The organism is Streptococcus sp. M334 (assembly GCF_000187745.1).
GTDB lineage: Bacteria > Bacillota > Bacilli > Lactobacillales > Streptococcaceae > Streptococcus.
Genome location: NZ_GL732488.1, coordinates 107,544 through 165,214, shown reverse-complemented (window position 1 = coordinate 165,214; position 57,671 = coordinate 107,544). Strand labels below are relative to the sequence as shown.

Sequence of the window (57,671 nt, the reverse complement as noted above, 5' to 3'; positions counted from 1 at the left end):
AGGGAAAACCTTGACTGCGACTATGCCGGTATACCTCAATGCCCTTTCAGGCAAAGGGGTTCACGTAGTTACGGTCAATGAATACCTGTCAGAACGTGATGCGACTGAAATGGGTGAATTGTACTCATGGCTTGGCTTGTCAGTAGGAATTAACTTGGCTGCCAAATCTCCAATGGAGAAAAAAGAAGCCTATGAGTGTGATATTACCTACTCAACCAACTCAGAAATCGGATTTGACTACCTTCGTGACAACATGGTCGTTCGCGCTGAAAACATGGTACAACGTCCACTTAACTATGCCTTGGTCGATGAGGTTGACTCTATCTTGATTGACGAGGCGCGTACACCATTGATCGTATCAGGTGCTAATGCGGTTGAAACCAGTCAGCTCTACCACATGGCAGATCACTATGTAAAATCTTTGGACAAAGACGACTACATCATCGATGTGCAGTCTAAGACTATTGGTTTGTCTGATTCAGGGATTGACAAGGCTGAAAGCTACTTCAAACTTGAAAACCTCTATGACATCGAAAACGTAGCTCTGACTCACTTTATCGATAACGCCCTTCGTGCCAACTACATCATGCTTCTCGATATTGACTATGTGGTGAGCGAAGAGCAAGAAATCTTGATTGTCGACCAATTTACAGGTCGTACCATGGAAGGTCGTCGTTATTCTGATGGATTGCACCAAGCCATTGAAGCTAAAGAAGGTGTGCCAATTCAGGATGAAACCAAGACATCTGCCTCAATCACTTACCAAAACCTCTTCCGTATGTACAAGAAATTGTCTGGTATGACAGGTACAGGTAAGACTGAGGAAGAAGAATTCCGTGAAATTTACAACATTCGTGTCATTCCAATCCCAACCAACCGTCCTGTTCAACGTATTGACCACTCAGACCTTCTTTATGCAAGTATCGAGGCTAAGTTTAAGGCGGTTGTCGAAGACGTTAAGGCTCGTTACCAAAAAGGTCAGCCTGTCTTGGTTGGTACAGTTGCAGTTGAAACCAGTGACTACATTTCTAAAAAATTGGTCGCAGCTGGTGTTCCTCACGAAGTCTTGAATGCCAAAAACCACTATAAAGAAGCCCAAATCATCATGAATGCTGGTCAACGTGGTGCTGTTACCATCGCAACCAACATGGCCGGTCGTGGTACTGACATCAAGCTTGGTGAAGGGGTTCGTGAACTTGGAGGACTTTGTGTGATTGGTACAGAACGCCATGAAAGCCGTCGTATCGATAACCAGCTTCGTGGACGTTCAGGTCGTCAAGGAGACCCAGGTGAGTCACAATTCTACCTATCTCTTGAAGATGATTTGATGAAACGTTTTGGTTCTGAACGCTTGAAGGGAATCTTTGAACGCTTGAATATGTCTGAAGAGGCGATCGAGTCTCGTATGTTGACACGTCAGGTTGAAGCGGCTCAAAAACGTGTCGAAGGTAATAACTATGATACCCGTAAACAAGTCCTTCAATACGATGATGTTATGCGTGAACAACGTGAGATTATCTATGCTCAACGTTACGATGTCATCACTGCAGACCGTGACTTGGCACCTGAAATTCACTCTATGATCAAACGCACGATTGGTCGTGTCGTTGATGGTCATGCGCGTGCGAAACAAGATGAAAAACTTGAAGCGATTTTGAACTTTGCTAAGTACAACTTGCTTCCAGAAGATTCAATTACGATGGACGACTTGTCAGGCTTGTCTGATAAGGCCATCAAGGAAGAGCTCTTCCAACGTGCCTTGCAAGTTTACGATAGTCAAGTTTCAAAACTACGCGATGAAGAAGCAGTCAAAGAATTCCAAAAAGTCTTGATTCTACGAGTGGTAGATAACAAGTGGACAGATCATATTGATGCCCTCGATCAATTGCGTAACGCGGTTGGACTTCGTGGTTATGCTCAGAACAACCCTGTTGTTGAGTATCAGGCAGAAGGTTTCCGTATGTTTAATGACATGATTGGTTCGATTGAGTTTGATGTGACACGCTTGATGATGAAAGCACAAATTCATGAACAAGAAAGACCACAAGCAGAACACCATATCAGTACAACAGCGACTCGCAATATCGCTGCCCACCAAGCAAATATGCCAGAAGATTTGGATTTGAGCCAGATTGGACGGAATGAACTTTGCCCATGTGGTTCTGGTAAGAAGTTTAAAAACTGTCACGGAAAAAGACAATAAAATGAGATAGTTTAGAGACGGATACCTTGTGAAAAGTATATTTTTACTTGGTATCCGTTTGCTTTATAAGGAGATGAGTTATGGTATTTACAGCAAAAAGTCCTAAAATTAATATTGAAGAAGTTCGTGCCTTATCAAAATTAGAAGGCCAAGCTTTGGAGAGAAAATCACAGCGCGATCAAGAGCTAGAAGCCATTATACGTGGAGAAGACCAGAGAATTCTCTTGGTAATCGGGCCATGCTCATCTGATAATGAAGAAGCTGTTCTTGAGTACGCTAAGCGTTTGGCAGTCCTACAAGAAGAAGTGGCAGACCGTATCTTTATGGTTATGCGTGTTTATACTGCCAAACCCCGTACCAACGGAGATGGCTATAAGGGCTTGATTCACCAGCCTAACACGGCAGAAGCGCCTAGTCTCATCAACGGAATCAAAGCCGTGCGCCATCTTCACTATCGTGTTATTACGGAAACCGGTATGACAACAGCTGATGAAATGCTTTATCCTGAAAATCTTCCGCTTGTGGATGATTTGATTTCTTACATGGCAGTTGGTGCCCGTTCAGTTGAAGATCAGCAACACCGCTTTGTAGCAAGTGGGGCAGATTTTGCGACTGGTTTTAAAAATCCAACCTCTGGAAATCTCAATGTTATGTTTAATGGGATTTATGCTGCTCAAAACAAACAAAGTTTCCTTTTCCTAGGAAAAGAAGTGGAAACAACTGGGAATCCGTTTTCGCACGCCATTCTTCGTGGAGCAATCAATGAGTATGGTAAGAATATTCCCAACTACTACTATGATAATTTGATGGATACCATTGCCCAGTATGAGAAAATGGGCTTGGAAAATCCTTTTATCATCGTCGATACCAATCATGACAACTCTGGTAAGCAATACATGGACCAGATTCGAATTGTCCGTCAGACCTTGATTAATCGTGATTGGAATGAAAAAATCAAGCAGTACGTTCGTGGCTTTATGATTGAGTCTTATCTAGAAGACGGCCGTCAAAACGAACCAGAGGTTTTTGGTAAGTCCATTACAGACCCTTGTCTAGGTTGGGAAAATACGGAAGCCCTCGTTCGAGAAATATACCAAACGCTAGGAGAATAAGATGGCATTTATTGAAAAAGGTCAAGAAATCGATATTGAAGCAATCAAGGCAGAAACCCGATTGTCTGCGGAAGCCTTGCGACTAAAGGAGCGTCGTGATAGAGAATTAGCAGACATTATTTCAGGAGAAGATGATAGAATTCTTTTGGTGATTGGCCCTTGCTCTTCTGATAATGAAGAGGCTGTCTTGGAATATGCCCGCCGTTTATCCGCTTTGCAGAAGAAGGTGGCGGACAAGATTTTTATGGTTATGCGTGTTTATACAGCTAAACCTCGTACTAACGGAGACGGCTATAAAGGTTTGGTTCACCAACCAGATACCTCTAAGGCTCCGAGTCTGATTAATGGTTTGCAGGCTGTGCGCCAGTTGCACTACCGCGTGATTACAGAGACTGGTTTGACAACGGCAGATGAGATGCTTTATCCGTCAAATCTGGTCTTGGTAGATGATTTGGTCAGCTACCATGCTGTAGGAGCTCGTTCTGTAGAAGATCAAGAGCACCGTTTTGTGGCTTCAGGGATTGATGCCCCAGTCGGGATGAAAAATCCAACCTCTGGAAATTTGGGTGTTATGTTTAACGCCATCTATGCTGCTCAAAACAAGCAAACCTTCCTCTTCCATGGTCAAGAAGTTGAGACTTCAGGAAATCCCTTGGCCCACGTCATCCTTCGTGGGGCAGTTAATGAATATGGGAAAAATGAGCCTAACTTTTACTATGAAACCTTGCTAAATGCCATTGAGCGCTATGAAGCCATGGGACTTGAAAATCCGTTTATTCTCATTGATACTAACCATGATAACTCAGGCAAGCAATATATGGAGCAAATTCGGATTGTTCGTCAGACCTTGCAAAATCGTGATTGGAACGAGAAAATCAAAAAGACAGTTCGAGGATTTATGATTGAATCCTACCTAGCAGATGGTCGTCAAAATCAACCAGAGGTCTTTGGTTGCTCTATTACAGATCCTTGCTTAGGTTGGGAAAATACAGAGGCCTTGGTAGAAGAGATTTATGCTACCTTGACAAAATAAATGAAAAGGATGGAGTTGGGGGAATCTCAACTCCTTTTGATGAGAATGATAGTTGGACATGGAATTGATATCGAAGAATTGGCTTCGATAGAAAGTGCAGTTACACGACATGAAGGCTTTGCCAAGCGCGTGCTGACCGCTAAGGAAATGGAGCGGTTTAACAGTCTTAAAGGGCGCAGACAAATCGAATATTTGGCAGGTCGCTGGTCGGCTAAAGAAGCCTTTTCCAAGGCTATTGGAACGGGCATTGGGAAGCTCAGTTTTCAAGATTTGGAAGTCTTGAACAATGAACGCGGGGCGCCTTATTTTAGTCAGTCACCATTTTCAGGAAAGATTTGGCTGTCTATCAGCCATACAGATCAGTTTGTGACAGCTAGTGTTATTTTGGAGGAAAATCATGAAAGCTAGTCCACATAGACCAACCAAGGCTCTGATTCATCTGGGAGCTATTCGACAAAATATTCAGCAAATGGGGGCTCATATACCTGAAGGAACGCTCAAGTGGGCTGTGGTCAAGGCCAATGCCTATGGACATGGGGCTGTTGCAGTTGCCAAGGCGATTCAAGATGATGTAGATGGATTTTGCGTTTCCAATATCGATGAAGCCATTGAACTCAGACAGGCTGGACTGAGCAAGCGAATCCTCATTTTAGGAGTTTCTGAAATCGAAGCTGTTTCCCTAGCTAAAGAATACGACATCACCTTGACTGTGGCTGGACTGGAGTGGATTCAAGCACTGTTATCTAGTGAGGAAGACCTAGCAGGTTTAACAGTTCACCTCAAGATTGACTCAGGAATGGGAAGGATTGGTTTTCGAGAGGCCAGTGAAGCTGAACAGGCTCAAGACTTGCTCCAACAACATGGTGCTCGTATTGAAGGGATTTTTACCCACTTTGCTACTGCAGACGAGGAATCAGATGACTACTTTAATGAACAGTTAGAACGGTTTAAAACTATTTTGGCCAGTATGAAAGGTCTTCCAGAGCTGGTTCATGCTAGCAACTCGGCAACGACTCTTTGGCATGCAGAGACTATTTTTAATGCCGTTCGTATGGGAGACGCTATGTATGGTCTCAATCCCAGTGGAGAGATTTTAAATCTCCCTTATGACTTGAAACCAGCCTTGACCTTGGAATCTGCTCTGGTCCATGTTAAGACAGTTCCAGCTGGAGCTTGTATGGGCTACGGAGCTACCTATCAGGCGGATAGCGAGCAAGTCATCGCGACGGTGCCAATCGGCTATGCGGATGGTTGGACACGAGATATGCAAAATTTCGTTGTCTTGGTAGATGGCCAAGCTTGCCCAATCGTTGGGCGGGTATCTATGGACCAAATCACTATTCATCTGCCTAAGCTTTATCCCTTAGGAACAAAAGTCACCCTCATTGGTTCTAATGGTGGCAAGGAGATCACAGCTACTCAGGTAGCGACCTACCGTGGGACTATTAACTACGAGGTGGTTTGTCTTCTCAGCGACCGCATTCCAAGAGAATATTATTAGAAAAGAAAGGAGTGGAGCATGAATCTACATCAACCCTTGCATGTCTTGCCTGGTGTGGGACCAAAGTCAGCAGAAAAATACGCCAAACTAGGAATTGAAAATTTGCAAGACCTCTTGCTCTACTTTCCTTTCCGTTATGAAGATTTCAAGACCAAGCAAGTTCTGGAACTGGAAGACGGGGAGAAGGCAGTCCTATCTGGTCAAGTCGTGACTCCTGCCAGTGTCCAGTATTATGGTTTCAAGCGCAATCGCCTGCGTTTTAGCCTCAAGCAAGGAGAAGTTGTTTTTGCGGTGAATTTCTTTAACCAGCCCTATCTGGCTGATAAAATAGAGTTGGGAGCAACCCTTGCTGTTTTTGGAAAATGGGATCGGGCTAAGGCTAGTCTGACAGGGATGAAGGTCCTGGCTCAGGTGGAAGATGACCTCCAACCTGTCTATCGCTTGGCTCAGGGAATCAGTCAGGCCAGTCTGGTCAAAGTTATCAAGACAGCCTTTGATCAGGGACTGGACCTCTTGATAGAAGAAAATCTTCCCCAGTCTTTGCTGGACAAATACAAACTCATGTCCCGTTGTCAGGCTGTTCGTGCCATGCATTTCCCCAAGGATTTGGCAGAATACAAGCAGGCCCTTCGCCGTATCAAGTTTGAGGAACTCTTTTACTTCCAAATGCAGTTACAGACGCTCAAGTCTGAAAATAGAGTTCAGGGAAGTGGCCTGGTTCTGAATTGGTCTCAGGAAAAGGTGACAGCAGTTAAAGCAAGTCTTCCTTTTGCTCTGACCCCAGCTCAAGAAAAGAGTTTGCAGGAAATTTTGACCGACATGAAGTCCGACTACCACATGAATCGTCTCTTACAAGGAGATGTGGGGAGCGGAAAAACGGTAGTCGCTGGCTTGGCTATGTTTGCGGCGGTGACAGCTGGTTATCAGGCTGCCCTAATGGTACCAACAGAAATCCTCGCAGAGCAACATTTTGAGAGTCTACAGGGTCTCTTCCCAGACTTGAAACTGGCTCTCTTGACAGGTTCCTTGAAAGTTGCAGAAAAGAGAGAAGTCTTGGAGACTATTGCCAAGGGTGAATCTGATTTGATTATCGGAACCCACGCTCTGATTCAGGATGGGGTAGATTATGCTCGTCTGGGCTTGATTATCATCGATGAGCAGCACCGATTTGGTGTAGGGCAAAGGCGTGTTCTGAGAGAAAAAGGCGACAATCCTGACGTTCTCATGATGACAGCGACTCCTATTCCACGGACGCTGGCTATCACAGCCTTTGGTGATATGGATGTTTCCATTATCGACCAGATGCCAGCAGGACGGAAACCTATTGTGACACGCTGGATCAAACATGAGCAATTACCTCAGGTCTTGACTTGGTTAGAGGGGGAAATCCAAAAAGGTTCTCAAGCCTATGTCATCTCTCCCTTGATTGAAGAATCAGAAGCTCTGGATTTGAAAAATGCCATTGCCTTATCAGAGGAGCTGACAGCTCATTTTGCAGGCAAGGCAAAGGTGGCTCTTCTACATGGTAAGATGAAGAGTGATGAAAAAGACCAGATAATGCAGGATTTCAAAGAGAGAAAAACGAATATTCTGGTTTCGACAACGGTTATTGAGGTTGGGGTCAATGTTCCTAATGCCACGGTCATGATTATCATGGATGCCGATCGCTTCGGTCTCAGCCAGCTTCACCAGCTTAGAGGTCGTGTTGGTCGGGGAGATAAGCAGTCCTATGCTGTTCTCGTTGCCAATCCTAAGACTGATTCTGGGAAAGACCGCATGCGCATCATGACAGAAACCACTAATGGATTTATCCTTGCGGAGGAAGATTTGAAAATGCGTGGTTCAGGTGAGATTTTTGGAACCAGACAGTCAGGTCTCCCAGAGTTCCAAGTGGCTGATATTATCGAAGATTTTCCGATTTTAGAAGAAGCCAGAAAGGTTGCTAGCTACATTAGTTCTATTGAAGGCTGGCAAGAGGATCCAGAGTGGCGCATGATTGCCCTTCATTTGGAGAAGAAAGAACATTTAGATTAAGCTTTCTCTAAGGAAATCTTAAGCTAGTTTTCAGGTTTACCCCTTATACTAGAGTCATCAAAAAGAAACGAGGACTCTCACATGACAGTAACGATTAAAGTAAATTACCAAACCACTTTCCAAAATAAAGAAGCAAAAAATTAAGATTAAGCAGAAGAAGAAAGAGCGAAATGCTCTTTTTTCGTTTCTGAAACTACTTTCAGTTCATCATCCCAAAAATACAGAATCTAAAATCTCTTTCTATTTACCCTTCTTTCTTGCATTGATTTCTTAGATATGCTACAGTTGTGATAGCGATTACAAAATAAAAGGAGCATGCTATGAAAAATCCAGATTTGTTAGAAGAAATCAAGACTTATAAAGGAAGGGATGAGGTTCCAGAAGACTTTGATGCTTTCTGGGATGGGGAAGTGAAAAAAGTTTCCAATCTTCCAGCCTATCAGTTGGAGGAAAGAGATTTCCATATTCCTCAAGTTAAGTGCTATGAGCTGACCTTCGAGGGAATTAATGAAGGAAAGGTCTATGCACGCGTTGTTCTTCCGAAGTGTGAGGAGAAGGTTCCGATAATCTTCCATTTCCATGGTTATATGGGACGTGGCTGGGATTGGACAGATATGCTGGCCTTCACCGTGGCTGGTTACGGTGTTGTTTCCATGGATGTGCGGGGACAGTCAGGCTATTCGCAAGACGGCTTGCGTTCTCCTCTAGGGAATACAGTTAAAGGACATATCATCCGTGGTGTTGTGGAAGGTCGGGACCAGCTCTTTTATAAGGATGTTTATCTAGATATTTACCAGTTGATCGAAATTGTTGCTAGTCTGCCTCAGGTGGATGAGAAGCGTCTTTCTAGCTATGGTGCCTCACAAGGAGGGGCTTTAGCTTTGGTTGCAGCAGCACTCAATCCTCGAATTCGGAAAACAGTTGCCATCTATCCTTTCTTGTCAGACTTTAGACGAGTGCTTGAAATTGGCAATACTAGCGAGGCTTACGACGAACTTTTCCGTTATTTCAAGTTCCACGATCCCTTCCATGAAACAGAGGAGGAAATCATGGCGACCCTTGCCTATATCGATGTGAAAAATCTCGCCCATCGTATCAAGGGTGAGGTTAAGATGATTACGGGCTTGGACGACGATGTTTGCTATCCTATTACCCAGTTTGCGATTTACAACCGTCTAACCTGCGATAAGGCCTATCGTATCATGCCTGAGTATGCCCACGAAGCCATGAATGTATTTGTCAATGACCAAGTCTACAACTGGCTATGTGGTAGTGAGATTCTTTTTAAGTATATAAAGTGATGAATGAGAGAGCCCAGTAGCTTTCTGATATATTCCCCTTCTAGCAGATAGTGAAAAATAAAAATTCACTAGGAACTATAGGAGGAGTTTTCACTTATTTACAAATTATTGTTTATTTTATGGCTAGAATTGTATGTGAAGTTACTAATAGTTATCCAATTTTAATTTCTCTACAAGCCAGAATATATATCAAGATGTATATTTCTGTATTTCAAAATGCTATTCTTTTTGTGTTTTAAAATAATTTGATGAATGAAGATTATATTCTATAATTGCAAGCGATTCCAGCTTGTGTTATACTGTAAGAGTAAGTCTAAAACTTAAAGAAATAATATATATTAAAAATAGATTATATATTGAGAGTCGTGTAGTAGGAAGGAGGATGAAGCTGCAGGACTCATTAAGTTATTTGGAATTCTAATGCACAAATTAACTTTGAAAGTTAAAGTGAGGTAATATATGTTTATACGTTTAAAAGGTTTAGGAAAATTCCGTAAATCCAAAGCTTATGGTTTGGTTGGTTGCTTGACATTATCAGCAGTGCTTGGCTTAGCTGCACCAGAGTTACCAGTTGTTGGTGGTGGAATTGCTTATGCTGATGTTATTCAGGGTGGTAACGATATAAAAGATGTGGAAGTTCATAGTGATGCTGCTAATGGTGTAGCAATGACCTATACCACCTATGACAGTGGAAATAGTGGTCAACAAACAGCATCAGGCAGCGGAGTTTTTGTTGCACCAAATGTGATGGTGACTGTTGCTCATAATTACTACGATAAAAAAACTGAAGATGGCTCTGCGGTTTTACGTGGCGGCGATTCCGCTAAAAGTTATGTCGTGATGAATTCAGATACGGAGAAAGTAAATAAAGTTCCTACGTCAGGTAGTACTGAAGCTGTAGATAAAGGTGCTATTCATGCTTATAATGAAAAGGATTTTGGAAGGTCTTACGGTAATGACTTGGCAGTTGTTGTAACTAAGAAAACTGTCGAAGCTATGACAAATGGAGAGGATTCATCAAGAGAGCTAAGTAAGACTGAGGTAGCTACAGGTGATTTGATTCGAATGGTTGGTTATCCTAATGACTTCACAACCTCTAATCTAAGTGAAGAAAACAGAAATCGACTAAAAGATGGAAAACCTTATGAAGTTGAAGGGAAAGTAAGTACTCTTAATAAAGAAAATGGTGCTGTTACTTACCATACGTCTGCTTTAGGTGGTTTTTCAGGTGCTCCTTTATTTAATGATAAAGGAGAAGTAGTTGGTATCCATCAACACGGAACAAATACTGCTAGTGAAGTAGAAGCCAATCGTATCGGTGGTGGTACTATCTTTACGGAAAAGCATAAAGAGTGGATTCGTTCTATGGTCGATAGATATGCGATCACGGGCTGGTACCTAGATGGAACGACTCGCTACTATTATGACGAAAATCATAAAGCTCTAAAGAGTGTTGAAAAAGAAATTGATGGTGCACGCTACCGTTTCAATGATAGAGGTCAAGCAACCTTATTAAGTGGAGTTGAAAAAGGTCGGGTTCTTCTTCGTCTGGAAGATGTGAAGGGCAATCGCTTGATTGCAGATAAGGTGGTGCAAACAGGAGAAGTTGACTCACCAATCGTATTCAATTTACGACAAGATTCAGACTTCAATCGATTAGTAGGTGATTCTCCGAATGCTAAGATAGTGTCTTATAATAATCTTCCTATCAATAAGTTAGTCACGGATACTAGTTGGTCTGGTGATTATGTAAGTAAAGTAGATCTAGGAAATACGGTTATTAAAGCTGTGTTAGACTCAGTAGCTCCAAAAACTGATTTTGCTCGTACGGAGGTTGGGAAAGTTGATTTAAGTGGAACTGCAAACTTACCAAAACCAAGTGAGACAGTAAAAAATGCTCCAAATGGTGAACAAAATTTCCAAGCAACTACGCATATCTTAACACCTGATGGAACAGGTTCAGCAACCCTAATTGCTCCTAATTTGTTATTAACTGTGGCACATAACTTTTTAACAGTTAATGGCTCTAAGGTTGTTACAAAATCAGGAAAAGAGAATACAGTTTACAAAGCTACATTACCAAATGGAACTTCTATCAATTTTTCTGATGAAGAGATTGCTTATTGGAACAAAGCAGAGTCTGTTTTTGGCTTTAAAAATGACTTAGCTCTTGTTCGATTAAAAGAAGCAGTAAAAGGAGTAACTCCTGTAGAAGTCGTGAAGCAATCTGCAAAAGTTACAGAAGGAAATACAGTTTCGGTTTATGGTTTCCCAGATAACAAGCTAAGTCCAGTTTTAGATAGTAAAGTAGTAGGAACTACTGACTTTGGTTCAGGTATAGAGGGAATCAGCTATGGAGGTACGAAACCTGGGGCATCTGGTGGTGGACTATACAATGATAAAGGTGTTTTAATCGGAGTTCATCAAAATGGAGTTATTGATAATCGTAGTGGTGGTTTAGTTTTATCAAAAGAACAATTAGATTGGGTTCGTTCCTATATTGATGGTCAACCAAAATCCCCAGTTTATGTGAAAGATAAAGACACGGAAGCACCAAAAGATGATGCAGATAAGAATACAACTGGGAAATTAGATACAACACCAGGTAATGTAGCAGGTTCTAATGATAAGAAACCAAAAGAGGGAACAGCTACTGAGGTAGAAGGTGAAAAACTTCCAAAGGAAACAGATACTCCAGAAGAAACAAATACTTCTGATGAAGCAGAATCAGAAGAGAGCAATGTTATGCCTCCACGTGATTACTTTGCTAGAGATTTGAAGAATGTTAAAACTGTATTTGAAAAAGAAGACCTTGCTACGAATGCTGAAAATGGACAAAGAGTTGATTTGGTAGAAGCATTAGATAAGTTAAAACATCTTCAAAATGCGACTATTCATATGGAGTTTAAACCAGATGCTAATGCTCCGCAATTCTATAATCTCTTCTCTGTATCAAGTGATAAGAAAAGAGACGAATATTTCAGTATGTCCGTTAATAGAGGTACTGCAATGGTAGAAGCACGAGGAGCTGATGGAAATCATTTCTACGGAAGTTATTCAGATGCACCACTTAAAGTAAAACCTGGTCAATGGAATTCAGTTACTTTCACGGTGGAAAGACCGAAAGCAGATCAAGCAAATGGACAAGTTCGTCTATATGTAAATGGTGTATTATCTAGAACGAATACGAAATCTGGTCGTTTTATTCAAGATATGCCAGATGTCAATAAGGTTCAGATTGGAGCTACTAAAAGAGCGAACCAAACAATGTGGGGATCCAATCTTCAGGTTCGTAATCTAACCGTATATGATCGTGCTTTAACTCCTGAAGAAGTTAAAACGCGTAGTCAGTTATTTGAGCGGGCAGATTTAGTCAAAAAGTTACCTGAAGGTGCTCAAGTCACTGACAAAAAAGATGTTTTTGAAAGTGGGAGAAATAACCAGCCAAATAGTGAAGGAATTAAAAGTTATCGAATCCCAGCTTTGCTGAAAACGGATAAGGGAACCTTGCTTGCTGCTGGAGATGAACGCCGTTTACATCATCTTGATTATGGTGATATCGGTATGGTAGTCCGTCGTAGTCAAGATAATGGACAGACTTGGGGAGATAAAATTACGATTTCTAACCTTCGTGACAATCCAGAAGCCAAGGATGCAGCTGCACCATCGCCCCTTAATATTGATATGGTTTTGGTTCAAGATCCAACAACCAAACGAATTTTTTCAGTTTATGATATGTTCCCAGAAGGGCGAGCAGTTTTTGGTATGCCAGATCACCCAGAAAAGGCTTATGAACAGATAGGAGATAAAACTTATCAGATCCTCTACAAGCAAGGCGAGACAGAACATTATACTCTAAGAGAGAATGGGGAGATTTTCAATTCACAAAACCAAAAAACAAACTACCGAGTTGTAGTAAATCCGACAGAGGCTGGATATAGAGATAAGGGAAATCTATATAAAGATAAAGAACTTGTTGGAAATATCTACTTTAAGTCAAGTGATAAAAATCCATTTAGAGTAGCTAATACTAGCTATTTGTGGATGTCTTATAGTGATGATGATGGACAGACTTGGTCTGCACCGAAAGATATTACACCAGGTATTCGTCAAGATTGGATGAAATTCCTTGGAACAGGTCCTGGAACGGGTATTGTATTACGTACAGGTGAGCATAAGGGGCGGATATTGGTGCCTGCTTACACCACAAACAATATTTCGCATTTAGGTGGTTCACAGTCTTCGCGTCTAATCTACTCAGATGATCATGGAGTAACTTGGCATGCTGGAGAAGCACCAAATGATAACCGACCTGTAGGAAATGGAGTTATTCATTCATCTACTATGAATAACGGTGGTGCGCAAAATACAGAATCAACCGTACTTCAATTAAATAACGGCGATGTTAAACTCTTCATGCGTGGCTTAACTGGAGATCTTCAGGTTGCTACTAGTAAAGATGGTGGCGTTACTTGGGAGAAAACAATTAAACGTTATCCAGAAGTGAAAGATGCCTACGTTCAAATGTCAGCTATTCATACGATGCATGATGGGAAAGAATATGTTCTTCTTAGCAATGCTGCTGGACCAGGACGTGAACGAAAAGATGGTTTGGTTCATTTGGCACGTGTTGAAAAGAATGGCGAGTTAACTTGGTTGAAACATAATCTGATTCAAGGTGGGGAATTTGCTTATAATTCACTGCAAGAATTGGGGAACGGTGAGTATGGTTTGTTATACGAACACAGGGAAAATGGTCAAAACTACTATACCTTATCATATAAAAAATTCAATTGGGACTTTGTGAGCAAAGATTTTCTTTCCCCAACAGAAGCAAGGGTAAACCAAATCATTGAAATGAAGAAAGGTGTTATTGGTCTAGAGTTTGATTCAGAAGTTTTGGTAAACCAAGCCCCTACTTTGCGATTAGCGAATGGAAGTACAGCCGTCTTTATGACTCAGTATGATTCGAAAACTCTTTTATTCGCGGTAGATAAGAAGGATGCTGGTCAGGAAATTACAGGTATAGTTGATGGTAATATTGAAAGTATGCACAACTTGACAGTCAACATTGATGGAGCATTTATTCCTGGTGGAGTGAATGCTGTAGAGAGTGCTGTTTATGATATCAAAGACTATACAGGTGATTTGGGGACATCTGGTGAAGAAGCGACGCCGACAGTAGAAACATCTGACTTCACAGGCGGAGTAAAAGGCGCGTCTCTTATTACAGAATTTCCAGAATATCAAGGTATTCTATCAACAGTAGGTGAAGAGGTAGCACCAATAGTGGAGAACTCTGACTTCACAGGCGGAGTAAAAGGTGAAGCACTCGTTATAGAATTTCCAGAATACAAGGGTGATCTATCTACAGTAGGTGAAGAATCAGCCCCAATAGTAGAGCACCCTGAGTTTACAGGCGGAGTTAACTCAGTACTTGCTCTTCTTGAGGAAAAAGAGGATTATCGGGGAGGAGTAAATGCAGTAGCTAGTGCAGTTCATGATATAGAAGATTATAATGAAGCAAACTCTAATCAAGTTATCCCAGCTCTTACTAGTTCACAACGTATTTTCAAAAATGAAGCAGGAAGTGTTCAAGTTCAAGCTTCAGATGAAGTTTTGAAAAATGTTAAAACTGTACAAATAGAGGAAGTAAAAGTTAGCGATTTCGATTCATTAAACTATAAAGCATTTGATATCAAATTGAAGGATGCAAATGGCAGATATGTTCAACCTGAAGGAAAAGTCCTTGTTACATTTTCTACAGATCAGTCTGTTGAAAATGTTTACTATGTGGATCCAGAAGGAAATCTCCATCCTATTGAATTCACGCAAAAAGATGGAAAGGTCATTTTTGAGACCAACCACTTTAGTATCTATGCTATGACTTTCCGACTATCTGTCGATAATCTAGCACTTGATAATCCTACAAAAGATAAAAAAGAGGAGGAGATTTCACCCTCACCTAAATTGTTATCTACAAATCAACACTCAGAATCAAACCAATCAGAGAATAAAGTAAGTAACAATGAACAAACTATATTACCAAATACAGGTGAGTCTGACTCATCACTAACAATCTTATTTGGTTTCGTAGGAGTGTTCCTTGGAGCAATGATTTCTTATAAGCGAAAAGACAGTTAATTTGTCTATAGTTGTTCGTTGAACTTTTAGGTTCATATAAAATAAACCAGTCTAGAATCCTAAAAATTATCTAGGATTTTAGGCTGGTTTTTAGGATTCTTTTACAACTGTAAAGGAACTCTTAAGCTGGATGGACAAGAAAGCTATTTCTTGATTCATGAATCGCAAGAAGAAGATGATGATCGTACTCGTATCTATCATAGTACAGAAATGGATGGGGCAATTGCTTATGGTAAATCAGGTAAACGTACTCCATTATGGTTATCATCTGTTATTGATAAAGAAATGCGTTATCTGCATGAGATTATGCAAGGAGCTCCAGTATCAGAAGAATTTGCCAAACTATTGACAGGTGAAGCTGCTCTAGAAGCAATTGCTACTGCAGATGCTTGTACCCAGTCTATGTTTGAAGATCGCAAAGTGAAGCTATCTGAGATAGTAAAATAAATATCGGTATTCTCTTATAATAAGTCAAGCACCTCTTTGAAAGTACTTTTAAAGGGGGTGTTTGACTTGCTTTCTTTTTAAAACTGCAATCTATCATAGAACAAACTATTGAAAGCGCTTTAAAAATAGTATATAATTGTCTCATAAGAAAAAAGGAAAAGGAGGAAAAAGGATGCCACAGATTACTAAAGAAGCCTTGATTAATCAAATTAAAGATGGAATCATTGTTTCTTGTCAGGCCCTTCCTCACGAACCGCTTTATACAGAAGCGGGAGGAGTCATCCCCTTGCTGGTCAAAGCGGCTGAACAAGGTGGAGCAGTCGGTATCAGAGCAAACAGTGTTCGTGATATCAAAGAGATTAAGGAGGTTACCAAACTTCCGATTATCGGGATTATCAAACGAGATTATCCACCTCAAGAACCCTTCATCACTGCTACTATGAAAGAAGTTGATGAACTAGCAGAACTAGATATTGAAGTAATTGCTCTAGATTGTACTAAACGCGAACGCTACGATGGTTTAGAGATTCAGGAGTTTATCCGTCAGGTCAAGGAAAAATATCCTAACCAGCTCTTGATGGCTGACACAAGTACCTTCGAAGAAGGACTAGCAGCTGTAGAAGCAGGAATTGACTTCGTTGGAACAACCTTATCAGGCTACACATCTTACAGTCCAAAAGTAGACGGTCCAGATTTTGAATTGATTAAAAAACTCTGTGATGCGGGTGTAGATGTCATCGCCGAAGGGAAAATTCATACACCAGAACAAGCCAAACAAATCCTAGGTTACGGAGTAAGAGGTATTGTTGTTGGTGGCGCTATTACTAGACCAAAAGAGATTACGGAACGCTTCGTTGCGGGTCTTAAATAACACAATCTAAAAACAGAGGAGAGTGGTGGAATAGCTGAAAAAATGAAATCGCATACATTTATAAATCACTCGTTGTCAATTTGGAAACATTTATTAAAAGGAGAATACAAATGAAATTTAGAAAACTAGCTTGTACAGTACTTGCAGGTGCTGCAATTCTTGGTCTTGCTGCTTGTGGAAATTCTGGCGGAAGTAAAGATGCTGGAAAATCTGGTGGAGATAGCGGAAAAACAGAAATCACTTGGTGGGCATTCCCAGTCTTCACTCAAGAAAAAACTGGTGACGGTGTTGGAACATATGAAAAATCTATCATCGAAGCCTTTGAAAAAGCAAACCCAGATGTAAAAGTGAAATTGGAAACTATCGACTTTAAGTCAGGTCCAGAAAAAATCACTACAGCTATCGAAGCGGGTACAGCTCCGGACGTCCTCTTTGACGCACCAGGACGTATCATCCAATACGGTAAAAATGGAAAATTGGCTGACTTGAACGACCTCTTTACAGACGACTTTGTTAAAGACGTCAACAATGAAAACATTGTAAAAGCAAGTAAAGCTGGCGATAAAGCTTATATGTATCCAATTAGTTCAGCACCATTCTACATGGCTATGAACAAGAAAATGTTGGAAGAAGCTGGAGTTGCGAATCTTGTAAAAGAAGGCTGGACAACAGACGACTTTGAAAAAGTATTGAAAGCACTCAAAGATAAAGGCTATACACCAGGTTCATTGTTCAGTTCAGGTCAAGGTGGAGACCAAGGAACACGTGCCTTTGTAGCAAACCTTTACGGAGCTTCTGTAACAGATAAAGATGTTACTAAGTATACAACTGATGATCCTAAATTCGTTAAAGGTCTTGAAAAAGCAGCTAGCTGGATTAAAGATGGTTTGTTGAACAATGGTTCACAATTTGATGGTGGTGCAGACATCCAAAACTTTGCTAACGGTCAAACATCATACACAATCCTTTGGGCACCAGCTCAAAATGGTATCCAAGCTAAACTCTTGGAAGCAAGTAAAGTAGAAGTAGTAGAAGTACCATTCCCATCTGATTCTGGTAAACCAGCTCTTGAATACCTTGTAAACGGATTTGCAGTATTCAACAACAAAGACGACAAGAAAGTCGCTGCTTCTAAGAAATTTGTTCAATTCATCGCAGATGATAAAGAATGGGGTCCAAAAGATGTTGTTCGTACAGGAGCATTCCCAGTTCGTACATCATTTGGTAAACTCTATGATGACAAACGTATGGAAACAATCGGTGCTTGGACTAAGTACTATTCTCCATACTACAATACAATTGATGGTTTTGCAGAAATGAGAACTCTATGGTTCCCAATGTTGCAATCAGTTTCAAATGGCGATCAAAAACCAGCTGATGCATTGAAAGCATTTACTGAAAAAGCAAACGAAACTATCAAAAAAGCTACTAAACAATAAACCCTAAACTAGATGTTGTAGCCCCTTTTCCCTTTGCACGCTTGTGTAAGAAAAGGGGGCTTTTATTTAAAAGGTAAATCATCATTCTCTTAGGAGATTATCAATAAAAAGAAAAGGAAAGAGAGGTGCCTACAGTGAAAGTTAATAAAATTCGTATGAGAGAAACCGTTATTTCTTATGCTTTCCTAGCGCCAGTTTTATTCTTCTTTGTTGTCTTTGTTTTAGCACCAATGATTATGGGCTTCATCACAAGTTTCTTTAACTATTCTATGACTAGTTTCCAATTTGTGGGCTTAGATAACTATATCCGTATGTTTAAAGATCCTGTCTTTACAAAATCTCTGATTAACACAGTTATTTTGGTTATTGGATCAGTTCCTGTAGTTGTTCTCTTCTCGCTCTTTGTAGCGTCACAGACCTACCATCAAAATGCTATCGCTAGATCTTTCTATCGTTTCGTATTCTTCCTTCCAGTTGTTACAGGTAGTGTTGCCGTAACAGTTGTATGGAAATGGATCTATGATCCACTATCAGGTATCTTGAACTTTGTTCTTAAATCAAGTCATATCATTACTCAAAACATTTCATGGCTTGGTGATAAGCACTGGGCATTGATGGCAATTATGATTATCCTCTTGACAACTTCAGTTGGTCAACCGATTATCCTCTACATCGCTGCTATGGGTAATATTGATAATTCATTGGTTGAAGCTGCCCGCGTTGATGGTGCAACTGAGTTTCAAGTTTTCTGGAAGATTAAATGGCCAAGCCTTCTTCCAACAACTCTTTATATCGCAATCATCACAACAATTAATTCATTCCAATGTTTCGCCTTGATTCAGCTTTTGACATCTGGTGGTCCAAACTACTCTACAAGCACTTTGATGTACTACCTATACGAAAAAGCCTTCCAATTGACAGAGTATGGCTATGCCAACACAATTGGTGTCTTCTTGGCAGTTATGATTGCTATCGTAAGTTTTGTTCAATTTAAAGTACTCGGAAACGACGTAGAATACTAAAGAAAGGAGACAGCTATGCAATCTACAGAAAAAAAACCATTAACAGCCTTTACTGTTATTTCAACAATCATTTTGCTCTTGTTGACTGTGCTGTTCATCTTTCCATTCTACTGGATTTTGACAGGGGCATTCAAATCACAACCTGATACAATCGTTATTCCACCACAATGGTTCCCTAAAATGCCAACCATGGAAAACTTCCAACAACTCATGGTGCAAAACCCTGCTATGCAATGGATGTGGAACTCAGTATTTATCTCATTGGTAACCATGTTCTTAGTCTGTGCAACCTCTTCTCTAGCAGGTTATGTACTAGCTAAAAAACGTTTCTATGGTCAACGTATTCTCTTTGCAATCTTTATTGCAGCCATGGCTCTTCCAAAACAAGTTGTCCTTGTACCATTGGTACGTATCGTCAACTTCATGGGAATCCACGATACTCTCTGGGCAGTTATCTTGCCTTTGATTGGATGGCCATTTGGGGTTTTCCTTATGAAACAATTTAGTGAAAATATTCCAACAGAGTTGCTTGAATCAGCTAAAATCGATGGTTGTGGTGAGATTCGTACTTTCTGGAGTGTAGCCTTCCCAATTGTAAAACCAGGGTTTGCGGCTCTTGCAATCTTTACCTTCATCAATACATGGAACGACTACTTCATGCAGTTGGTAATGTTGACTTCACGTAACAATTTGACTATTTCACTCGGTGTTGCGACCATGCAAGCCGAAATGGCAACCAACTATGGTTTAATCATGGCAGGTGCAGCTCTTGCTGCTGTGCCAATCGTAACAGTCTTCTTAGTCTTCCAAAAATCCTTCACACAAGGTATTACTATGGGAGCTGTTAAAGGATAAGAAACGATTTCTTTTACAGTATCAATTGGCTATTGCTAGCACTATCTAAAAGCCTCCGACAGTAAATGACACTGTTGGAGGTGTTAGTTTTAATCGCTTAATGACGATTTTTAAAGGAGAAAATAATGATTTTTGACGATTTGAAAAATATTAGCTTTTATAAAGGAATTCATCCAAATCTTGACAAGGCAATTGATTATCTTTATGAACATCGTAAAGATTCGTTCGAGTTAGGAAAATATGATATTGATGGTGACAAGGTCTTTCTAGTTGTTCAAGAAAATGTCCTAAATAAAGCTGAAAATGACCAGTTTGAACATCACAAGAACTATGCAGACTTGCATTTGTTGGTAGAAGGGCATGAATATTCTAGCTATGGTTCACGTATTAAAGATGAAGCAGTAGCATTTGACGAAGCAAGTGACATTGGTTTTGTCCATTGTCATGAACATTACCCACTCTTGTTGGGTTATCACAATTTTGCGATTTTCTTCCCAGGAGAGCCACATCAACCAAATGGTTATGCAGGTATGGAAGATCAAGTGCGCAAGTATTTGTTTAAAATTTTAATTGATTAGAAATAATATGAACTGATTTTCTGTGAGGTTTTGATAATACTCTACTATGATATTTATATTTGTGAGGTAGAGAAATGAGATCTTATTGTCAGTATGTTTATTCAGAAATGCTATAGGTATGGCAGGAGAGAAGCTTAACAGAGTCTCTATGTCTACGGCAGCAAGAGTAGGATTATTGACCAAGATTTCTGGATGGATTTTACGAATAGCTGTGAATGTAGCTGATGCACATGATAAAATCCCTAACAATGATCGTCTAAACTTTTAAAATATGAGAATGAAGGTACTTTTAATTTTTTTATTGAATATGTTAGCTTGGACAGTGCTTGCAATGATAATCCGTGGAGGGCTAGATGGATTTAATGAGCATACTTGGAGTACTATTTTAATTGCTTCGCTGTCCGGGATATATATAGATTATATGTCCATAGATAAAAATAGAAAAAAGTCCAAAAGAAAAAAGAAAAAATAGATTTGTTCATGGTAGGGACTTATGAAAGCTTTACTGACAAAAAAGAAAACAGTTTACAAAGAAAAATGATGGGGGAGCAAACATGTCACAAAAAGGAAGAAGTCTCATCAAGGCTGCATTTGATACAGATAATTTTCTAATGCGAATTAGTGAGAAGGTTTTAGATATTGTAACAGTCAATCTTCTCTTTGTAGTAACTTGTTTACCAGTTGTAACGATTGGAGTAGCCAAAATTAGTCTCTATCAGACGATGTTTGAAATCAAGCAAAGTAGACGTGTTCCAGTTTTTAGAACCTATCTAAGAGTTTTCAGGCAAAATCTGAAACTAGGTTTTCAGTTGGGGATGTTAGAATTAGGAATTGTATTTCTAACTCTTTCAGATCTCTATCTTTTCTGGGGTCAAACAGCTCTGCCCTTCCAATTGGTGAAAGCCATTTGTTTAGGTATTCTGATTTTCCTTACCATTGTGATGTTGGCTAGTTACCCTATCGCGGCACGTTATGACCTATCTTGGAAAGAAATTCTTCAAAAAGGATTGATGTTGGCTAGTTTTAATGCTCCTTGGTTTATCTTGATGATCGCAATTATCTTTTTGATTTTGATGATTCTATATCTATCAGCCTTTACCCTTCTATTGGGAGGATCAGCTTTTATTCTCTTTGGTTTTGGACTTCTTGCTTTTTTACAAGTAGGAGTGATGGAAAAGCTATTTGCTAAGTATGAGTAAGGGTTGCAATTATTTCTGAAACTACTTTCAAACGCCCCAAACGCTATTCTATAAGCAAGAAACTAAAATCTAAGTGTCTACAAGATATTGAAAGCCTTTTCGGTAAAGTGTATACTAAAGAAGTAAAGAAAGAATCTGCTCTAGCAGAAAATAAAAATAATAGGAGAAAATCTATGTCAGATTTAAAAAAATATGAAGGTGTCATTCCAGCCTTCTACGCATGTTATGATGAACAAGGAGAAGTAAGTCCAGAACGTACGCGTGCCTTGGTTCAATACTTCATTGATAAAGGTGTTCAAGGTCTTTATGTCAATGGTTCTTCTGGCGAATGTATCTATCAAAGTGTTGAAGATCGCAAGTTAATCTTGGAAGAAGTCATGGCAGTTGCCAAAGGTAAATTGACCATCATTGCTCACGTAGCTTGCAACAATACCAAAGATAGTATGGAACTAGCTCGCCATGCAGAAAGCTTGGGTGTAGATGCCATTGCAACAATTCCACCAATTTACTTCCGCTTACCAGAATACTCAGTTGCTAAGTACTGGAACGATATCAGTTCTGCAGCTCCAAACACAGACTACGTGATTTACAACATTCCTCAATTGGCAGGTGTTGCTTTGACTCCAAGTCTTTATACTGAAATGTTGAAGAATCCTCGTGTTATCGGTGTGAAGAACTCTTCTATGCCAGTTCAAGATATCCAAACTTTTGTTAGCCTTGGTGGAGAAGACCATATCGTCTTCAATGGTCCAGATGAGCAGTTCCTAGGAGGACGCCTCATGGGTGCTAAGGCTGGTATCGGTGGTACTTACGGTGCTATGCCAGAACTCTTCTTGAAACTCAACCAATTGATTGCGGATAAAGATTTGGAAACAGCGCGTGAATTACAATACGCTATCAACGCTATCATTGGTAAACTCACTTCTGCACATGGAAATATGTATGGTGTCATTAAAGAAGTCTTGAAGATTAATGAAGGACTTAATATTGGATCTGTTCGTTCACCTTTGACACCAGTGACTGAAGAAGATCGTCCAGTTGTGGAAGCAGCTGCAGCCTTGATTCGTGAAACTAAGGAGCGCTTCCTCTAATTCATAAGGAGGTATTTATGACTAACTACATTGCAATTGATATCGGTGGAACTAACATCAAGTATGGTTTGGTTGATCAAGAGGGGCAACTTCTTGAATCGCATGAGATACCGACAGAGGCACATAAGGGTGGCCCCCATATTTTAGAGAAAACCAAACAGATTGTAGCTAGTTATCTTGAAAAAGATTCTGTAGCAGGTGTTGCCATTTCTTCGGCAGGTATGGTGGATCCTGACAAGGGTGAGATTTTCTATGCAGGCCCACAGATTCCAAATTATGCAGGTACACAGTTCAAAAAGGAAATCGAGACTAGCTTTGATATTCCTTGTGAAATTGAAAATGATGTCAACTGTGCAGGACTTGCAGAAGCAGTTTCGGGATCTGGTAAGGGAGCAAGTGTGACCCTTTGCTTAACCATTGGAACAGGTATTGGTGGTTGTTTAATTATTGACGGTCAAGTCTTCCATGGTTTTAGTAACTCTGCCTGTGAGGTTGGCTATCTACACATGCAGGATGGAGCTTTCCAAGACTTAGCCTCAACCACAGCTTTGGTTCGTTATGTAGCAGAAGCACATGCTGATCCCGTTGATCAGTGGAATGGTCGTCGGATTTTTAAGGAAGCTACTGAGGGCAACAAGCTTTGTATGAAAGGTATCGACCGCATGGTTGACTATCTAGGGAAAGGTCTAGCTAATATTTGTTATGTGGCCAATCCAGAAGTAGTCATTCTAGGTGGTGGTATCATGGGACAAGAAGCTATTCTCAAGCCTAAAATTCGAAAAGCTTTGAAAGAAGCCCTGGTACCAAGTCTAGCAGACAAGACGAGATTAGAATTTGCCCATCACCAAAATACAGCAGGTATGTTAGGTGCTTATTATCATTTTAAAACAAAACAATCCTAGTTTGGCAATGCCAAACTAGGATTTTCTAATTCTTCTTTGTCTTCGATAGCCGTTGAGTTTTTTATTTTCCCAGTAGCTATTAAATATTCTCTCTTTATTTTCTCGATTGATTTCTAAAAAGTAAGCATAGATCAAATCAACCCAAAAAAGCATTGGAAGTTGAGAGGAGATACGCTGAATATAGGATGATTGATTGTGACTAGCAACCAGTACAGTTTCAGTATACAGTTGGTTTTCTTTGTTTGGTACGCTGGTAAAGAGGACTGTTTTTGCCCCCATTTCTTTAGCATCTAACAAGCTGTCCAGAATAGATTGAGTAGATCCAGATAGTGAAAAACCTAGAACCAAGCAATTGTCATCCATGATACTAGTAGTCCAAGCAAAGCCATCTTGATCGGTTATAGCTTCACAGACCACTCCTAAACGCATAAAGCGTAATTTCATCTCACGAGCGACAAGGCCAGAGCTTCCGGTGCCAAAAAAATAGACTCTTTCAGCATCTTCTATCATATTAGCTATTCGTTCAATTTGATTTTCATTAATTAATTCCTGAGTTTGCTCTCGCATATTGCTATAGCTTCTGAGAACGCCTTGGATAAGAGGATTTTGGGTCGATAGCTGAAGATTTTGGTTATCGATTTGATGTTGGTATTGAAAAATAAATTCTCTATAGCCAGTAAAACCACACTTTTTAGCAAAACGAGTTAGGGCAGCTTGGGAAATATGAAGTTTCTGAGCTACGTTTTGTGATGATAAATCATCCTGTATCGTATCGACCTGTAAGAAATAGCGAGCAATTTCTTGCTCTAAATCTGTTAGTGCTTCAAAATGAAGATCGATAATGGATGCAATGTCTGGCTTATTCATGGGGCTCCTTTTCATGAGTCAACCGCTTAGAAGTTGACAATTCCCTAACTATTATTATCATTATATCATAGAAGAATAGATAAAAACATAAAAAGCCATTTTCAATTAAAAGTCAAAAAAAGGTATCGATTTTTCTAAGAGTTTCTCCTTAAAATATGATACAATGAAGAGTAATAATCTTCTTTCAAGTTTTATATTTTTTAGTGAAAATGGGATAGAAGATGGAAATTTTTCTAGAAATGAGACATGGTTGTATGAGAAAATTTAATAGTCATTCGATTCCGATTCGGCTTAATCTACTATTTGGAATAGTTATCTTGCTTTTTATGACGATTATTGGTCGTCTTCTTTATATGCAGGTATTAAATAAAGACTTTTACGAAACGAAATTAGCATCAGCAAGTCAAACGAGAGTGACAACTAGTTCGGCTCGAGGACAAATCTACGATGCAACGGGGAAACCTCTTGTTGAAAATACCATCAAGCAAGTTGTGTCTTTTACAAGGACTAACAAGATGACGGCAGCTGAACTCAAAGAGACTGCAAAAAAACTTCTTACTTATGTGAATGTCAGCTCTCCTAATCTTACAGACCGTCAGATTGCTGATTATTACTTGGCTGACCAAGAAATTTATAAAAAAATAGTCGATGCTTTGCCACGTGATAAGCGTTTGGATTCGGATGGAAATCTTCTTTCGGAAGCAACTCTCTACAACAATGCGGTGGAAAGTGTTGATGTGAGTCAGCTCAACTATACGGATGATCAGAAAAAAGAAATTTATTTATTTAGTCAGCTAAATACTGTTGAAAATTTTGCTACAGGAACAATCGTAACGGATTCTTTAGATGACACACAAGTTGCTCTTGTCGCTTCGGCATCCAAAGACTTACCAGGAATTAGCATTTCTACTTCATGGGATAGAAAAGTCCTAGACACTTCTTTGTCTTCAATTGTAGGTAGTGTATCAAGTGAAAAATCAGGTCTTCCAGCAGAGGAAGTGGATGCTTATTTGAAAAAAGGCTACTCTCTGAATGACCGAGTGGGGACTTCGTATCTTGAAAAGCAGTACGAAGAAGTACTACAGGGAAAACGTTCTGTTAAAGAAGTACATCTTGATAAACATGGCAACATGGAAAGTGTTGAAAATGTAGAGGAAGGAAGCAAAGGGAACAACATCAAACTAACGATTGACCTAGCTTTCCAAAATGGAGTGGATGATCTGCTTAAGAGTTATTTTAATTCGGAGCTAGGTAACGGAGGAGCTAGATATTCTGAAGGAGTGTATGCAGTAGCACTTAATCCTAAAACAGGAGCCGTCCTTGCCATGTCTGGGATCAAGCATGATACTGAGTCAGGTAAATTGAGTTCAGATTCCTTAGGGACAGTCACCGACGTGTTTGTGCCAGGGTCAGTAGTTAAGGCCGCTACCATCAGCTCAGGTTGGGAAAATGGAGTCTTGTCAGGGAACCTGACCTTGACAGACCAACCGATTGTCTTCCAAGGTTCAGCTCCGATTAATTCTTGGTACACTCAGGCCTACGGTTCATTCCCGATTACAGCGGTGGAAGCCTTGGAGTATTCTTCTAATGCCTATATGGTTCAAACGGCTTTGGGCATTATGGGTCAGACCTATCAACCCAATATGTTTGTTTTAACTAACAATTTAGAATCCGCCATGGGGAAACTTCGTTCGACATTTGCGGAATATGGCCTTGGAGCCTCAACAGGCATTGACCTTCCAGATGAGTCAACTGGTTTTATACCAAAAGAGTATAATTTTGCTAATTACATTACCAATGCTTTTGGTCAGTTTGATAACTATACTCCTATGCAATTGGCTCAGTATGTTGGAACCATTGCCAACAATGGTGTTCGGATTGCACCTCACATTGTTGAGGGAATTTATGGAAATAATGAACAAGGTGGCTTAGGCAATCTGCTTCAAGAGACGACTAGCAAAGAAATGAATAAGATTAATATCTCAGAGTCAGATATGTCTATTCTGCAACAAGGATTTTATCAAGTTTCACATGGTGGTAGTGCTTTGACAACTGGTCGTGCCTTTTCAAATGGTGCAGCTGTATCCATTAGTGGTAAAACAGGTACTGCCGAAAGTTATGTTGCGGGAGGTCAAAAAGCTAACAATACCAATGCTGTGGCCTATGCACCATCAGATAATCCTCAAATCGCTGTAGCTGTTGTCTTCCCGCATAACACAAATTTGTCAAATGGTGTCGGACCTTCCATTGCGCGCGATATTATCAACCTCTATAACCAACATCATCCAATGAATTAGAAAGGAACATATGCTTTATCCAACACCTATTGCCAAGCTAATTGACAGTTATTCTAAGTTACCGGGTATCGGGATTAAGACGGCTACCCGTCTGGCCTTCTATACTATTGGAATGTCTGATGACGATGTCAATGAATTTGCTAAAAATCTCCTTTCTGCTAAGAGAGAGCTGACCTACTGTTCCATCTGCGGTCGCCTGACTGATGACGATCCTTGCTCTATCTGTACCGATCCAAGTCGTGACCAGACAACGATTTTGGTGCTAGAGGATAGTCGCGATGTGGCAGCCATGGAGAACATTCAAGAATACCATGGACTCTATCATGTTTTACATGGTCTTATTTCTCCCATGAATGGTATCAGTCCGGACGATATCAATCTCAAGAGCCTCATGACTCGTCTGATGGATAGTGAAGTTTCAGAGGTAATCGTAGCAACCAATGCCACAGCAGATGGTGAAGCGACATCCATGTATCTTTCTCGTTTGCTCAAGCCAGCTGGTATCAAGGTTACGCGTCTAGCACGAGGTCTCGCTGTCGGAGCGGACATTGAGTATGCGGACGAAGTGACACTCTTGCGAGCCATTGAAAATCGAACAGAGTTGTAAGTCTAGACAAATTAACACACTCAATTCATTTATACAAAAATCACGGAGATCGACAGTTGTTTTATCGGTCTCTTTTTAGATTTATTGAAGACCAGTATCAGGTTCAAGTTTCAAAAAAGAAGCAAATATGATATACTAAAGAACGAGTATTCTATTAGAATTGGAACAAATAATATGAAACAAACGATTATTCTTTTATACGGTGGACGTAGTGCAGAGCGTGAAGTCTCTGTTCTTTCAGCTGAGAGTGTGATGCGTGCGGTCAACTACGACCGTTTCACAGTCAAGACTTTCTTCATCAGCCAGTCGGGTGACTTTATTAAAACGCAAGAATTTAGCCAGACTCCAGGTCAAGAGGATCGTCTCATGACCAATGAAACCATTGCTTGGGATAAGAAAGTTGCACCAAGTGCCATCTACGAAGAAGGAGCAGTAGTCTTTCCAGTCCTTCACGGTCCGATGGGAGAAGATGGCTCTGTTCAAGGTTTCCTTGAAGTTTTGAAAATGCCTTATGTTGGTTGCAACATCTTGTCATCAAGTCTTGCCATGGATAAAATCACCACCAAGCGTGTTCTAGAATCTGTCGGGATTGCCCAAGTTCCCTATGTGGCCATCGTCGAAGGTGATGATGTGACTGCTAAAATTGCCGAAGTTGAAGAAAAATTGACTTATCCAGTCTTCACAAAACCATCAAACATGGGTTCTAGTGTCGGTATTTCTAAGTCTGAAAATCAAGAAGAACTCCGTCAAGCCTTGAAACTTGCCTTCCAATATGACAGCCGTGTCTTGGTAGAGCAAGGGGTAAATGCTCGTGAAATCGAGGTTGGTCTCTTGGGCAACTACGATGTCAAGAGTACGCTACCAGGAGAAGTAGTCAAGGATGTTGCCTTTTATGACTACGATGCCAAGTATATTGACAACAAGATTACCATGGATATCCCAGCTAAAATCAGTGATGACGTGGTAGCTGTCATGCGTCAAAATGCAGAAACAGCCTTTCGTGCCATTGGTGGCCTCGGTCTCTCTCGTTGTGATTTCTTCTATACAGATAAGGGAGAGATTTTCTTGAATGAACTCAATACCATGCCAGGTTTCACCCAGTGGTCTATGTACCCACTGCTTTGGGACAATATGGGAATCAGCTACCCAGATCTAATCGAGCGTTTGGTGGACCTTGCCAAGGAAAGTTTTGACAAGCGCGAAGCGCATTTGCTATAAAAATGAAAGAAGGGGTAGGAGCCAGAACCATCACTGCAAGGTGACTAGAGTTCTCGGGCTCCGACCCTTTTTAAAGGAGTAGAAATGAAATTAACAATCCATGAAGTGGCCCAAGTTGTAGGGGCTAAAAATGATGTGACAATTTATCCAGATAGTCCACTAGTTAAGGCGGAATTTGATAGTCGTTTGATTGCTGCAGGGGACTTATTTGTGCCCCTAAAAGGTGCGCGTGATGGCCATGACTTTATCGAAACAGCTTTTGAAAATGGCGCCGCAGTAACTCTGTCTGAGAAAGAAATTGCAAACCATCCCTACATTTTAGTAGATGACGTATTGACTGCCTTTCAATCACTAGCTGCCTACTATCTTGAGAAAACAGCTGTTGATGTCTTTGCTGTTACGGGTTCAAATGGCAAGACAACGACCAAGGATATGTTAGCGCACTTGCTATCAACAAGCTACAAAACATACAAAACACAAGGCAACTACAATAACGAGATTGGCCTTCCCTACACAGTTCTCCACATGCCTGAAGGAACAGAAAAGTTGGTCTTGGAGATGGGGCAGGATCACTTGGGAGATATTCATCTCTTGTCTGAATTGGCTCATCCAAAGACAGCCATTGTGACCTTGGTTGGAGAAGCCCATTTGGCCTTTTTCAAAGACCGTTCTGAGATTGCTAAAGGAAAAATGCAAATTGCTGATGGCATGGCTTCAGGTTCTTTACTTTTGGCGCCAGCTGACCCTATTGTAGAGGACTACTTGCCAACTGATAAAAAGGTAGTCCGTTTTGGGCAAGGGGCAGAGTTGGAAATTATAGACCTGGTTGAGCGCAAGGATAGTCTGACCTTTAAGGCTAATTTCTTGGAACAAGCTCTTGATTTACCAGTGACTGGTAAGTACAATGCCACCAATGCTATGATTGCATCCTATGTTGCCCTACAAGAAGGAGTTTCAGAGGAGCAAATTCGTCAAGCCTTCCAACATCTTGAATTGACACGTAACCGTACCGAGTGGAAGAAAGCAGCCAATGGAGCAGACATTCTGTCAGATGTTTACAATGCCAATCCGACTGCTATGAAATTGATTTTAGAGACTTTCTCTGCTATTCCAGCCAATGAAGGTGGCAAGAAAATTGCAGTCTTGGCGGATATGAAGGAACTCGGTGACCAGTCTGTTCAACTCCATAACCAGATGATTTTGAGCCTCTCACCAGATGTACTTGATACCGTGATTTTCTACGGAGAAGACATTGCTGAATTAGCTCAACTGGCCAGTCAAATGTTCCCAATTGGCCACGTTTACTACTTCAAGAAAACAGAAGACCAAGACCAATTTGAAGACTTAGTCAAGCAGGTAAAGGAAAGTCTTGGAATCAATGACCAAATCCTGCTCAAAGGTTCTAACTCTATGAATCTAGCTAAGTTGGTAGAAAGTTTAGAAAATGAATGCTAGTGATTTTGCCAAGTATCTTCAAAGAATGATTGCCCTTACAGATACTGGATTAACCTTTACAAAAGATCCTTTCGACCGTGAGCGCTACGAAGACTTGCGAGGCCTTTTATCTGAAATGTTGAATCAGGCATCAGACCTTGATGCAGACGAAGTGGCAGAACTCTTGAAACCGACCTCCGCTTATGCGACTCCTTTAATGGACGTCCGTGCTTGGATAGTTGAGGATGAAAAAATTTGTCTGGTTAGGGGACAAGGAGAGAATGATTGGGCTTTGCCAGGTGGCTTTGGCGAGGTCGGTTATTCATCAACTGAAAATATTCTCAAGGAAATTGAAGAAGAAACCGGTTTTAAAGCCAAAGTTGAACGACTACTAGCTGTTTTTGATACCAATCGTTTCCAACTACAGAGTAAACAATATGCAAAGTTTGTTTTTGAATGTAAGTTTCTCGATGGACAATTCCAAGAAAATCAAGAAATTGCAGACCTTCAATTTTTTGCCATTGATCAACTGCCAGCCTTATCTGAAAAACGCATTACCAAGGAGCAAATAGAGATTCTTTGGCAGGTTTATCAAGGTCAGAGGGAGCAATATCTTGACTAAGAAGATGATTATCGTATTTTTAAATCCATTTTTGACAAATAGCATGGTATAATAATATTCAGGAAAATTTTGAATCATGAGGAATACTAGATGAATTTATGGGATATTTTCTTTACGACCCAAGCAACAGAGCCACCCAAATTTGACCTTTTTTGGTACGTGAGTATATTTACACTCTTAGCCTTGACCTTTTATACAGCCTATCGTTATCGTGAAAAGAAGGGTTATCAACGATTTTTTCAGATTTTACAGGCAGTTCAGTTAATCCTTCTTTATGGTTGGTACTGGGTCAATCATATGCCACTGTCAGAAAGTTTACCCTTTTACCATTGCCGTATGGCCATGTTTGTGGTACTTTTGCTTCCTGGGCAGTCCAAATATAGGCAGTATTTTGCATTACTAGGAACATTTGGGACATTAGCGGCCTTTGTTTATCCAGTGCCAGATGCCTATCCTTTCCCCCATATTGCGATTTTATCCTTTATCTTTGGGCACTTAGCTCTATTGGGGAACTCACTGGTTTATCTATTGAGACAGTATGATGCACGATTGCTAGATGTGAAGAGAATTTTTATCATGACTTTTGCCCTAAATGCCTTGATTTTTGTGGTCAATTTGGTAACAGGTGGAGATTACGGATTCTTGACAAAACCGCCATTGGTTGGGGATCACGGCTTAGTGGCTAATTATTTAATCGTTTCTGTAGCCTTGTCAGCAGCGATTACGTTGACAAAGAAAATCTTGGAACTATTTTTAGAACAAGAAGCAGAAAAAATGATTGCAAAGAAAGCTTAGAAATGAGCTTTCTTTTTGTACACTAGATAGATTGTTGATAAAGTTTACAGTGAATGAATTTTTGAACAGAAAAACTAAAAATTGGCTAGTAAATTTAGGAAAAACTAAGCACAATCAGATTTTTTGTGTTATAATATTCTGTGAATAGCTATGCCCATGTTTAGCTATGGAATATTACGAAGTGAGAAACTTGGAAGATAGAGAGGATGCGATGTAATGGCTAGAGAAGGCTTTTTTACAGGTCTAGATATTGGAACAAGCTCTGTTAAGGTGCTTGTAGCCGAGCAGAGAAATGGTGAATTAAATGTAATTGGCGTGAGTAATGCCAAAAGTAAAGGTGTAAAGGATGGAATCATTGTTGATATTGATGCAGCAGCAACTGCTATCAAATCAGCTATTTCCCAAGCAGAAGAAAAGGCAGGCATTTCGATTAAATCAGTGAATGTCGGCTTGCCTGGAAATCTTCTGCAGGTAGAACCAACTCAAGGGATGATTCCAGTAACATCTGATACCAAGGAAATTACGGATCAAGATGTTGAAAATGTTGTCAAATCAGCTTTGACAAAGAGTATGACACCTGACCGTGAAGTCATTACCTTTATTCCTGAAGAATTTATTGTGGATGGTTTCCAAGGAATTCGTGACCCACGTGGCATGATGGGGGTTCGCCTTGAAATGCGTGGCTTGCTTTATACAGGCCCTCGTACTATCTTGCACAATTTGCGTAAGACAGTTGAACGTGCAGGTGTTCAGGTTGAAAATGTTATCATTTCACCACTAGCAATGGTTCAATCAGTTTTGAACGAAGGTGAACGTGAATTTGGTACTACAGTGATTGATATGGGGGCAGGTCAAACGACTGTCGCTACAATTCGTAACCAAGAACTCCAGTTCACCAATATTCTCCAAGAAGGCGGAGATTATGTAACTAAGGATATCTCTAAAGTCTTGAAGACATCACAGAAACTAGCCGAAGGTTTGAAATTAAACTATGGAGAGGCTTATCCTCCTCTCGCAAGTAAAGAAACATTCCAAGTTGAAGTGATCGGGGAAGTAGAACCTGTTGAAGTAACAGAAAATTACTTGTCAGAGATTATTTCTGCACGAATCAAGCATATCTTTGAACAAATCAAACAAGACTTGGAGAGAAGACATTTATTGGATCTTCCTGGTGGAATTGTTTTGATCGGTGGAAATGCTATTTTACCGGGTATGGTAGAATTGGCTCAAGAAGTCTTTGGCGTTCGTGTCAAACTCTATGTTCCAAACCAAGTTGGTATTCGCAATCCAGCCTTTGCGCATGTGATTAGTCTATCGGAATTCGCTGGACAATTGACAGAAGTCAATCTTTTGGCTCAACGAGCAGTCAAGGGTGAAGTTGCTCTGACTCATCAACCAATTAGTTTTGGGGGAATGATTCAGAAAACAGCTCAGTTTGTACAATCAACGCCTGTTCAACCAGCTCCTACTCCAGAAGTAGACCCGGTGGCTCCTACAGAACCAATGGCGGATTTCCAACAAGCTTCACAAAATAAACCGAAATTAGCAGATCGTTTCCGTGGCTTGATCGGAAGCATGTTTGACGAATAAAGAGGAAAAATAAATTATGACATTTTCATTTGATACAGCTGCTGCTCAAGGTGCAGTGATTAAAGTAATTGGTGTCGGTGGAGGTGGTGGCAATGCCATCAACCGTATGGTCGACGAAGGTGTTACAGGCGTAGAATTTATCGCAGCAAACACAGATGTACAAGCATTGAGTAGTACAAAAGCTGAGACTGTTATTCAGTTGGGACCTAAATTGACTCGTGGTTTGGGTGCTGGAGGTCAACCTGAAGTTGGTCGAAAAGCTGCTGAAGAGAGCGAAGAAACATTGACAGCTGCTATCAGTGGAGCGGATATGGTCTTCATTACTGCTGGTATGGGTGGAGGATCAGGTACTGGTGCAGCTCCTGTTATTGCCCGTATTGCTAAAGATTTAGGTGCTCTTACAGTTGGTGTTGTAACACGTCCGTTTGGTTTTGAAGGAAGCAAACGTGGACAATTTGCTGTTGAAGGAATCAATCAACTTCGCGAACATGTAGATACTCTATTGATTATTTCAAACAACAACTTGCTTGAAATTGTTGATAAGAAAACTCCTCTTCTTGAAGCACTTAGCGAAGCGGATAACGTTCTTCGTCAAGGTGTTCAAGGAATTACCGATTTGATTACCAACCCAGGATTGATTAACCTTGACTTTGCCGATGTGAAAACAGTTATGGCAAATAAAGGGAACGCCTTAATGGGTATTGGTATCGGTAGTGGAGAAGAACGTGTAGTAGAAGCAGCTCGTAAAGCAATCTACTCACCACTTCTTGAAACAACGATTGATGGTGCTGAGGATGTTATCGTCAACGTTACTGGCGGACTTGACTTGACTTTGATTGAAGCAGAAGAAGCATCGGAAATCGTTAACCAAGCAGCTGGTCAAGGAGTGAACATCTGGCTCGGAACATCTATTGATGAAAGCATGCGTGATGAAATTCGCGTAACAGTTGTTGCAACAGGTGTTCGTCAAGATCGTGTTGAAAAGGTAGTAGTTCCACAAGCTAGACCTACTACTAACTACCGTGAGACAGTGAAACCAGCTCATTCACATGGCTTTGATCGTCATTTTGATATGGCAGAAACAGCTGAATTGCCAAAACAAAATCAACGTCGATTGGAACAAACTCAAGGTTCTGCTTTTGGTGATTGGGATTTGCGACGTGAGACGATTGTTCGTCCAACTGATTCAGTTGTATCACCAGTTGAACGTTTCGAAGCACCATCTTTAGAAGAGGATGAATTAGAAACTCCTCCATTTTTCAAAAATCGTTAAGTAAATGAATTTGAAAGAAAATACAGAACGTGTTTTTCAACAAGTAAAAGATGCAAGTCAGCAGGCAGGAAGAGAAGATAATTCTGTTTCAGTTCTTGCTGTTACAAAATATGTAGACGTGCCGACAGCGGAGGCTTTGCTTCCGCTAGGTGTGCATCATATTGGTGAAAATCGTGTAGATAAGTTCCTTGAGAAATATGAAGCTTTAAAAGATAGAAATATTACCTGGCATTTGATTGGAACCTTGCAAAGACGCAAGGTCAAAGATGTCATTCAGTATGTTGATTATTTCCACGCTTTGGATTCATTAAAGCTAGCAGAAGAAATTCAAAAGAGAAGTGACCGAGTTGTTAAGTGTTTCTTACAAGTGAATATCTCAAGGGAAGAGAGCAAACATGGTTTTTCAAAGGAAGAACTACTGGAGCTCTTGCCAGAATTAGCAACCTTAGATAAAATTGAATATGTAGGCTTGATGACTATGGCTCCTTTTGAAGCTAGTAGTGATGAGTTGAAAGAAATTTTTAAAGCTACACAGGATTTGCAACTAGAAATTAGAGAAAAACAAATTTCCAATATGCCAATGACGGACTTGAGTATGGGTATGAGTCGTGACTACAAGGAAGCGATTGAATTTGGCTCAACATTTGTCAGAATTGGTACAGCATTTTTTAAGTAGGAAAGAAATATGTCTTTAAAAGATAGATTTGATAGATTTATAGATTATTTTACAGAAGATGGAGAAGATGCTGGTATTACTTATCAGCCTAAAGCTGAGGAACCGATTGTGGCTTCAGTTCCTTCCGTAAAAGAGTTACCTCAACAAGTTGCAACTACGCCATCTAAAGAAAAAAACATTACTCGTCTTCATGCCCGTCAACAAGAGTTGGCTATGCAAAGTCAACGTTCTACAGATAAGGTGACAATTGATGTTCGTTACCCACGCAAGTACGAAGATGCTACAGATATTGTTGATTTATTAGCTGGTAACGAAAGTATTTTGATTGATTTTCAATATATGACAGAGATTCAAGCACGTCGTTGTTTAGATTATCTGGATGGAGCTTGTCATGTTCTAGCTGGAAATTTGAAAAAGGTAGCTTCTACCATGTATCTGTTGACACCAGTGAATGTTATTGTAAATGTTGAAGATATTCGTTTACCAGATGAATCACAAAATGGTGAATTTGGTTTTGACATGAAGCGTACGAGAGTGAAATAATGCTCTTTCTCATTCGTTTTATTCAAAATGCAGTAGATATCTATTCACTGATTTTAGTCGTTTTTGCTCTGATGTCTTGGTTCCCAAATGCTTATGAATCGCGCCTAGGTCGCTTGATTATTAGCTTAGTGAAACCGATAATAGCTCCTTTACAACGCTTACCCCTTCAGATTGCAGGGCTTGACTTGTCTGTCTGGATTGCGGTATTATTAGTGCATTTTTTAGGGAACCAATTGATTCGACTTTTAGTGATTTTTCTATGAACAAGATGATTTATCAACACTTTTCTAAGAATGATTCGTCTTTTATTGATAAGGGAGCCGAATGGATAAAAAAGGTAGAAGATTCTTATTCTCCTTTTTTAAGCCCCTTTGTAAATCCTCATCAAGAAAAGATTTTAAAGGTTCTAGCATCAACGAAGGGCATCTCCTACATGAGTAGTCGGCAGTTTCTTGAAACTGAATACGTACGAATACTCCTGTATCCTGATTATTTTGAACCCGAATTCTCTGATTTTGAACTATCCTTGCAAGAAATAGTTTATTCTAATAAGTTTGAACGTTTAACACATGCAAAAATATTAGGGACTGTTTTAAATCAGCTGGGAATTGATAGGAAGCTGTTTGGTGATATCTTAGTCAATGAAGAGAGAGCACAGATTATCATTAATCGACAGTTTACTCTCCTTTTCCAAGACGGCATTACGAAAATTGCCCGTCTACCTGTTCGTCTAGAAGAGCGGGATTTTACTGAGAAAATTACTACAGCAGAAGATTATCGAGAATTGGATATTTGTATCGCTAGTTCTAGATTAGATGTTTTCCTAGCGGGGGTCTTCAAACTGTCAAGAAATCAGGCAAATCAGTTAATTGAAAAGCAGGCAGTTCAAGTTAATTACCATTTAGTTGAAAAATCAGATTATACAGTTCAAGTTGGAGACTTGATTAGTGTAAGGAAATTTGGTCGATTGAAACTCATTAGAGATAATGGGCAAACCAAAAAAGATAAAAAGAAATTAACGGTCCAATTGTTATTAAGTAAGTGAGGAAAAATATGCCAATTACATCGTTAGAAATCAAAGATAAAACCTTTAGCACACGCTTCAGAGGGTTTGATCAAGAAGAAGTAGATGAATTTTTAGATATTGTAGTCCGTGATTATGAGGATTTAGTTCGCTCTAATCATGATAAGGATTTACATATTAAGAGTTTGGAAGAGCGTTTGTCTTACTTTGATGAGATGAAAGATTCATTGAGCCAGTCTGTATTGATTGCACAAGACACAGCTGAACGAGTAAAACAAGCTGCAGCTGAACGTTCAAATAATATTATCCATCAAGCAGAGCAAGATGCACAACGTTTATTGGAAGAAGCTAAGTATAAGGCAAATGAAATTCTTCGTCACGCAACTGATAATGCTAAGAAAGTTGCTGTTGAAACAGAAGAATTGAAGAACAAGAGTCGTGTCTTTCACCAACGTCTCAAATCTACCATTGAGAGTCAGTTAGCAATTGTTGAATCATCAGATTGGGAAGACATTCTTCGCCCAACAGCGACTTATCTTCAAACAAGTGATGAGGCCTTTAAAGAAGTTGTTAGCGAAGTTTTAGGTGACTCTGTCTTACAACAGCATTCAGAGGAAGAACCAATTGATATTACTCGTCAGTTTTCTCCTGAGGAAATGGCAGAGTTGCAAGCACGTATCGAAGCGGCTAATAAGGAACTTGCGGAAGCCGAAGCAAGAGCCGAGCAGGAACAAGTAGTTTCACCAGCTCCTGTTGTTGAAGAAAGTCTAGCTCATCCAGTTGGTCCAATGTATGAAGAGCCAGAAGTAGCTCCAAGCCATTACTCAGGCCCAACACCTGCTACTGAAGCTGTAAATTCAGAACCAGGTTTTGTGGCACCGCAAGAATCTGTTACAATTTTATAAGAAATAATCTGAGAACAATATCTTATCCTTATATTTTCAGCGAGCAGGAGATGGTGTGAGTCCTGTAATCCCTAATGATAAGATTATCCTCTCAAACAATCAAGTCTGAATGGAGTAAGATTTGACGTTCCCCACGTTACGGGATAAGAGGGAGAAGGATTAAATCTTTTTCCAAATAAAGGTGGTACCACGATTTTCGTCCTTTTTGGAAGTCGTGGTTTTTAATTTGTTATTATTTATAAAGGAGATACCATGAAACTCAAAGATACCCTTAATCTTGGGAAAACAGCTTTCCCAATGCGTGCAGGCCTTCCTACCAAAGAGCCAGTTTGGCAAAAGGAATGGGAAGATGCAAAACTTTACCAACGTCGTCAAGAATTGAACCAAGGAAAACCTCATTTCACCTTGCATGATGGCCCTCCATACGCCAACGGAAATATCCACGTTGGACATGCCATGAACAAGATTTCAAAAGATATCATTGTCCGCTCAAAATCTATGTCAGGTTTTTACGCACCATTTATCCCTGGTTGGGACACTCATGGTCTACCAATCGAGCAAGTTTTGGCAAAACAAGGTGTCAAACGCAAAGAAATGGACTTGGTTGAGTACTTGAAACTTTGCCGTGAATACGCTCTTTCACAAGTAGATAAACAACGTGAAGATTTTAAACGTTTGGGTGTTTCTGGTGACTGGGAAAATCCATATGTGACTTTGACTCCTGACTATGAAGCAGCTCAAATCCGTGTCTTTGGGGAAATGGCTAACAAGGGTTATATCTACCGTGGTGCCAAGCCAGTTTACTGGTCTTGGTCATCTGAGTCGGCTCTAGCTGAGGCAGAGATTGAATACCATGACTTGCTTTCAACTTCTCTTTACTATGCCAATAAGGTAAAAGATGGCAAAGGTATTCTAGATACAGATACTTATATCGTTGTCTGGACAACTACACCATTTACCATCACAGCTTCTCGTGGTTTGACAGTTGGAGCAGATATTGATTACGTTTTGGTTCAACCTGCTGATGAAGCTCGTAAGTTTGTGGTTGCTGCAGAATTATTGACTAGCTTGTCTGAGAAATTTGGTTGGGCTGATGTTCAAGTTTTAGCAACTTACCGTGGTCAAGAACTCAACCACATCGTAACAGAACACCCATGGGATACAGCTGTAGATGAATTGGTTATTCTTGGTGACCACGTTACAACTGACTCTGGTACAGGTATCGTCCATACAGCTCCAGGTTTTGGTGAGGACGACTACAATGTTGGTATTGCTAATGGTCTTGAAGTCGCAGTCACTGTTGACGAACGTGGTATCATGATGGCTAATGCTGGTCCTGAGTTTGAAGGTCAATTCTATGACAAGGTGGTTCCAACTGTCATTGAGAAACTTGGTGATTTGCTTCTTGCCCAAGAAGAAATCTCTCACTCATACCCATTTGACTGGCGTACGAAGAAACCAATCATCTGGCGTGCAGTTCCACAATGGTTTGCATCAGTTTCTAAATTCCGCCAAGAAATCTTGGACGAAATTGAAAAAGTGAAATTCCACTCAGAATGGGGTAAAGTCCGTCTTTACAATATGATTCGTGACCGTGGCGACTGGGTTATCTCTCGCCAACGTGCTTGGGGTGTTCCACTTCCAATCTTCTATGCAGAAGACGGTACAGCTATCATGACAGCTGAGACTATTGAACATGTGGCTCAACTCTTTGAAGTACATGGTTCAAGCATTTGGTGGGAACGTGATGCCAAAGACCTCTTGCCAGAAGGATTTACACATCCAGGTTCACCAAATGGCGAGTTCAAGAAAGAAACAGACATCATGGATGTTTGGTTTGACTCAGGTTCATCATGGAATGGAGTTGTGGTAAACCGTCCTGAATTGACTTACCCAGCAGACCTTTACCTAGAAGGTTCTGACCAATACCGTGGTTGGTTCAACTCATCACTTATCACATCTGTTGCCAACCATGGCGTAGCACCTTACAAACAAATCTTGTCACAAGGTTTTGCCCTTGATGGTAAAGGTGAGAAGATGTCTAAATCTCTTGGAAATACCATTGCTCCAAGCGATGTTGAAAAACAATTTGGTGCTGAAATCTTGCGTCTTTGGGTAACAAGTGTTGACTCAAGCAATGACGTGCGTATTTCTATGGATATCTTGAGCCAAGTCTCTGAAACTTACCGTAAGATCCGTAACACTCTTCGTTTCTTGATTGCCAATACATCTGATTTTAACCCAGCTGAGGATACAGTAGCTTACGATGAGCTTCGTTCAGTTGATAAGTACATGACCATCCGCTTTAACCAGCTTGTTAAGACCATTCGTGATGCTTACGCAAACTTTGAATTCTTGACAATTTACAAGGCCTTGGTAAACTTTATCAACGTTGACTTGTCAGCCTTCTACCTTGATTTTGCCAAAGATGTTGTTTATATCGAAGGTGCCAAATCATTGGAACGCCGTCAAATGCAGACTGTCTTTTATGACATTCTTGTGAAAATTACCAAACTCTTGACACCAATCCTTCCTCATACAGCAGAGGAAATCTGGTCATATCTTGAGTTTGAAGCGGAAGACTTCGTTCAATTGTCAGAATTGCCAGAAGCAGAAACTTTTGCTAATCAAGAAGAAATCTTGGATACATGGGCTGCCTTCATGGACTTCCGTGGACAAGCTCAAAAAGCTTTGGAAGAAGCTCGTAATGCAAAAGTTATCGGGAAATCGCTTGAAGCACACTTGACAGTTTATCCAAACGAAGTTGTGAAAACTCTACTCGAAGCAGTAAACAGCAATGTAGCTCAACTTTTAATCGTGTCAGACTTGACCATCGCAGAAGGACCAGCTCCAGAAGTTGCCGTTAGCTTCGAAGATGTCGCCTTCACTGTTGAACGCGCTGCAGGTGAAGTATGTGACCGTTGCCGTCGTATCGACCCAACAACAGCAGAACGCAGCTACCATGCCGTCATTTGTGACCACTGTGCAAGTATCGTAGAAGAAAACTTTGCAGACGCAGTTGCAGAAGGATTTGAAGAGAAATAGTCTAAGAAAAATACAGGAAAAATTCCTGTATTTTTTTAAAAAATAAAAACTTTAATAAAAATATGGTATAATATACCTTATTAAAATAAAAGGAGACAGTTATGAAGACAAAAACACTTGCACAAGTTGCTGGAATTATTGGGACTATCGCAGGCACGCTCTTGGCAATTTTACCTGTAATTATATTAATGATTGTACCTATTTTTGAGAATGAAGATTTTGCAGGAGTAATTTTGGCGATTATTTTCATTGTTTTTACATTAGTGAAAATCGCAACTCTAATTCTTGGAATTCTCTCTCTAATCTACTATAAAGATGATAAGCGTATTTCAATGGCACCATCTATTTTGTTAATCGTAGGTTCTGTAGTAGGCTTGATTCCATTTTTAGGCTGGATTGGTGGCATCGTCATTGTCACCGGTGGTGCCCTTTTTTTAACAAGCTTGAAACAATTTCAAGTTCAAGAATAGCTGTTTATTGGGAGAAGGGGCGTTTACCCCTTCTCTTTTTGATCGATTTTGACTAGCTTTTTTGTGAAAAATTGTGTAAAATAGAATAGATAAACGAGGGGAAACCTCGGAAAAATTAAAGGAGAATCCATCTAATGGTAAAATTGGTTTTTGCTCGCCACGGTGAGTCTGAATGGAACAAAGCTAACCTTTTCACTGGTTGGGCTGATGTTGATTTGTCTGAAAAAGGTACACAACAAGCGATTGACGCTGGTAAATTGATCAAAGAAGCTGGTATCGAATTTGATCAAGCTTACACTTCAGTATTGAAACGTGCGATCAAAACAACAAACTTGGCTCTTGAAGCTTCTGACCAATTGTGGGTTCCAGTTGAAAAATCATGGCGTTTGAACGAACGTCACTACGGTGGTTTGACTGGTAAAAACAAAGCTGAAGCTGCTGAACAATTTGGTGATGAACAAGTTCACATCTGGCGTCGTTCATACGATGTATTGCCTCCAAACATGGATCGTGATGATGAGCACTCAGCTCACACTGATCGTCGTTACGCTTCACTTGACGACTCAGTAATTCCAGATGCTGAAAACTTGAAAGTGACTTTGGAACGTGCCCTTCCATTCTGGGAAGATAAAATCGCTCCAGCTCTTAAAGATGGTAAAAACGTATTCGTAGGAGCTCACGGTAACTCAATCCGTGCCCTTGTAAAACACATCAAAGGTTTGTCAGACGACGAAATCATGGACGTGGAAATTCCTAACTTCCCACCATTGGTATTCGAATTCGACGAAAAATTGAACGTAGTTTCTGAATACTACCTTGGAAAATAAAAAATTGTAAGTCTAGAATTGATTTCTAGGCTTTTTATGTTAGTATGGTAGTATGATAAGGAATAAAAAACAAGATTATGTATTGGTCTACAAGCAACCAGCGTCAACAACATATAAGGGTTGGGAAGAAGAGGCCTTACCAATAGGCAATGGTTCTTTAGGGGCAAAAGTATTTGGGCTTATTGGTGCTGAGCGGATTCAATTTAATGAAAAAAGTCTCTGGTCTGGAGGTCCACTTCCTGATAGTTCAGATTATCAGGGTGGAAATCTTCAGGATCAGTATGTTTTTTTAGCTGAGATTCGGCAGGATTTGGAAAAGAGAGATTACAATCGGGCTAAGGAACTGGCTGAACAGCACCTAGTTGGACCAAAAACGAGTCAATATGGGATCTATCTGTCCTTTGGTGATATTCACATAGAGTTTAGCAATCAAGGTAAGACTTTGTATCAGGTGACGGATTACCAGAGACAGCTTAATATCAGTAAGGCGCTTGCGACAACTTCTTATGTCTATAAGGGGACGAGATTTGAACGTGAAGTCTTTGCCAGTTTTCCAGATGATCTCTTGGTTCAGCGCTTTACTAAGGAAGGGTCGGAAACTCTAGATTTTACTATGGACCTGTCGCTGACTCGTGATTTGGCTTCTGATGGAAAGTATGAGCAGGAAAAACTGGATTACAAGGAGTGCCAGCTGGATATCTCTACTTCCCATATCTTGATGAAGGGGCGGGTTAAGGACAATGACCTGCAGTTTGCTAGCTGTCTAGCTTGGAAAACGGATGGAGACATTAGAGTCTGGTCAGATAAGGTTCAGATATCAGGAGCCAGTTATGCCAATCTCTTCTTGGTGGCTAAGACGGATTTTGCCCAAAATCCTGCTAGCAATTATCGCAAGAAAATAGATTTAGAGCAACAGGTAAAGGACTTGGTGGAGACAGCTAAAGAAGAGGGTTATACCCAATTGAAATCAAGGCATATTGAGGACTATCAAGCCTTATTCCAGCGTGTTCAATTGGATTTGGGAGCTAATGGTGACATATCCACTACGGATGATTTGTTAAAAAATTATAAGTCACAAGAGGGGCAGGATTTGGAGGAGCTGTTCTTCCAGTATGGACGGTATTTATTGATTAGTTCGTCCAGAGACTGCCCAGATGCGCTACCAGCTAACCTACAGGGAGTCTGGAATGCGGTCGACAATCCTCCTTGGAATTCGGACTATCACTTAAATGTCAATCTTCAGATGAATTATTGGCCATCCTATGTTACCAATCTCCTAGAGACGGCCTTTCCAGTCATCAATTATATAGATGATTTACGTGTTTATGGTCGTCTAGCAGCTGCAAAGTATGCAGGAATCATCTCTCGGGAAGGGGAGGAGAATGGTTGGTTAGTCCATACCCAAGCGACTCCTTTTGGTTGGACGGCACCTGGTTGGGATTACTATTGGGGTTGGTCGCCAGCTTCCAATGCGTGGATGATGCAAACTGTTTATGAGGTCTATTCATTTTATAGGGATCAAGACTATCTCAGGGAGAAAATTTATCCCATGTTGAGTGAAACGGTTCGTTTTTGGAATGATTTTTTACATAAGGATCAGCAGGCGCAACGTTGGGTCTCTTCTCCGTCTTATTCTCCAGAACATGGTCCGATTTCGATTGGCAATACCTATGATCAATCTCTGATTTGGCAATTATTCCATGATTTTATTCAGGCTGCTCAAGAATTGGGGCTGGATGCGGACTTGTTGACGGAAGTCAAAGAAAAATTTGATTTACTAAATCCTCTGCAAATCACTCAATCTGGTCGAATCAGGGAGTGGTATGAGGAGGAAGAGCAGTATTTTCAAAATGAGAAAGTGGAGGCCCAACATCGACACGCTTCCCATCTGGTGGGACTCTATCCTGGAAATCTCTTTAGTCATAAGGGACAAGACTATCTTGAAGCTGCGCGTGCTAGCCTCAATGATCGTGGAGATGGGGGAACAGGCTGGTCCAAGGCTAATAAGATCAATCTCTGGGCCCGTTTGGGAGATGGCAATCGAGCCCATAAATTATTAGCAGAGCAGTTAAAGACATCCACCTTACCCAATCTTTGGTGTAGCCATCCACCTTTTCAGATAGATGGTAATTTTGGTGCTACTAGTGGCATGGCAGAAATGTTACTCCAGTCTCATACAGCTTATCTGGTGCCTCTAGCTGCCCTACCCGATGCTTGGTCATCAGGTTCCGTTTCAGGCTTAATGGCACGTGGACATTTTGAAGTGAGCATGCGCTGGGAGGATAAAAAACTCTTACAGATGACCATTTTATCAAGGAGTGGAGGAGATTTGAGCGTCTCTTATCTAGGTATTGAAAAAAGTGTAATTGAAGTCAATCAAGAAAAAGCAAAAGTGAATTGCATGGGGAAAGATTGTATTTCAGTAGCGACAGCAAAAGGCGATTTTGTTCAGTTTTATTTTTAAGAAGATGATAGAAGGCAGTGGTTTGAGACTGCCTTTTTTGATGGATTTGAGAATGTAAGCAGTTTCCAACTAGTTAAAAAAGCGTTATAATGGTAGTAGGAAGTAATTTGTTTGAGAGAGGGTGGGTCTGATGGCTTATATTGAGATGAAACACTGTTACAAGCGTTATCAGGTTGGGGACACGGAGATTGTGGCCAATCGTGATGTGAATTTTGAGATTGAAAAAGGGGAGCTGGTGATTATCCTTGGTGCGTCAGGTGCTGGTAAGTCAACAGTTCTTAATCTTCTCGGGGGAATGGATACCAACGACGAGGGGGAAATCTGGATTGATGGTGTCAATATTGCAGACTATAGTTCCCACCAGCGCACCAATTACCGTAGAAATGATGTCGGTTTTGTTTTCCAGTTTTATAATCTAGTTTCCAATCTGACAGCTAAGGAAAATGTGGAACTGGCTTCTGAAATCGTGACAAATGCCTTGGATCCTGAGCAGGTCTTGACAGATGTAGGTCTGGCTCATCGTCTCAATAATTTCCCAGCCCAGCTGTCTGGAGGGGAGCAACAGCGAGTCTCCATTGCACGCGCGGTAGCCAAAAATCCTAAAATCCTCCTTTGTGATGAACCGACTGGAGCCTTGGATTATCAGACGGGTAAGCAAGTCTTGAAGATTCTCCAAGATATGTCTCGTCAAAAGGGAGCGACGGTGATTATCGTGACCCATAATAGCGCGCTAGCTCCTATTGCGGATCGCGTGATTCACATGCACGATGCCAGTGTCAAGGATGTGGTGATCAACCAGCATCCTCAGGATATTGACAGTTTGGAGTACTAGCATGATTAAGCGAAAAACCTATTGGAAGGACTTAATTCAGTCCTTCACGGGCTCCAAGGGGCGTTTTTTATCCATCTTGATCTTGATGATGTTGGGCTCTCTAGCTCTCGTAGGTCTCAAAGTAACCAGTCCCAATATGGAGGCGACCGCTAATGATTATTTAAGAACTGCTAAAACCTTGGATTTGGCAGTCATGTCTAACTATGGCTTGGATCAAGTAGATCAAAAAGAACTAGAACATATAGAGGGCGCAGAGGTCGATTTTGGTTATTTGACAGATGTGACAATGGATAATGGGCAGGATGCCATTCGACTATATTCCAAACCAGAGCGAATTTCAACCTTTCAGCTAAGAGAGGGACGACTTCCGCAGTCAGACCAGGAAATTGCTTTGGCAAGTCATCTGCAGAGTCAATATAGCGTGGGACAGGAGATTAGTTTTAAAGAAAAAGAAGGCAGTCATTCCTCTTTAAAAGACCATACTTTTACCATTACTGGTTTTGTGGATTCAGCTGAAATCCTCTCCCAGCGGGATATGGGCTATGCAGGAAGCGGAAGCGGGACTCTGACAGCATACGGGGTGATTTTACCTAGCCAGTTTGATCAGAAAGTCTACAATATAGCTCGTTTGAAATATCAAGATTTGTCAGGTTTAAATTCCTTTTCAGTAGCTTATGAAGAAAAATCCAAGCAACATCAGGAAGAGCTTGAACAAACTTTATCAGATAATGGCAAGGCACGTCTGCAACTCTTGAAAAAAGAAGGCCAAGAATCTATCGATAAGGGGCAAGAGACCCTTGATAAGGCTGAGACTAATTTGCAGGAAGGCAAGCGTCGTTTAGCAACTGCTCAAGCTCGTTTACAGGCGCAGGAAAGTCAACTAGCCTTGCTACCTCAAGTTCAGAGAGAGCAAGCCAGTGCTCAACTTAGCCAAGCCAAGCAAGAATTGAGCAAGGAAGAAGATAAACTAAAGCAGGCTGAACAAAATCTAGCCCAAGAAAAGGAAAAATTAGACAAACATCAGCAAGTCTTGGATGATTTGGCTGAGCCCAAGTATCAGGTCTATAATCGTCAGACCATGCCAGGTGGTCAGGGCTACCTCATGTACAGCAATGCTTCAGCCAGTATTCGGGCAGTGGGCAATATCTTTCCTGTGGTGCTTTATGCTGTGGCAGCTATGGTGACCTTTACAACCATGACTCGTTTTGTGGATGAAGAGCGAACTCATGCAGGGATTTTTAAGGCTTTGGGCTACCGTAGTAAGGATATTATCGCCAAGTTTCTCCTTTACGGTCTGGTAGCTGGGACTGTCGGAACAGCTTTAGGTAGTATACTTGGCCATTATTTGCTAGCCAGTGTGATTTCAAGTGTTATTACAAAAGGTATGGTGGTGGGAGAAACCCAGATTCAGTTCTATTGGAACTATAGTTTACTAGCTCTTGGCTTGAGTTGGTTGGCGAGTGTGTTACCAGCCTATCTGGTGGCTCGGAGGGAATTACACGACGAAGCAGCCCAGCTTTTACTGCCTAAACCACCTGTTAAAGGAGCTAAAATCTTACTGGAGCGCATCGGTTTTATTTGGTGCCGTCTCAGTTTTACACATAAGGTAACAGCTCGTAATATCTTTCGTTATAAGCAACGGATGTTGATGACAATCTTTGGTGTAGCAGGTTCTGTAGCTCTGCTCTTTGCAGGCTTGGGAATCCAATCCTCTGTAGCAGGAGTTCCGTCTAGACAGTTTCAACAAATCCAACAGTATCAAATGATTGTCTCTGAAAATCCTAGTGCGACCAATCAGGACAAGGCAGAGCTAGAAGAAATGTTGAAAGGGCAGGATATTCAAGCCTACCAGAAAATTTATTCTAAGACGTTAGACAAGGATTTCAAAGGTAAGGCTGGCCTTCAGACCATTACCCTTATGATGACAGAGAAGGAAGATTTGACACCCTTTATCCATCTGCAAAATCATCAGCAGGAGCTGTCATTAAAAGATGGAGTTGTCATCACAGCTAAACTAGCCCAGTTGGCAGGTGTCAAGGTTGGGCAGACTTTAGAAATTGAAGGTAAGGAGCTAAAGGTAGCTGCTATTACTGAGAACTACGTTGGCCACTTTATTTATATGAGCCAAGCTAGCTATGTACAACTTTACGGACAGGTGCCCCAAGCTAATACTTATTTGGTTAGGCTAAAGGATTCTAGTGCGACTAGTATCGAAAGGCAGGCAGGTTTGCTGATGAATCAAGCTGCGGTGTCCAGCGTCGTCCAGAATGCTTCAGCCATTCGACTCTTTGACTCCGTCGCTAGCTCACTCAATCAGACCATGACCATCTTGGTCATCGTGTCGGTTCTATTGGCCATTGTTATCCTTTACAATCTGACCAATATCAACGTAGCTGAGAGAATCCGTGAACTCTCCACTATCAAGGTTCTTGGTTTTCATAATAAAGAAGTCACCCTCTACATTTATCGTGAGACGATTTTGCTGTCCCTTGTGGGAATCGTCCTTGGTCTGGTATCAGGTTTCTATTTACACCAATTTTTGATTCAAATGATTTCGCCTGCGACTATTCTCTTTTATCCGAAGGTAGACTGGGAAGTCTATGTAATCCCAGTGGCAACAGTAAGCATCATCTTGACCCTGCTTGGATTCTTTGTCAATCGTCATCTGAGAAAAGTTGATATGTTAGAAGCCTTGAAATCTGTAGAGTAAGGTAGTTGTTTCTAGCAGCTTGAACTTATATTTACTCGTAAACAAAAATCCTCCGTTTCAAAGAGCAGGAAACTCTTTGTGACAGAGGATTTTTTTCTATAGGGCTTTAGCTGCTGCAATTGCGGCTTCGAAGTTTGGTTCTGAGTTGATATTATCCACGTATTCAACGTAGCGAATAGTATTGTCAGTATTGAGGACAAAGACTGCGCGTGCCAATAGGTGCCATTCATTAATTAAGAGAGCGTAATCACGTCCAAAGGAATGGTCGAAATAGTCTGAGAGCATGATGGCATTTTCAATGCCTTCAGCACCGCACCAACGTTTTTGGGCAAAAGGTAGGTCCATGGAAACAGTCAAGACAACCGTGTTGTCCAGTCCAGCCAGTTCTTCATTAAAACGACGCGTTTGAGTTGAGCAGATGCCTGTATCGATAGAAGGCACGACACTCAAGACTTTTTTCTTGCCATCAAAATCAGCCAGAGATTTTTTAGAAAGGTCTGTAGTAGTGAGAGAAAAATCAAGTGCCTTGTCGCCGACTTGTAGTTGTTTACCTGTAAAGCTCACAGGATTTCCGAGGAAAGTTACCATAAGATACTCCAATCTTTTTTCTTCCATTTTAGCTGAAACGGTTAGAATTTTCCAATGATTTGACTGGAAATGTGGGTATAGAAAAAACGTCATCTCACATGTGAGAATGACGTTTTTCAGAGGCTTATTTTGCCAATCCTTCAGCAATCTTATCAAGGTTGTATTTCATCATGTTGTAGTAGCTGTCGCCTTCTTTACCTTGTTCTGCGATAGAGTCAGTAAAGATTTGTGCGTAGATTGGAATGTTTGTGTCTTGTGAAACAGTCTTCATTGGACGGTCATCCACACTTGATTCTACAAAGAGTGAAGGAGTTTTTGTTTGGCGAAGTTTTTCAACCAAGGTCTTGATTTGGTCAGGTGTTCCTTCTTCTTCAGTGTTGATTTCCCAGATGTAAGCACTTGGGACACCGTAGGCTTTAGAGAAGTATTTGAAGCATCCTTCACTGGTTACGATCAATTTCTTCTCAGCAGGGATATTGTTGAATTTAGCTTTTGCTTCCTTATCAAGTTTGTCTAGTTTTTCAGTATATTCTTTGAGATTTTTTTCGTAGAATTCCTTGTTGCTAGGGTCTTTAGCACTCAATTGTTTGGCGATATTCTTAGCAAAAATCATACCGTTCTCAAGGTTAAGCCAAGCGTGTGGGTCTTCTTTACCTTTTTCGTTTTGGCCTTCAAGGTAGATAACATCAACGCCTTCACTGACTGCGAAGTAGTCTTTGTTTTCAGTTTTCTTGGCATTTTCTACCAATTTTGTAAACCAAGCATTGCCACCTGTTTCAAGGTTGATACCGTTATAGAAAATCAAATCAGCTTGAGATGTTTTCTTAACGTCTTCAGGAAGTGGTTCGTATTCGTGTGGGTCTTGACCAACAGGAACGATACTGTGAAGATCAATCTTGTCACCAGCAATATTTTTAGTAATATCAGCGATGATTGAGTTTGTAGCAACAACTTTTAGTTTTTGACCAGAAGCTGCATCTTTTTTTCCGCTAGCACATGCTACAAGAGCAATGACGGAAAGAAAGAGAACGAGTAATGTACCTAATTTTTTCATTAGATCCTCCAATTTATTGGGGCTTTGCCCCTTATTTTAACAAATGTTTATTTTTCAGTTTCAAATATCGTTGTTTTGGAGCGATAAAGAAGCTAATGAGAAAGAAACTAGCGGCTGTAAGCACGATACTAGAACCTGCCGCAACGTTAAAGCTATAGCCGATAAAGAGTCCCAAAACTGAAGCAGTCGCTCCAAAGGTTGATGAAAGGAAAATCATGCTTTTCAGGCTATTAGCATACAGATAAGCAGTTGCAGCTGGGGTAATCAGCATGGCTACAATCAGGATAGTTCCGACACTTTGCATGGCTGTCACAGACACGAGAGTCAGGAGTACCATGAGAAGGTAGTGATAGAAATTGACAGGCATTCCCATGGCTTTAGCCAAGAGTTCATCAAAGGAAGTGATCAAGAGTTGCTTGAAGAAAATCCAGATTAACAAGAGAATGGCTGCCCCCACACCCATAGTAATAAACATATCCGTATCTTGGACGGCTAGGATATTACCAAAAAGGATATGGAAAAGGTCAGTTGAACTTTTAGCGACACTAATCAAGATGATACCGAGGGCTAAGAAAGAAGAAAAGGTAATGCCGATGGCGGTATCGCTTTTGATAATCGAGTTCCCCTTGATGTAGGTAATGATGATAGCAGCTAGCAATCCAAAGACAATGGCTCCGATAAAGAAGTCAACGCCTAAGATGAAGGAGAGGGCTACACCTGGTAAGACAGCATGTGAAATAGCATCTCCCATGAGTGACATCCCACGTAGAATGATGAAACATCCCACAGCTCCAGCTACGACCCCGACGACAATAGCTGTTATCAAGGCATTTTGTAGGAAATGGAATTTTTGCAATCCATCGATAAATTCTGCAATCATAGGTCACCTCCATTGAAAAAGAGTCGATTACCGTAAGCTTCTTTGAGATTGGCTTCGGTAAAGGTTTCTTTGGTTGGACCAAAGGCAATCACTTCTCGATTGACAAGTAAGACTTGATCGAAGTAGTGGGAAACCTTGCTGAGGTCGTGGTGAACGATGAGAACCGTCTTACCAGCTTTTTTCAAATCTCTCAGCGTATTCATGATGATTTCCTCACTGACAGAGTCAATCCCAACAAAGGGTTCATCCAAGAGGATATAATCGGCTTCCTGCACCAAACATCTGGCAATCAAGACCCGCTGGAATTGACCTCCAGACAGTTGACTGATTTGACGTTCAGCGTAGTCAGCTAGGCCGACGATTTCAAGGGCTTCCTCTACTTTTTTCCAATGTTTAGCATTTAAACTGCGAAAGAGAGGAATAGAAGGAAATAGTCCTAGCGAGACACATTCCTTGACCTTGATGGGAAAGTTGTAGTCGATATTGATTTTTTGTTCGACATAGGCAATTCGGTGTAAGGATTTTTTAACTTCCTTGTCATCGAGAAATGCCTGACCTTGATGTGGGATAATTCCCAGCATACCTTTTAATAATGTTGATTTTCCAGCACCGTTTGGACCAATGATTCCGGTAATTGTTGGTCCTTGGAGCACTAGTGAAATATCCTTAAGTGCCAACGTTTCTTTATAGGAGACACTGAGGTTTTCGATACGTATCATAAACTTATATTCCTCCTGACTCTTAATATACCTTAAAAAAAAATTAAGTCAAGTTAATTTTTCAAAAAATTAAAATATTAACAGTAAAATATTTAAGTTTCTTTAATCTTGTATTTTAATTGCATTCCCAGGTAATTTTTGTTAAGCTAAAAACAAGTACAAATGAAAGCGAGAACAAGATGACACGTTATCAAGATGATTTTTATGATGCAATCAATGGAGAATGGCAGAAGACTGCTGAAATCCCAGCAGATAAGTCTCAAACGGGAGGTTTTGTTGATTTAGACCAGGAAATTGAAGACCTGATGCTGGCGACAACAGACAAGTGGTTGGCAGGTCAAGAGGTGCCTGAGGATGCTATCTTGGCAAACTTTGTCAAATACCACCGCCTAGTTCGTGATTTCGACAAGAGAGAAGCTGACGGTATCGCACCTGTCTTACCACTCCTTAAAGAATTCCAAGAATTAGAGACTTTTGCGGATTTTACAGCCAAACTAGCAGAGTTTGAACTTGCAGGAAAACCTAACTTCCTTCCTTTTGGTGTATCGCCAGACTTTATGGATGCCAGAATCAATGTTCTATGGGCCAGCGCTCCAAGCACGATCTTGCCAGATACGACCTACTATGCTGAAGACCATCCTCAACGCGAAGAACTCTTGACTCTTTGGAAAGAAACCAGCGCAAATCTTCTCAAGGCTTATGATTTCTCTGATGAAGAAATTGAAGACTTGCTAGAGAAAAGACTAGAATTGGACCGCCGAGTTGCGGCAGTGGTGCTCTCTAATGAAGAAAGTTCAGAGTATGCTAAACTCTATCATCCATATTCTTATGAAGATTTCAAGAAATTCGCGCCTGCTCTACCTTTGGATGACTTCTTCCAAGCTGTTCTTGGACAAGTACCAGACAAGGTTATCGTAGACGAAGAACGTTTCTGGCAAGCAGCAGATCAATTTTATAGTGAAGAGGCTTGGCCTCTCCTCAAGGCAACCTTAATTTTAAGTGTTGTGAATCTTTCAACTAGCTATTTAACAGAAGAAATCCGTGTCTTGTCAGGTGCCTACAGCCGTGCACTTTCTGGAGTTCCAGAAGCCAAAGATAAGGTTAAGGCAGCCTACCAGTTAGCACAAGGTCCATTCAAACAAGCCTTGGGTCTCTGGTATGCCCATGAAAAATTCTCCCCAGAAGCCAAGGCAGACGTAGAGAAAAAAGTGGCAACTATGATTGATGTCTATAAGGAACGTTTGGCCAAGAATGACTGGCTGACTCCTGAAACTCGTGACAAGGCCATTGTCAAACTCAATGTCATCAAGCCTTATATTGGTTACCCAGAAGAATTGCCAGAACGCTATAAGGACAAGGTAGTGGATGAGACTGTTAGTCTTTTTGACAATGCTCTAGCCTTTGCGCATGTGGAAATCAAACACAGTTGGAGCAAGTGGAACCAGCCTGTTGACTACAAGGAGTGGGGCATGCCTGCTCATATGGTCAATGCTTACTACAATCCACAGAAGAACCTGATTGTCTTCCCAGCGGCCATTTTACAAGCACCTTTCTATGACTTGCATCAGTCATCTTCTGCTAATTACGGTGGTATTGGGGCAGTTATTGCCCATGAAATTTCCCACGCTTTTGATACCAATGGAGCTTCCTTTGATGAAAATGGTAGCCTCAAGGATTGGTGGACAGAGAGCGACTATGCTGCCTTCAAGGAGAAAACACAAAAAGTTATTGACCAATTTGATGGACAAGATTCTTATGGAGCAACCATTAACGGTAAATTGACTGTGTCAGAAAACGTGGCTGACTTGGGAGGAATCGCTGCAGCGCTTGAAGCAGCTAGGAGAGAACCAGACTTCTCAGCAGAAGAATTCTTCTACAACTTCGGTCGCATCTGGCGCATGAAAGGTCGTCCAGAATTTATGAAACTCTTGGCTAGCGTTGATGTGCACGCGCCAGCCAAACTTCGTGTCAATGTGCAAGTACCAAACTTCGATGATTTCTTTACAACCTATGATGTCAAAGAAGGAGACGGTATGTGGCGTTCACCAGAAGAGCGCGTGATTATTTGGTAATGAATCCAATCTAATACTAAAATCTGTAAATCTGCATAGGATGGGCTAAAGAGGTTAACATGAAGAAATTTTTAATGATGCTTTCAGCTATTCTTACTATTTTTATTTTAGCATCTTGTGGTGCAAACAAAAAAGATGAAAAAATAGAACCTTCGGCAACACAATCATCTTCGACCAAAGAGGAACATAAGGAAACCTCTACGAAGTCAGAGAGCCAAACTAGTACAAGTTCTTCAATGGCAACGCCGTCAACAACAATGGAAAAGAAAAGTGAAACAGGAAAAGATTTGTACGAGGGAGTAATAGAGAGGTACAATCATTTTACAGACCTTTTAAAGCAAGGGAATAGAGAAGATTTATACGAGGAAAATAAACAACACAAGATTGCATCAGAAGAATATGGCATGATTTTCTCTCGAATGGATTATCAAAATGCACCAGACTTTAAATATGCCCTTGTTGATTTGAATAAGGATGATCAAGCCGAGTTGCTTATTGGGGACGAAAAATTTGTTTCAGCCATTTATTATTTAGAAAATAAACAACCTAAGTTGCTTCACACAGCTTATGTAGCTTCTGCAGGTGGCTTTCGTTCCAGTTTAGTCATTTATGAAAATGGCCAAGTCATATATGCAGACTGGCAGTCAACACGACCAGAAATGAACTTAAGCCTTTATGCCTTTAATAAGGACGGAGTGCAGAAGATTAAAGAAGGGACTCTCCAAATTGGTGGGAATCAAAAGCCAGAGCAAGTCTTAGAGATTTCTTCTAATGAAGTTGATTTAGCTAAATTTGATTGGAAAGAACTCGAGCGGGTCAACTAGTACTTGATAAATAGGCTAGATTCTGACGTTATAAAATAGCAGTACACAAAAACCAAGGATAAAACATTCCTTGGTTTTTTGCGTACTAGAAGAAAGGATTGAAGGTCTTTTCTTATTTTAAAATTCATAGTAAAATATCCCTCTGTATCAAGATAACAGGAGGATTTTTATGTCTCAAAAGACTATTAACATAGGCTACGCCCGTGTATCTACTCATAAGCAAGACCTAGGATTGAAAGTGCAAATCGAAGCTCTCAAACATTGCGATAAACTTTTTATAGAAAAGGAATCTGGTGCAAATAACACTCGTCCTGAACTCACAAAAGCCTTAAAACTGGCCTCAGACTTTTCGAAAGATGGCAAGCAGGTTACTTTCACTATCTATAAGTTAGATAGACTGACTCGATCTATGTTTAAGCTGCTAGAACTTATTGAACTATTTAATGAATCTAATATTCACCTAGTCAGTTTGCATGAAAAACTAGAAACAGGTTCTCTTATTGGCAGGTTACTTTGCATCATTTTAGGCTTTGTGGCAGAAAATGAGCTGGAAAATCTGAGGTTTCGCACAAAAGAGGGACTTCGAAAAGCTAAGGAAAATGGTGTTAGATTAGGAGCAAAACGGATTTCAAAAGAAAAGGAGGAGCGCATACTTAACAAATATCTACATTCAAATATAAGCATACGTAATATTGCAAAAGCTGAACAAATTTCTACATCAACCCTATATAAAGTGTTAGAACGTAATAAAGTAGCGAACAATCGTCAAAAAAAACGGAAAATCATTGCTAAAAATAGGGAAAAATGGTAGAATAAAGCCGTAAATTTGTTTCGATTAACGACCGTTTGATAAAACAGTCAAAACAACAGTATGAATATTTTAAAAAATGCGAGTTTAACAGTGTTTTTAACCTGTATTAGACTGGTATTTTTTGTGTATCGTTTAACGGTCGTTACGCGATACACTTAGTTCCCTATCTCTAAAGGAGATAGCTAGCTTTTGGCAACAAAAAACTTAAAAATCATTAAGATATGTAATAGTATGATAGCTGTATTGTTCAGTTAATGGATGAAGGTTCATTTAAGGCTTCTATCAAGAACATTAAATGTTTAGAGAATGAGTTGGCTCAAAATTTTGCTTTTGTGGTCTTGAAAGGAAGTTGATTTTGTTATTTTATAAGCCTAAAAAGGCAATTATATATTCCTGAGGAGGAAAAATTATGAATAAACTCACTAAACTAGGTATTGTTACCTTCTCTGCTGTCACTCTTAGTGCTGTAGTGCCAACTTTGGTGCATGCCGAGGAAAACGTTGCGCCGCAACCAAATGTTGCCGCGAGACCCACTACTCAACCAACACTCACACCAAAACCAGCAGAAAATCCTCAACCAGAGGTTAAACCTGCAGAGCAACCACAGCCTACTCAGCCAGTTAAACTAGCTGAGAACAAGCCGGTTGAAAATAAACCAGCTGAAAAACCCGTTCCAACTCCAAAACCAGCAGAAAACCCTCAACCAGAGATTAAGCCTGCAGAACAACCGCAACCTGCTAAACCAGTGAAACCATCTGAGAAACCGATTGAGAATCCTGTAAATCATGACAACCCAGAAGTTAAACCAGCTGAAAATGCTGGATTGCCAAAGATTCCTTATCGAAAAGACCAGCCAAAACGTTGGTTTAACGGAGCAGGTCGCCCTACTCTAACAACAAACGACCTTGCTATTCCACTTCCTACTGAAAATGTAGAAAAAACATCTTACGGTTGGTGGACAGCTGAACCAGACTTGCTTCATGCAGGCTCTCATATAAAAACAAGTACTTTCAGTTCGAATTTCAATGTACCGATGTTCGAAAACGGTAAAGAGATAAACTTTAAAGATGGATTTAAAGAGATGGATAGTAGGTTTAGACCTGCTCTTGTTCGAGTAAAAGTTCCAGAGTTGGAAGGAACAAACTATGAAGCTTATACAATCTTCTATGAAGTTCCTAATAAAAATGGAAATCCAACTTACGGAACAAATCAAACTCTCCAAAGTGGTAATGTCGCTTTAACTTTCAAATCAAAAGAGAAGAAAGAAGATATCCAGGTTTATACCTTAACTAAGGATAGAAAACTAGAAGAACTCTATTTCCAAGGATACCCAAAAGAAGATATAATTCTCTCTAATCGCTATGATGAGAAAACTAAAACTCATTCATACAATCTATATGGTGAAACCTATCAAACTTACGTTTTCTTGTTTAAGAACCCTGCTGAAAAACCAGCCGAGCAAGTAAAGCCAGAAGTTAAGCCAAGCGAGAATCCTATAAATCCAGCCATCCCAAACAATACTCGTGTTCTTTCGAACAAAGCTGGAAGCGTTCGAGTACATGGTTCAGAAGTAACACTCAAAAATGTCAGCTATATCAAGGTAGAAGAAACCAAGTCGACTTCACTTGAATCAAAAGACTATAAGGCCTTCGACATTCATTTATATGACGCAAATGGTAAAGCTATCCAGCCAAACGGCATGGTTCTAGTAAGTCTTTCTGCCGATAAGCCAGTTGAAAATGTCTATTATGTTGCTCCAGATGGTACTTTACAGGCATTGAAGTTCAAACAAGATACAGATAAGGTTACTTTTGAAACCAATCACTTTAGTATCTATGCTATGACTTTCAAAGTTGCCGCAAGCCGTGATAACGGAGGTAGTCCAACTCCTGTTCCAGTTGTAAATAGTAATAACACAGAACAAAAAGGAAATGACGCAAGTAGTACAAAAACTCAAGTTGAGCCGTTAGCAACTAAGACTGAAACTATTTCGAAACAAGTAGCTAAGACTTTGCCAAATACTGGAGAAAATAACTCAATTCTCGCCACTCTATTTGGAATGTTAACTCTAACTGCTGGATTATTTAGCTTTCGTAAGGAGTCAGAATAACTCCAATTCATAGTTTATCTATCAATTATTTTAGACTGTGAAAAAATCAATTTGAGGAGATAATTTAGAAAATCTTTTCATGATAAAACGCATAATATCAAATTTTTCTACACTTGATATTATGCGTTTTTATAATTCTACAATAGTATAAATATAGTGAGATGAAATAAAATCTTAACAAATCGATTGGAAAATTGAAAGTAATTTATAAAAATGAATTAGAAGTCATGTTGTACTATTCCAATTTCAAACTGCTATAGTTTACTTAAATTGCGATAGTAATTATCATAATCTTGTTAGAAAAAGGGATTGAAGGTCTTTTCATGGGCGATGGTCGTAGCTGGACCATGTCCTGGATAGACATCGTAGTTTGGTAGGGTGAAAAGTTGGGTTTTGATACTATGGAGAAGTTGCTCCATGCTACCAGTCGGAAGATCGGTCCGTCCGATGGTTTCACGGAAAAGAGCATCACCTGTCAAGACTAGGTGAGCATCAGGAAAGACGATAGAAACGCCGCCGATAGAGTGACCTGGAGTTGACAAGACAGTGAAGCGGAACTCTTCAATTTGATATTCCTCATGAAAGACAAAGGTGTGCTCTGCAGGTTTTGCGACCACATCTGCCATATCATCGTGGCGAGGAAGCCCAGAGAGATTATCGACAGGAGTGTAGAGCCAGCTGG

46 protein-coding genes and 2 pseudogenes (2 of these 48 cut by a window edge) are annotated in these 57,671 nt (G+C 40.4%); 42 read left to right on the top strand and 6 right to left on the bottom strand.

The genetic code is table 11. The features are described from left to right. From secA to HMPREF0851_RS10715, 18 genes and pseudogenes are all read left to right on the top strand, one after another. Positions 1 to 2,203, top strand: partial view of a preprotein translocase subunit SecA gene (gene secA, locus HMPREF0851_RS10800; RefSeq protein WP_001274070.1) — the 3' portion only. 311 nt of this gene lie to the left of the window's left edge; only the last 2,203 of its 2,514 coding nucleotides appear in the window; its start codon lies beyond the left edge, outside the window; its stop codon occupies positions 2,201 to 2,203. Positions 2,204 to 2,283: 80 nt separating this feature from the next. Next, the gene (locus HMPREF0851_RS10795) at positions 2,284 to 3,315 is read left to right on the top strand and encodes a 3-deoxy-7-phosphoheptulonate synthase (RefSeq protein ID WP_000232194.1); all 1,032 of its coding nucleotides are present in this window, start codon (positions 2,284 to 2,286) and stop codon (positions 3,313 to 3,315) included. Between the two features lies 1 nt (position 3,316). Further along, positions 3,317 to 4,348, top strand: a complete 1,032-nt coding sequence (locus tag HMPREF0851_RS10790) for a 3-deoxy-7-phosphoheptulonate synthase (protein ID WP_000864052.1) — start codon at positions 3,317 to 3,319, stop codon at positions 4,346 to 4,348. 45 nt (positions 4,349 to 4,393) lie between these two features. Then, positions 4,394 to 4,756 carry a holo-ACP synthase gene (gene acpS, locus HMPREF0851_RS10785; RefSeq protein ID WP_025169870.1) on the top strand — a complete coding sequence of 121 codons (363 nt, stop codon included), beginning with the start codon at positions 4,394 to 4,396 and terminating at the stop codon, positions 4,754 to 4,756. Then, a complete protein-coding gene (alr, locus tag HMPREF0851_RS10780) occupies positions 4,746 to 5,849 on the top strand; it encodes an alanine racemase (protein WP_000648066.1) in 1,104 nt (367 codons plus the stop codon). Before acpS ends, alr begins: the two co-directional genes overlap by 11 nt. 18 nt (positions 5,850 to 5,867) lie before the next feature. Continuing rightward, positions 5,868 to 7,883 carry an ATP-dependent DNA helicase RecG gene (recG, locus tag HMPREF0851_RS10775; protein ID WP_001048764.1) on the top strand — a complete coding sequence of 672 codons (2,016 nt, stop codon included), beginning with the start codon at positions 5,868 to 5,870 and terminating at the stop codon, positions 7,881 to 7,883. Between the two features lie 320 nt (positions 7,884 to 8,203). Further along, positions 8,204 to 9,184 carry an acetylxylan esterase gene (locus HMPREF0851_RS10770; protein WP_000795146.1) on the top strand — a complete coding sequence of 327 codons (981 nt, stop codon included), beginning with the start codon at positions 8,204 to 8,206 and terminating at the stop codon, positions 9,182 to 9,184. A gap of 459 nt (positions 9,185 to 9,643) precedes the next feature. Next, positions 9,644 to 15,328 (top strand): SIALI-17 repeat-containing surface protein, encoded by a 5,685-nt coding sequence (locus tag HMPREF0851_RS16715; RefSeq protein ID WP_000470656.1) that lies wholly within the window; start codon positions 9,644 to 9,646, stop codon positions 15,326 to 15,328. A gap of 102 nt (positions 15,329 to 15,430) precedes the next feature. After that, positions 15,431 to 15,775: pseudogene (locus HMPREF0851_RS10760) on the top strand (Gfo/Idh/MocA family oxidoreductase); the annotation flags it as partial. A gap of 172 nt (positions 15,776 to 15,947) precedes the next feature. After that, on the top strand, positions 15,948 to 16,646 hold the full coding sequence (locus HMPREF0851_RS10755) for an N-acetylmannosamine-6-phosphate 2-epimerase (protein WP_001135682.1): 699 nt from the start codon (positions 15,948 to 15,950) through the stop codon (positions 16,644 to 16,646). A gap of 110 nt (positions 16,647 to 16,756) precedes the next feature. Next, positions 16,757 to 18,085, top strand: coding sequence for an ABC transporter substrate-binding protein (locus HMPREF0851_RS10750; RefSeq protein WP_000672104.1), 1,329 nt, complete (start codon positions 16,757 to 16,759; stop codon positions 18,083 to 18,085). 155 nt (positions 18,086 to 18,240) lie between these two features. Then, the gene (locus HMPREF0851_RS10745) at positions 18,241 to 19,107 is read left to right on the top strand and encodes a carbohydrate ABC transporter permease (protein WP_162492370.1); all 867 of its coding nucleotides are present in this window, start codon (positions 18,241 to 18,243) and stop codon (positions 19,105 to 19,107) included. A 15-nt stretch (positions 19,108 to 19,122) separates the two neighbouring features. Then, the gene (locus tag HMPREF0851_RS10740) at positions 19,123 to 19,962 is read left to right on the top strand and encodes a carbohydrate ABC transporter permease (RefSeq protein ID WP_001192009.1); all 840 of its coding nucleotides are present in this window, start codon (positions 19,123 to 19,125) and stop codon (positions 19,960 to 19,962) included. A 125-nt stretch (positions 19,963 to 20,087) separates the two neighbouring features. Then, positions 20,088 to 20,540: a YhcH/YjgK/YiaL family protein gene (locus HMPREF0851_RS10735; RefSeq protein ID WP_000575436.1), complete on the top strand. Its 453-nt coding sequence runs from the start codon at positions 20,088 to 20,090 to the stop codon at positions 20,538 to 20,540. Between the two features lie 277 nt (positions 20,541 to 20,817). Then, positions 20,818 to 21,012, top strand: coding sequence for a hypothetical protein (locus HMPREF0851_RS16710; RefSeq protein ID WP_009014316.1), 195 nt, complete (start codon positions 20,818 to 20,820; stop codon positions 21,010 to 21,012). A gap of 82 nt (positions 21,013 to 21,094) precedes the next feature. Beyond that, a complete protein-coding gene (locus tag HMPREF0851_RS10725; protein ID WP_000078525.1) occupies positions 21,095 to 21,739 on the top strand; it encodes a YesL family protein in 645 nt (214 codons plus the stop codon). Positions 21,740 to 21,912: 173 nt separating this feature from the next. Next, a complete protein-coding gene (locus HMPREF0851_RS10720) occupies positions 21,913 to 22,830 on the top strand; it encodes a dihydrodipicolinate synthase family protein (protein ID WP_001281525.1) in 918 nt (305 codons plus the stop codon). Positions 22,831 to 22,847: 17 nt separating this feature from the next. Beyond that, positions 22,848 to 23,732 carry an ROK family protein gene (locus HMPREF0851_RS10715; protein WP_000186252.1) on the top strand — a complete coding sequence of 295 codons (885 nt, stop codon included), beginning with the start codon at positions 22,848 to 22,850 and terminating at the stop codon, positions 23,730 to 23,732. Positions 23,733 to 23,747: 15 nt separating this feature from the next. Here HMPREF0851_RS10715 and HMPREF0851_RS10710 read toward each other — a convergent pair whose 3' ends face one another. Continuing rightward, a complete protein-coding gene (locus HMPREF0851_RS10710; protein ID WP_001039473.1) occupies positions 23,748 to 24,599 on the bottom strand; it encodes a MurR/RpiR family transcriptional regulator in 852 nt (283 codons plus the stop codon). 239 nt (positions 24,600 to 24,838) lie between these two features. On the opposite strand from HMPREF0851_RS10710, the gene pbp2b reads away from it, so the two are divergent. The 20 genes and pseudogenes from pbp2b (at position 24,839) to HMPREF0851_RS10610 (ending at position 47,931) form a co-directional block, all read left to right on the top strand. After that, positions 24,839 to 26,896 carry a penicillin-binding protein PBP2B gene (gene pbp2b / locus HMPREF0851_RS10705; protein WP_009014315.1) on the top strand — a complete coding sequence of 686 codons (2,058 nt, stop codon included), beginning with the start codon at positions 24,839 to 24,841 and terminating at the stop codon, positions 26,894 to 26,896. Positions 26,897 to 26,906: 10 nt separating this feature from the next. Continuing rightward, the gene (gene recR, locus HMPREF0851_RS10700) at positions 26,907 to 27,503 is read left to right on the top strand and encodes a recombination mediator RecR (RefSeq protein ID WP_000966748.1); all 597 of its coding nucleotides are present in this window, start codon (positions 26,907 to 26,909) and stop codon (positions 27,501 to 27,503) included. 174 nt (positions 27,504 to 27,677) lie between these two features. Next, positions 27,678 to 28,721 (top strand): D-alanine--D-alanine ligase, encoded by a 1,044-nt coding sequence (locus HMPREF0851_RS10695; RefSeq protein WP_000814679.1) that lies wholly within the window; start codon positions 27,678 to 27,680, stop codon positions 28,719 to 28,721. An 84-nt stretch (positions 28,722 to 28,805) separates the two neighbouring features. Further along, the gene (locus tag HMPREF0851_RS10690) at positions 28,806 to 30,176 is read left to right on the top strand and encodes a UDP-N-acetylmuramoyl-tripeptide--D-alanyl-D-alanine ligase (RefSeq protein ID WP_000778757.1); all 1,371 of its coding nucleotides are present in this window, start codon (positions 28,806 to 28,808) and stop codon (positions 30,174 to 30,176) included. Next, positions 30,166 to 30,777: an NUDIX hydrolase N-terminal domain-containing protein gene (locus HMPREF0851_RS10685; RefSeq protein WP_000994191.1), complete on the top strand. Its 612-nt coding sequence runs from the start codon at positions 30,166 to 30,168 to the stop codon at positions 30,775 to 30,777. Before HMPREF0851_RS10690 ends, HMPREF0851_RS10685 begins: the two co-directional genes overlap by 11 nt. 90 nt (positions 30,778 to 30,867) lie before the next feature. Then, complete coding sequence (locus HMPREF0851_RS10680) at positions 30,868 to 31,572, top strand: TIGR02206 family membrane protein (RefSeq protein ID WP_001055235.1); 705 nt, start codon at positions 30,868 to 30,870, stop codon at positions 31,570 to 31,572. Between the two features lie 216 nt (positions 31,573 to 31,788). Beyond that, positions 31,789 to 32,980: pseudogene (ftsA, locus tag HMPREF0851_RS10675) on the top strand (cell division protein FtsA); the annotation flags it as partial. Then, on the top strand, positions 32,956 to 33,162 hold the full coding sequence (locus tag HMPREF0851_RS16785) for a cell division protein FtsA C-terminal domain-containing protein (RefSeq protein ID WP_416068970.1): 207 nt from the start codon (positions 32,956 to 32,958) through the stop codon (positions 33,160 to 33,162). The pseudogene ftsA and the gene HMPREF0851_RS16785, both read left to right, overlap by 25 nt. A 16-nt stretch (positions 33,163 to 33,178) precedes the next feature. Further along, positions 33,179 to 34,435 carry a cell division protein FtsZ gene (gene ftsZ, locus HMPREF0851_RS10670; protein WP_000144266.1) on the top strand — a complete coding sequence of 419 codons (1,257 nt, stop codon included), beginning with the start codon at positions 33,179 to 33,181 and terminating at the stop codon, positions 34,433 to 34,435. Between the two features lie 4 nt (positions 34,436 to 34,439). Further along, positions 34,440 to 35,111, top strand: coding sequence for a YggS family pyridoxal phosphate-dependent enzyme (locus HMPREF0851_RS10665; protein ID WP_001049395.1), 672 nt, complete (start codon positions 34,440 to 34,442; stop codon positions 35,109 to 35,111). Positions 35,112 to 35,120: 9 nt separating this feature from the next. After that, the gene (locus HMPREF0851_RS10660) at positions 35,121 to 35,654 is read left to right on the top strand and encodes a cell division protein SepF (protein ID WP_000053391.1); all 534 of its coding nucleotides are present in this window, start codon (positions 35,121 to 35,123) and stop codon (positions 35,652 to 35,654) included. Then, entirely contained in the window at positions 35,654 to 35,917 is a 264-nt protein-coding gene (locus HMPREF0851_RS10655; protein ID WP_000898130.1) for a YggT family protein, read from the top strand. The genes HMPREF0851_RS10660 and HMPREF0851_RS10655 overlap by 1 nt, the downstream gene beginning before the upstream one ends. Beyond that, positions 35,914 to 36,699: an RNA-binding protein gene (locus HMPREF0851_RS10650; RefSeq protein ID WP_001038445.1), complete on the top strand. Its 786-nt coding sequence runs from the start codon at positions 35,914 to 35,916 to the stop codon at positions 36,697 to 36,699. Before HMPREF0851_RS10655 ends, HMPREF0851_RS10650 begins: the two co-directional genes overlap by 4 nt. Positions 36,700 to 36,707: 8 nt before the next feature. Beyond that, a complete protein-coding gene (locus HMPREF0851_RS10645; RefSeq protein ID WP_001123208.1) occupies positions 36,708 to 37,583 on the top strand; it encodes a DivIVA domain-containing protein in 876 nt (291 codons plus the stop codon). 252 nt (positions 37,584 to 37,835) lie between these two features. Then, positions 37,836 to 40,628: an isoleucine--tRNA ligase gene (gene ileS, locus HMPREF0851_RS10635; RefSeq protein WP_000768053.1), complete on the top strand. Its 2,793-nt coding sequence runs from the start codon at positions 37,836 to 37,838 to the stop codon at positions 40,626 to 40,628. 101 nt (positions 40,629 to 40,729) lie between these two features. Further along, positions 40,730 to 41,098, top strand: a complete 369-nt coding sequence (locus HMPREF0851_RS10630) for a hypothetical protein (RefSeq protein ID WP_000853144.1) — start codon at positions 40,730 to 40,732, stop codon at positions 41,096 to 41,098. 134 nt (positions 41,099 to 41,232) lie between these two features. After that, the gene (locus HMPREF0851_RS10625) at positions 41,233 to 41,925 is read left to right on the top strand and encodes a phosphoglycerate mutase (protein ID WP_000240129.1); all 693 of its coding nucleotides are present in this window, start codon (positions 41,233 to 41,235) and stop codon (positions 41,923 to 41,925) included. 52 nt (positions 41,926 to 41,977) lie between these two features. Further along, complete coding sequence (locus tag HMPREF0851_RS10620) at positions 41,978 to 44,389, top strand: glycosyl hydrolase family 95 catalytic domain-containing protein (protein WP_009014314.1); 2,412 nt, start codon at positions 41,978 to 41,980, stop codon at positions 44,387 to 44,389. A gap of 130 nt (positions 44,390 to 44,519) precedes the next feature. After that, positions 44,520 to 45,221 (top strand): ABC transporter ATP-binding protein, encoded by a 702-nt coding sequence (locus HMPREF0851_RS10615; RefSeq protein WP_000323374.1) that lies wholly within the window; start codon positions 44,520 to 44,522, stop codon positions 45,219 to 45,221. A gap of 1 nt (position 45,222) precedes the next feature. Continuing rightward, on the top strand, positions 45,223 to 47,931 hold the full coding sequence (locus HMPREF0851_RS10610; RefSeq protein ID WP_000595886.1) for an ABC transporter permease: 2,709 nt from the start codon (positions 45,223 to 45,225) through the stop codon (positions 47,929 to 47,931). A gap of 96 nt (positions 47,932 to 48,027) precedes the next feature. On the opposite strand, the gene tpx is transcribed toward HMPREF0851_RS10610, so the two are convergent. From tpx to HMPREF0851_RS10590, 4 genes are all read right to left on the bottom strand, one after another. After that, positions 48,028 to 48,519: a thiol peroxidase gene (tpx, locus tag HMPREF0851_RS10605; protein WP_009014312.1), complete on the bottom strand. Its 492-nt coding sequence runs from the start codon at positions 48,517 to 48,519 to the stop codon at positions 48,028 to 48,030. 124 nt (positions 48,520 to 48,643) lie between these two features. Beyond that, positions 48,644 to 49,573, bottom strand: coding sequence for a metal ABC transporter substrate-binding lipoprotein/adhesin PsaA (psaA, locus tag HMPREF0851_RS10600; RefSeq protein WP_000733077.1), 930 nt, complete (start codon positions 49,571 to 49,573; stop codon positions 48,644 to 48,646). A 31-nt stretch (positions 49,574 to 49,604) separates the two neighbouring features. After that, positions 49,605 to 50,453 carry a metal ABC transporter permease gene (locus HMPREF0851_RS10595; protein WP_000559790.1) on the bottom strand — a complete coding sequence of 283 codons (849 nt, stop codon included), beginning with the start codon at positions 50,451 to 50,453 and terminating at the stop codon, positions 49,605 to 49,607. Further along, the gene (locus tag HMPREF0851_RS10590; RefSeq protein WP_000619162.1) at positions 50,450 to 51,172 is read right to left on the bottom strand and encodes a metal ABC transporter ATP-binding protein; all 723 of its coding nucleotides are present in this window, start codon (positions 51,170 to 51,172) and stop codon (positions 50,450 to 50,452) included. Before HMPREF0851_RS10590 ends, HMPREF0851_RS10595 begins: the two co-directional genes overlap by 4 nt. 179 nt (positions 51,173 to 51,351) lie before the next feature. Between HMPREF0851_RS10590 and pepO the strand changes: the two genes are divergently transcribed. From pepO to HMPREF0851_RS16660, 4 genes are all read left to right on the top strand, one after another. Beyond that, entirely contained in the window at positions 51,352 to 53,244 is a 1,893-nt protein-coding gene (gene pepO, locus HMPREF0851_RS10585) for an endopeptidase PepO (RefSeq protein WP_000199253.1), read from the top strand. 59 nt (positions 53,245 to 53,303) lie between these two features. Beyond that, complete coding sequence (locus HMPREF0851_RS10580) at positions 53,304 to 54,068, top strand: hypothetical protein (protein WP_000714148.1); 765 nt, start codon at positions 53,304 to 53,306, stop codon at positions 54,066 to 54,068. 169 nt (positions 54,069 to 54,237) lie between these two features. Continuing rightward, complete coding sequence (locus HMPREF0851_RS10575) at positions 54,238 to 54,879, top strand: recombinase family protein (RefSeq protein ID WP_000078992.1); 642 nt, start codon at positions 54,238 to 54,240, stop codon at positions 54,877 to 54,879. 409 nt (positions 54,880 to 55,288) lie between these two features. Then, positions 55,289 to 56,989, top strand: a complete 1,701-nt coding sequence (locus HMPREF0851_RS16660) for an LPXTG cell wall anchor domain-containing protein (protein ID WP_001038249.1) — start codon at positions 55,289 to 55,291, stop codon at positions 56,987 to 56,989. Positions 56,990 to 57,285: 296 nt separating this feature from the next. On the opposite strand, the gene HMPREF0851_RS10565 is transcribed toward HMPREF0851_RS16660, so the two are convergent. Beyond that, positions 57,286 to 57,671 carry the 3' portion of an MBL fold metallo-hydrolase gene (locus tag HMPREF0851_RS10565; RefSeq protein ID WP_000690868.1) on the bottom strand. 244 nt of this gene lie beyond the right edge of the window, so the window shows 386 of its 630 coding nt (coding positions 245–630); its start codon lies off the right edge, out of view; the stop codon is at positions 57,286 to 57,288.

Coding starts and splice junctions, on each gene's coding strand:
- HMPREF0851_RS10770 (WP_000795146.1), top strand. CDS start 8,204: ATGAAAAATCCAGATTTGTTAGAAGAAATCAAGACTTATAAAGGAAGG.
- HMPREF0851_RS10680 (WP_001055235.1), top strand. CDS start 30,868: ATGAATTTATGGGATATTTTCTTTACGACCCAAGCAACAGAGCCACCC.
- recR (WP_000966748.1), top strand. CDS start 26,907: ATGCTTTATCCAACACCTATTGCCAAGCTAATTGACAGTTATTCTAAG.
- HMPREF0851_RS10620 (WP_009014314.1), top strand. CDS start 41,978: ATGATAAGGAATAAAAAACAAGATTATGTATTGGTCTACAAGCAACCA.
- tpx (WP_009014312.1), bottom strand. CDS start 48,519: ATGGTAACTTTCCTCGGAAATCCTGTGAGCTTTACAGGTAAACAACTA.
- HMPREF0851_RS10740 (WP_001192009.1), top strand. CDS start 19,123: ATGCAATCTACAGAAAAAAAACCATTAACAGCCTTTACTGTTATTTCA.
- alr (WP_000648066.1), top strand. CDS start 4,746: ATGAAAGCTAGTCCACATAGACCAACCAAGGCTCTGATTCATCTGGGA.
- HMPREF0851_RS10795 (WP_000232194.1), top strand. CDS start 2,284: ATGGTATTTACAGCAAAAAGTCCTAAAATTAATATTGAAGAAGTTCGT.
- HMPREF0851_RS10720 (WP_001281525.1), top strand. CDS start 21,913: ATGTCAGATTTAAAAAAATATGAAGGTGTCATTCCAGCCTTCTACGCA.
- HMPREF0851_RS10595 (WP_000559790.1), bottom strand. CDS start 50,453: ATGATTGCAGAATTTATCGATGGATTGCAAAAATTCCATTTCCTACAA.
- HMPREF0851_RS10690 (WP_000778757.1), top strand. CDS start 28,806: ATGAAATTAACAATCCATGAAGTGGCCCAAGTTGTAGGGGCTAAAAAT.
- HMPREF0851_RS10615 (WP_000323374.1), top strand. CDS start 44,520: ATGGCTTATATTGAGATGAAACACTGTTACAAGCGTTATCAGGTTGGG.
- HMPREF0851_RS10590 (WP_000619162.1), bottom strand. CDS start 51,172: ATGATACGTATCGAAAACCTCAGTGTCTCCTATAAAGAAACGTTGGCA.
- HMPREF0851_RS10660 (WP_000053391.1), top strand. CDS start 35,121: ATGTCTTTAAAAGATAGATTTGATAGATTTATAGATTATTTTACAGAA.
- pepO (WP_000199253.1), top strand. CDS start 51,352: ATGACACGTTATCAAGATGATTTTTATGATGCAATCAATGGAGAATGG.
- HMPREF0851_RS10610 (WP_000595886.1), top strand. CDS start 45,223: ATGATTAAGCGAAAAACCTATTGGAAGGACTTAATTCAGTCCTTCACG.
- ileS (WP_000768053.1), top strand. CDS start 37,836: ATGAAACTCAAAGATACCCTTAATCTTGGGAAAACAGCTTTCCCAATG.
- HMPREF0851_RS10665 (WP_001049395.1), top strand. CDS start 34,440: ATGAATTTGAAAGAAAATACAGAACGTGTTTTTCAACAAGTAAAAGAT.
- HMPREF0851_RS10755 (WP_001135682.1), top strand. CDS start 15,948: ATGCCACAGATTACTAAAGAAGCCTTGATTAATCAAATTAAAGATGGA.
- HMPREF0851_RS10695 (WP_000814679.1), top strand. CDS start 27,678: ATGAAACAAACGATTATTCTTTTATACGGTGGACGTAGTGCAGAGCGT.
- HMPREF0851_RS10745 (WP_162492370.1), top strand. CDS start 18,241: ATGAGAGAAACCGTTATTTCTTATGCTTTCCTAGCGCCAGTTTTATTC.
- HMPREF0851_RS10725 (WP_000078525.1), top strand. CDS start 21,095: ATGTCACAAAAAGGAAGAAGTCTCATCAAGGCTGCATTTGATACAGAT.
- ftsZ (WP_000144266.1), top strand. CDS start 33,179: ATGACATTTTCATTTGATACAGCTGCTGCTCAAGGTGCAGTGATTAAA.
- HMPREF0851_RS10750 (WP_000672104.1), top strand. CDS start 16,757: ATGAAATTTAGAAAACTAGCTTGTACAGTACTTGCAGGTGCTGCAATT.
- HMPREF0851_RS10630 (WP_000853144.1), top strand. CDS start 40,730: ATGAAGACAAAAACACTTGCACAAGTTGCTGGAATTATTGGGACTATC.
- psaA (WP_000733077.1), bottom strand. CDS start 49,573: ATGAAAAAATTAGGTACATTACTCGTTCTCTTTCTTTCCGTCATTGCT.
- HMPREF0851_RS10685 (WP_000994191.1), top strand. CDS start 30,166: ATGAATGCTAGTGATTTTGCCAAGTATCTTCAAAGAATGATTGCCCTT.
- HMPREF0851_RS16715 (WP_000470656.1), top strand. CDS start 9,644: ATGTTTATACGTTTAAAAGGTTTAGGAAAATTCCGTAAATCCAAAGCT.
- HMPREF0851_RS10580 (WP_000714148.1), top strand. CDS start 53,304: ATGAAGAAATTTTTAATGATGCTTTCAGCTATTCTTACTATTTTTATT.
- acpS (WP_025169870.1), top strand. CDS start 4,394: ATGATAGTTGGACATGGAATTGATATCGAAGAATTGGCTTCGATAGAA.
- recG (WP_001048764.1), top strand. CDS start 5,868: ATGAATCTACATCAACCCTTGCATGTCTTGCCTGGTGTGGGACCAAAG.
- HMPREF0851_RS10625 (WP_000240129.1), top strand. CDS start 41,233: ATGGTAAAATTGGTTTTTGCTCGCCACGGTGAGTCTGAATGGAACAAA.
- HMPREF0851_RS16660 (WP_001038249.1), top strand. CDS start 55,289: ATGAATAAACTCACTAAACTAGGTATTGTTACCTTCTCTGCTGTCACT.
- HMPREF0851_RS10715 (WP_000186252.1), top strand. CDS start 22,848: ATGACTAACTACATTGCAATTGATATCGGTGGAACTAACATCAAGTAT.
- HMPREF0851_RS10575 (WP_000078992.1), top strand. CDS start 54,238: ATGTCTCAAAAGACTATTAACATAGGCTACGCCCGTGTATCTACTCAT.
- HMPREF0851_RS10790 (WP_000864052.1), top strand. CDS start 3,317: ATGGCATTTATTGAAAAAGGTCAAGAAATCGATATTGAAGCAATCAAG.
- HMPREF0851_RS10655 (WP_000898130.1), top strand. CDS start 35,654: ATGCTCTTTCTCATTCGTTTTATTCAAAATGCAGTAGATATCTATTCA.
- HMPREF0851_RS16710 (WP_009014316.1), top strand. CDS start 20,818: ATGAAGGTACTTTTAATTTTTTTATTGAATATGTTAGCTTGGACAGTG.
- HMPREF0851_RS10735 (WP_000575436.1), top strand. CDS start 20,088: ATGATTTTTGACGATTTGAAAAATATTAGCTTTTATAAAGGAATTCAT.
- HMPREF0851_RS10710 (WP_001039473.1), bottom strand. CDS start 24,599: ATGAATAAGCCAGACATTGCATCCATTATCGATCTTCATTTTGAAGCA.
- pbp2b (WP_009014315.1), top strand. CDS start 24,839: ATGAGACATGGTTGTATGAGAAAATTTAATAGTCATTCGATTCCGATT.
- HMPREF0851_RS10645 (WP_001123208.1), top strand. CDS start 36,708: ATGCCAATTACATCGTTAGAAATCAAAGATAAAACCTTTAGCACACGC.
- HMPREF0851_RS10650 (WP_001038445.1), top strand. CDS start 35,914: ATGAACAAGATGATTTATCAACACTTTTCTAAGAATGATTCGTCTTTT.